This is a genomic window from Rhodospirillaceae bacterium, from assembly GCA_018660465.1.
GTDB lineage: Bacteria > Pseudomonadota > Alphaproteobacteria > Rhodospirillales > JABJKH01 > JABJKH01.
Map to the genome: position 1 here is coordinate 1 of JABJKH010000097.1, position 55,354 is coordinate 55,354.

Below are 55,354 nucleotides of genomic sequence, written 5' to 3' on the forward strand. Positions count from 1 at the left end.
ATTTTTTTTATATTTTGATTATGAATTTCAGTTTGCCTATTATTATCAGAAAACCATGGTGCGTAAATTCCCATTAATGATGGATAAGCTGCTAAAATTACTTTAGCTCCTTCCTTTCCAGCATATTTAGAAATGTCTTTTAAATATTTCTCCATTATTTCCCATGCAGGAGAATTTATCGAAATCGTGTAATTTTTTCTAGGATATGGAACGATGATCTCACCTTTAGCAAGAGATAACGTTATAAAATTATTCTTGCCTCGTGATGATGAGAGATAACGCTCCCGGATTTCATAAGCCCCATTGATAGCAGCAGTTAGTGCCCATGAGAATTTTAATATATCCACCCCTTTTATTCTGGGAGCCTGCCCTAAATATTCTTTCCAGTTTAGTCCCCTGTTAAAATGCATAAAGTGTGATCTGGATTCCGAAATATCGTTACAAAGACAAAGATTAATAATTACAAGCTTATGTGATATTTTACGATCCACAATAAATTTTTTATATGCATCTCGGTAATGACCAACGCTATATCCACTAAAACCAAGATTTCGTACTGTAAATCCTTCCTTACGAATAATATTTCCTAAGTCCTGCTTGGCATTTAATGCAATCGTGACTGAATCACCCAGTAAGATGATCTCAGGTTTTTGACTAAGTAAGTCATTGCGGTATCCATCTTTATCTATAGAAACCCATGGCATCTTATTAATCTTTAACCCTGGAGTGTAGGAGTATATAAGACCTTCACCCTGAATGCTCTCATTTGTCATTAACCCATGTTCAGCAAGCTTATAATTCCTAACATGGATTGGAAGTAACTTTGTCACACCGATTGGGAGGTCTGCAACAAGTACGCGGAGAACAACCTCCACACCTAAAACAATTAAACAAATGTTAATTATCAAAACATTATTAATAAAAATAAGTCGTTGATTTAATAGAGAAAATAATAGGTAAATAGCAACCAAACCTAAAGCGGCAATGGTTAGGAATCGTGGGAGAGAAAAAATAAAAATATACGGATTTTCAGATTTCTCAAATATTACGATAAGCAGAAACAAGCAAATGATGCAAATTGCGATGGATGGAAAGTGAACCAAAAATTTAATTTTTTTTTCTAACATTTACTAGAAAATTCAAAATTCATAAAACCGAATAATTATTCCATTGAAGTGTGAACTGGTCCCACATTGTCGGACAGTTCGGCAGTTTAGTAAAGGTGTATCCCTATTGCTGATCATGCTGCCAAAATTCTATGTATCACATTTTGCTGCTGTTGTGGATCCTGTGGGGATGTGGGTAACCCGCTGCATCGCTTCCTATTCTGTCATCTCACCTGTTACCCGCCGAGAAAATGTTCGGAGTGCGCGGAGTGACGATACCGACGACAGTGTGGTCAACGCATACTTTTGCGCTAGCCACGACACCAGGCGATATTCAGCAAACTCCCGGTACTCACCTCGCGGTTCACTACTTACCAGAACTCCCAAGGGTACGCCGGATAAACATGTGCTTTTCTCCGGTAGGTGGACAACAAAGGTCCTACGCGCAGGTGATCGTGTCAACGTTCAAGCTTATACGAAATTTAAGAAACCTTAACTAGTCAATGGAAGGGCTAAAGGGTTTATTTTGAGTGATGGCATCCTATCGTAGTCATGGGCATGCAATGGTATGTGGCAGTCTGATACACGAGTGTCGGTCAAAGCATCTAACTAGATTCCGTCGCAAGGAAACCGTCTTCAATGATAAACGCCATGCGCCGAGCCAGTTCAATACGTGTCACTGAAACTTCCTGATTGATCGTGACGTTTGTATCCCGTTTATCTCTAGCGTTAGGAAATGCGCCAACGTGCCGACCCAGCATCTCGAGGGCGCGAAGCTTGTCGCCCAACTCAAACTCATTGTTATAGCCGACCACATCGCCGTCACCGTTCAATACCTCGGTTGTCTTTACTTTCTTAATGGCTGTCAGTTGTTCAGGTGCGATGCCATCTAGCGTCGTGGTTGCCTTGCCGTTTTCACCTATCTCTAGGAAGTCACCAATATTGGCGAATGCGACCCGTGCCAGTTCACAAAGTACGTTTTCTAATGTGATATTCAGCTTCTTAAGAGCAGGTGCGCGGAGTTCAGCTATTCTTGTAGCGATCTTGGGGTTATCCATAAGTTGTTTTGCAGCCCTGTTGACGGTTGCCGGCTTCATCTTTGAACAGTCATAAGCACTTCGATAAGCTGCGGTCGCATCAGGGATATTTGGATCTATAACTGCTAAGCAGAAAGCCTCTTGTTTGGCCGTTGGCTTGTTAATCTTTGCCATATCATGGGTCCACTTGCTCATCTGTCGATGGGCAATCAACGATGATTCCCACTGTGCAAAGTGCCTTGATCGCTTCCCGCCGTCTCCGACCCATCCAAGCCGTATGGCATCCGTGGTGAAGCCAAGCATGCCGCCTGCCGCCTGTTAGAAACGGCACCGCATCGTTACCGATTCTCCCAATAGGGTCCCCACATTGGGCACACTCGTCCCCATTAAGGTTTGGGGGAGGAGTAAGATTCATCCAATGGATGATGGTGGCCTCGAACGCTTGCCGCTCGGCTTCGAATCGGTCTAGTTCGCCGTCATACTCCAGTATGGCGGCACGTTCGGAATACCATTCTAGCCAGTTTGTGGGATCGATGTTTTGAGGCGCTCCGAAGGATTTAGGGGAAACCCTGCACATGTGCAGCTTATCGCTACCGTCACGTAGCAATGAGACAATTTCCGGCTTGTGCGCCCGAAGTTCCGAAATCAATGTATCGGGTAATGGTGCTGGCGCACTTAGGGCTAAATCATCACCGTCCAGGGCAATGCTTCCACCCAGTTCACGGGTACGGTTTATGGCGGCTAAAACCACTTGTTTCATAGCTTCACACCCCACTCACCCGCTGTTTGGGGGTTTCTATCCGCTACTCCGCTACCAGCTAAGGTGACTGCGGGTTTCAGCGTTTTTCTATCCGCTACCAGTGGGGGTGAGGTAGCGGATGGAATTTGGGAAAAACCTTGGGTTTCTGCGGCTGGTAGCGGGGTAGCGGATGGGGATGGGAGATACCGCGTGAAGGCGTCTTTAAAGGCTTCTTTGCGGTAGCCCTTAGGTACTAATCCGCCGTCCATTTTAATGTTTCCGGGTCTAATCCCGAATGGTTTCAATAGGCTCGCAAGCTGTTTTGCCGTAATAGGCTTTCTCCAGTCCGTCTTATCGGCAGCACCGGCACCGTTGGCGGAAGTCGTTACGAAGTAATCCGGGACTCGCTTTATAGCCGCGTCCAGCGCCTTCTCACCCTCGACAACAAGAACGGGTACATCCGGTTTATCGTTGAGCTTGTTAACGGATGGCCACGGTCGTCATCATGCTTTCTTTAAAGCAATCTGGAAATTTCATGTTAGAGGGTGCGTCCCGCTTCATGAGTTAACGGACTATATGGGAAGGTGCGATTACGATGGTCATCAGAAAAAGCGGTATGGCCAGATAATTAAAAACCTGCGGTCTGGTGGATATGGATCTCCGAAAGAATTGAGAGGTGCTGCCAAGACCGCGTAGATCTTATGCTGCAATTGGATCTTGGATCAGCCGATACAAGCTGGAACGACTGATGTTAAATCTTTCGCAGATTCCTCGTACATCGCGGTCAGGCTGGTCCATGAGGAGCTTCATTTGTTCGACATCGGCGTCAGAAAGCTTCTTAGGGCGTCCACCTAACCTTCCACGGCGTCGAGCGGAGGCCAAACTAGATTTAGTTCTTTCAATGAGTAGCTCACGTTCGAATTGATTAATACTGGCAAAGACATTGAAGATGAGACGGCCACCGGCACTGGATGTGTCCAGCTTCTCGGTAAGGCTTATAAATTCGGCACCAGCGTCTTCTATTTTGCTGGTGATCTCCAGTAGGTCTTTTAAGGATCTTGCTAAACGATCCATTCGCCATACAGCCACCTGATCGCCATTACGAAGTTTGGATAACATGGCATCAAGTTGGGGACGATCACGCTTGGCACCACTTTCTTGCTCCTCATAGATGGTCGTGCAGCCATGTTGCTTCAAGGCGTCCAACTGCATCTGGGTGTCTTGTCCCGATGTTGAAACACGAGCGTATCCAAATATCTCTTGGATCATGATATACCTATCCTAAAAACCTTCCTCATAATAGACATGTTATAAGACAAGTTTTAAGACAAGTTTTAAGACAAATCAAGAGGTATTTTAGGGCATATTGGGAATGTCCTAATAATGGTCGTTTTTAGGATTGGTGTATTAGGCAAGTGGACTCTGGAGCCCATTGGCAACCAATTTGGGCACACTATGGGCACACTCAGACTGATATCTTACTCAATTTGAAGAAAATGAACTATTGCAAAAAGGGTAATAATTTTCATAACCTCAATAAGTTGCAACAGAGTGCGATATAGTCAAAACGGTTTAGAAAGCCTTGCCAAGGTTGAGGTCGTGAGTTCGATCCTCATCGCCCGCTCCAATTCCCCCTCGACAGAGTACTTATCCCATTGACGCGCTGGATTCTGGCTGTGCGTCAGGTGTATAATTTCTTTGGTCAATTAAAGACATTTAGCTGGGAGGAAATTATTATGAACGATAGCTTATTTGAGAGCCTTGGTGGCGCGGGTGCCGTGGATGCGGCGGTTGATATTTTTTATCGCAAAGTCTTAAGCGACGACAGCATTAGCGGGTTTTTTGACACCACCGACATGGATGATCAACGGGCCAAACAGAAGTCTTTTTTGACCATGGCATTCGGGGGCCCCAACGAATACACCGGCAAGGATATGCGCGAAGCCCATGCGCCCTTGGTAGAAAAAGGTCTTAACGACAGCCATTTCGATGCGGTTGCCGGACATCTGCAAGCGACCTTGGAAGAACTTAAAGTTCCTGCCGATCTTATCGCGCAAGTCATGGCCATTGCCGGCAGCACCCGAGATGACGTTCTTAACCGATAGAACGTCGTCCTTTCCGTGGTAAAACTTCAATTCGGTCCGCGTGAGGTTGATTGCGCGCCTGACCAAACAGTGCTTGATGCATTGCTGGACAGTGGTGAAGACGTTCCTTATTCGTGCAAAACGGGGATGTGTCTGACCTGCATGATGCAGTGCAAGGGTGGTACTGTACCGGAAGCATCCCAAAACGGCATCAAGGGAACGTTGGTGGAGCAAGGGTATTTTCTACCCTGTGTCTGCACGCCAACGGATGATCTTGATTTGTCGCCTGCGGATGATCATGACCTTTTCACCTGGTCGGTTGTGCATGAGATAGAACCCCTTAATGAAACGGTTTGCCGGGTTCTCCTGGACCCGACAACGCCAATTTATTACCGCGCCGGGCAATTTATTAATGTGCGCCGCGCCGATGGACTGGTGCGCAGTTATTCCCTGGCCAGCGTGCCACAGTTGGACGGGTTTTTGGAACTACACGTTAAGCGCCTTCCCCGTGGCCGAATGAGCAATTGGATGTTCGATGAATTAAAAAAGGGCGATCGGCTTGAGATTCAAGGGCCGAATGGGAGTTGTTACTATACGCCTGGTAAGTTTGAGCAAAACATGCTGTTGGTTGGCAATGGCTCAGGCTTAGCACCCTTATTCGGAATAGCGCGCGACGCCTTGGCGTCTGGCCATAAGGGGAAAATTTGCCTCTATCATGGAAGCCAAAGCCGGAAGGGGCATTATCTTGTTGACGTTCTGAGAGACCTGGACGCTGAGCACGCAAACTTCACCTATTTCCCTTGTGCGTCCCGCGAAGAGCCCGCCGACAATTTGCGATCAGGTCGAGCCGAAATTGTTGCTGCCAGAGATTTACCAGACATCAAAGGCTGGAGCGTATTTCTGTGTGGATTTCCGCCCATGGTAACATCGGCGCGGAAGTGGGCTTATTTGGCAGGTGCCGCCATGAACGATATCTACGCCGACCCGTTCGACCTCAAGGACTTGCGTGCAGAACCCCGGGATTAAGAGATTGAGAGACTAATCGTCTTCGTCTTCCACATCATCGTCATCGATATAGGGAAAACTATCGTCATAATAGGGCCAACTGACGCGGTGGAATGTCTGTTCCCCGGTATCGATTGAACCCTTGTCATAATGAACCATGGTGGCATCGACCACAGCCTGAACAAACACGTTGGTGATTTGTTTTAAGGCTGTCGGGCTAACGACAAATTCGGCGCTGTAGATAATTTTGTCAATATGGGTGCTATGTTTGTCCACAAACCGAAACAGCAAATCGATAAATTCCTGCTCCGGCAAATAGATTGGAAGAACCGATATGGTTTCTTTTAATGTCAGGTATAATTTATTGCCGATTGCGTCTGTGCGCGGGTCCTTAGCCACCGTGTCCACAATTTTATAGAAATAGGCCGCTTGTTCTTGCGGCAGCCGTTTTAGAGTTGGTTCGACAATTGCTCTATGGTCCATCTTAATTTGACCTTCTAGGCAAAGACACCTTCAGCGCGACACCTACGCCATCGGTCCGTGTTTAATATCTGACTTAAATTAAATTCTTTTTTTTATGTTAGAGCACCTCGTTAAAATTGCACGTTGTTTTAGGCAATAAATACAAGAACTTCATTCAAAATCGGCTGGCTTCATGTGCTTTACGCATATCAGTTATGCATTATGTGCATTTGTGAAAATTAATTCAGTACTCATCTAAAGTAGTAAGGAATGACGGCTTATTTTTAGGCTGTCCTTTCGGGATGGTCCCCTGCCATCCTGGGTTTCAAATGCGAAACCAATAGCGCCCGACCTTCTCCCCCTGGTCGGGCGCTTGTTTTTTTAATTCGAAATCGAACAAATTTTAGGGTACCAGCCGATATCCGCCTGGCTCGGTCACGAGGATTTTTGCATTTGAAGGATCGAATTCTATCTTTTGCCGAAGACGATAAACGTGGGTTTCGAGCGTGTGCGTGGTAACACCCGCGTTATATCCCCACACTTCGTCCAGAAGAACGTCGCGCCCAACCACCCGGTCCCCCGCCCGATAGAGGTATTTCAAAATCGCGGTTTCTTTGTCGGTCAGTCGAACTTTCTTATCATCATCGTTATTTACCAATAGCTTAGCGCTCGGCTGAAAAGTATAAGGTCCGATTGTAAAGACCGCATCATCACTGCGCTCGTGCTGGCGAATATGAGCGCGGAGCCGTGCCAGCAACACCCCCAGCCGAAAGGGCTTGGTGATATAATCGTTGGCCCCCGAATCGAGCCCTAAAATGGTATCGGCGTCGGTATCAGCGCCGGTTAACATGATAATCGGCGAGGTAACGCCATTGCGACGCATCAGTCGACAGACCTCTCGTCCATCCATATCGGGCAGGCCAACATCTAATAAAATCACATCAAAGTAATCGGCGCGCGCCAATTCCAGAGCCTTTGCGCCCGTTTCAGCGGGCACGGTCGCGAACTCTTCATGTAATTGCAATTGCTCGCCGAGCATTTCCAATAAGGTGGAATCGTCGTCGACAAGCAGCACCTGTTTACCGGTGGTCATTGATAGTCGCCCCCATTTGGGTCGCCGTTTTCCTGAACGCCACAATATTCCTCACGCGAGGCTGAATTTATTACATAAATAGCAAACCCGCCAGCATGGACTTATTACTGTCCTCGATTTGGCCAAACCATTTGACGTGCGGATGATGTAAAACCCGTGCTGGCAGTCGCCTCTATCAATTGTTATAGTCCCACCGATTCACAGCGCCCAGAATTTGTCGAGAATTTGCCGGTAATTTGCCGGTAATTTGCGAGGAGCAAAACTCCAACCGCCATGTCTTCTGAATTTGAACTTCTGCCCATGCCGGCTACGCGCGAACATTTTTCGCTGCTGGCGGTTGACCGCGTCATATCCGAACTTCGCCGCGGACGCATTGTCGCGGTTAGAGGATATGGCGGAGCAGCAGTCCTGGTCCAAGCCGCCGAAGCGACAACCACAGAAGGGCTGCTAGAAATTGCTGCCATGAGCGGTGGCGTCTCTCGGATTGCAATTACTGCGCGCCGCGCCGCCGTGTTAGGTTTACGAGATACAACTGCTGCTGTTGTTTGCTTGACCCATAAGAAGGAACTGACCGCAGAGGCAATTCATGATTTGGCCGAGCCCTTGTCTGCAACCACCGTGAAAGGTGCGGATTTGGAAATACATGATGCTGAAACGTACGCGTCTGAAAGTGCTGCCGTTGCCTTGACCAAACTTGCGCGGCTTTTACCCGCCGCCGTTGTCGCTCAGCCACACCTGACTGAGTCCGAAGATTTGGTAGCCTGGACAAGCCGACATGACCTTTTATTGGTCGATGCTGGAGATGTCTTCCAATATGAGCGAACCGCCGCCCGGACTCTTCGCGCGGTAAGCGAAGCAAGAGTTCCGCTGCTCGATGCTCAAGAAACTCGAATTATTGCCTTCCGACCTGTAGACGGGGGATTGGAGCATTTAGCCATCGTCATTGGTGAGCCTCCTGTTGATGAACCGGTTCTCACGCGCTTGCATTCTGAGTGTTTTACGGGCGATTTATTGGGGTCTCTCAGATGTGACTGTGGTGATCAACTTCGCGGTGCAATCCAGGAAATAGGCAAAACCGGAAGCGGCCTTTTGCTTTACTTGGCCCAAGAAGGACGCGGCATCGGTTTGGTCAATAAACTCCGCGCCTACGAGCTTCAGGACAGGGGCTTTGATACCATGGACGCGAACGAAGAATTAGGTTTCGATGCCGACGAACGGATCTACTTACCGGCGGCAAAAATGTTGGAACTTTTAAAATTCAATTCGGTTCGATTGCTGACCAACAATCCTGATAAAGTGACGGCCCTGTCGCAATGCGGCGTCAAAGTGGTGGACCGAGTATCGCACACGTTTCCATCCAACGAACACAATGAACTTTATCTCCGTACCAAAGCGGTTAAAAGCGGGCACTCTTTCTAGAGGCTGGGAAATCTTTCTAGAAGTTGGGAAATTTGAGGCGGAATCATTCGTCCTCTTAGAGGGGCAACTCTTGCCGGGAAAACGGTGCTCTGGTTGGCGTGTGCCCTTAACCTCTTGAATCTCAACAACTCTTAATTGGCATCCGGTTTGCATAGGTTAATGCAAATACAAAAACCGAGTGTCCAATTATGAATTTACATGAGTCCCATCCAGCATCACAGGTCGCGCTGTTAGCGCTGCAACAAGGCGGTAAAGCGCCGGCGTCCAACGAGGCGGATATTGAAAAGGAAGTATTCGGCGAAGACGGCTTTACTTTCAAAGATATTCTGGATGTCATCAACCCGCTACAACACATTCCCGGTGTATCGACCCTGTACCGAGACATGACCGGCGATGAGATTTCGCCAGCCTCCCGCATTGGCGGTGGCGCGTTGTTCTTTGGTCCGATCGGCGCCGCAATTTCGACAGCAAACGTGATTGTCGATAAAGCCACTGGCAAGGACGTTGGTGAACACGTTATGGCGGCCTTCGTCGATGAAGAAAATGATGGCACGATTTTAGCGGGGGCCGAACCCGTAGAGTCCGAAGAAGATACATTCGTTACCGCAGCACTTCAGTCTTGGACCAACCCGGGTCCGGCAGTTCAGACCGCCTCAAACCGGCCTATCAGTGACCAAGAATATCGCTCCCTCTTGGCCAAGGGAGAGCCCTTCGAACAAGCAGCAACAACCATCAATGAAGGAAGCATTGCAGCGCTTAAGGCAAAAGGTGAGCCCTTTGATCTCAATCCCGTAAGCGAGGCGTCAATTTCGGATACCCAGGTCGCAATGCTGATGGCGAGAGGCGAGCCGTTTGTCGATGAAGGCGGAACGGAAATTGACCTGTCCGCCGCCCAAGCTGCGGCACCGATCATGGCCCAAACACCGGCCCAAACACTGGCTCAAACACCGGCTCAATTTGGCAAAAAAGAACCCCTTCAACAGGTTGACGATTTATCCCGCCGGACCCAAGCCTATGCAAATGTTGGCATAGACGTCAGAGAGTGGGCATCGCGAGAAGTCGCGGAGCGGTCTCGTTTGGCCCGAGCCGGCGGTTCGCATCCCGGAAAAATTGCGCCTGAAACTGACTTGGCTGGAGCAACAGCCAAAGAAGGTGGCTGGTTTAGCGACGTTATGATGTCTGCCTTGAAGAGTTATAAAGGGGCAAACGCCTTATCAAACAGCCTCGCGGTACCGTCTCCCGCAAAATAATCGTTCTAATATCCAAGGCTTATCTTAATATACGTCCCTATGGATATCCTGGTTAAATCACCAAACGTTTTTTCGTGGCAGGGTGAAACGTTCCGCTGCGCCCTAGGAAGGGGTGGCGTGGTTTCAGACAAATCTGAAGGCGACGGGGGAACACCGACCGGACGCTTCGCCTTGCGTCAGATTTTTTTTCGGCCCGACCGCCTAGCCCCCCCCAAAACAATTCTTCCAATCCAAGCCCTTCAACAACATGATGGGTGGTGTGATGACTTGGAAGCGGATGAATACAATACATTGATTCAAAAGCCATTTTCTAAGCGACATGAAGACTTATGGCGGGACGATTTGGTGTATGATGTGATCGTTGTTCTAGGTTATAACGATGATCCGGTTGTTAGGGGAAAAGGCAGCGCAATCTTTCTCCACGTTGCCAAGCCTGACTACAGTCCAACGGAAGGCTGTGTTGCGCTTTCTCTGGAAAATTTGTTGCACGTTCTTAAAACGATTACGCCGGAAACACGCCTTTTGGTCAGTCTGGATTAGACGGCAGCGGCGGGCGCCCCCCAAAGATCGCTGTCCCGACACGGACGCATGTCGCGCCAAACCGGATTGCTGTTTCAAAATCTGCCGTCATTCCCATGCTGAGTTGGTCCAGTCCGTTCCGGCGGGCAAGCTCCCGCAACAATCCGAAGTGTAAGGCAGGTTCTTCATTCTTTGGCGGTAAGCACATAAGGCCTTGTACGGGAAGTTCCAGTTCATCCCGGCATAGGGCGACGAAGGCATCTAGCTCCTCTGGAATTACCCCAGATTTTTGTGATTCTTCGCCTGTATTAACTTGTAAAAAACACGCTGGCCGCAAACCACTTGTGTCCATTTCTCTTGCGAGAGCGCGGGCGAGTTTCGGGCGATCGACTGTTTCAATCACGTCAAATAACAATAACGACCGCTTGACCTTGTTGCGTTGCAGGGGACCAATCAAATGTAATCTCACATCGTCGAATTCTTCTTTGAATAACGGCCATTTTTCTTCCGCTTCCTGTAAACGGTTTTCCCCATACACCCGATGGCCCGCGTCAAAGGCAGCACGAATGTGCGATGCCGGTTTTGTTTTTGATACGGCAATCAGACTAATTTGATCAGCCGTCCGCCCATCGGCTTTGGCCGCAGCAGCAACACGGGATTTGACGGCAGCTAAATTTTCCGCAATGTCTTGGTCTGAATTCACGAATTTGTTTCCGATATGGCTTAATTTGTGGTGCACCGTAGATAGATAAGAAAAGGACAACAGGTCAGTCGTGTCCAGACTAATAAGTTTCCCCCCTGTAATTTTTATGACCGATGCGGAGAGAACACCGGATCCGGTCACCGCCATAAACCGTCTGCCTGAAGGGGCGGGTGTTATTTTTCGGCACTATGGTGTGCCAAATCGGAAGGAAATCGCCCGAACCCTCGTTCCGGTTTGCCGACACCGTCGGATTACGCTTTTAATCGCTGAGGATTGGCGGCTTGCTGCGGAAATAAACGCGGATGGCGTTCATCTTCCCGAACACATCGTGCCGACTTGGAGAGGTGGCGGAAATAAAATTGGCAGAAATAATTTTATGGTTACAGCTGCCGCTCATTCTCAAAGATCCTTGTGGAACGCCGCCCGTGCGGGTGTTGATGCGGTTTTGGTATCACCCGTATTTCCAACTGTCAGTCACCCGGAAAATAGGCCCCTAGGGATAACCCAATTTTCGAATATGTGTCGGATCAGCCCCGTTCCTGTCTATGCGCTCGGCGGTATAACCCAGGATAAATTAACGCGTCTTCAAAATAGTGGCTGTGTGGGAGTTGCTGGTATTGGATTATTTTACCCTTAATTTTTTCAGATTTACTTGAACCGGTATGGCTTTGAGATATCTTTTGTTATAATGCTCCTTGGTATAATCTACACGGAAACTGGGAAGGTTTAAGGGATTTACCCAATGTTTAGTCAGGTTCGAAAAATAAAAAATATTCATCTGTCGCTTTTAGTCGTGGCAGGTTTGTTGGTCACCGCGTGTGGACCGATTTCAATTGGGGAAAAGCCTATAGAAGAATTAACGCCTGAAGAGGCGGCTGAACGCGCTGAGGCTGACGCGAAAGACAGAGACTGGGCCATTCGGACTCAAAGTGACCAAGGCGATTACAAAGATGATTCTTTCATTTTTGAAAAGGATAGTGGCTATGGTGGCTCCAGCGGTGGCGGGAGTGGTCTTGGCAGCTTATTTTTTGAAACGGATAAAGGCGGCGGCGGGAATGGTTTCGTTGGCGGCGTTGGTGTAAATAGTTATTTGTGGCGCGCAACACTGGACACAGTGTCTTTCATGCCACTGGCCAGTGCAGACCCCTTTGGCGGTGTTATATTAACCGATTGGCATGCAACACCTGATGCACCTGGCGAACGGTTTAAGTTAAATATTCGGATTCTGGGACGGGGTCTACGCGCAGACGGCATTAATGTTTCGACGTTTCGCCAAATTCAAGACCGGTCCGGTTCCTGGATCAATGCTCGCATTCCGACGGCAACCAACGAAAAGATCGAAAATGCTATATTGTCAAAGGCACGAGAACTGCGGCATCGGTCAATTCAAAACCGGTAAGTATGTCGGTGTCGCAGTTAGCGGCGGTTTCCTAGCGTAAGATCGGGTTTTTTGCGTGCGCGGTGTTTGTTCCGGCCCTATAAATCCACATAAATTCACCGTAACGATAGGTTAAATTCGGGGACCATGGGTCGGTATAACTTCAAAGAATCAGAAGCCAAGTGGCAAGCTGTCTGGGATGAACGGAATATATTCGCCGTTGTCCCCGAAAAAAATAAACCGAAATACTACGTGTTAGAGATGTTTCCATATCCGTCAGGACGAATTCATGTCGGCCATGTGCGGAACTATGCCTTGGGTGACGTCGTCGCCCGATATAAACGAGCCCGCGGATTTAATGTCCTTCACCCCATGGGCTGGGATGCTTTCGGCTTGCCAGCTGAGAACGCCGCCATCGCTAACAACGTCCCACCGGCCAAGTGGACCCACGAAAATATTGCTGCCATGCGGCAACAACTTAAAAAAATGGGGCTGGCCTATGATTGGGCACGGGAATTCGCGACTTGCGATTCGGATTATTATCGCCACGAACAAAAGATGTTTCTGGACTTCCTGAAGGAGGGACTGGTTTACCGGAAAGAATCCTGGGTGAATTGGGACCCGGTCGAAAATACTGTTTTAGCAAACGAACAGGTCATTGACGGCAAAGGTTGGCGATCAGGTGCCGATGTTGAAAAACGAAAACTGGCGCAGTGGTTCCTTAAAATTACGGATTTCGCGGACGAACTTCTTGACGGCTTAAAAGAGCTGGAGCGGTGGCCTGATCGAGTCCGACTCATGCAAGAGAATTGGATCGGTCGGTCGGAAGGAGCGCACGTAACATTTTCCCTAAATGGCGTGCCGGAATCGCTCGAAATTTATACCACGCGGCCCGATACCATTTTTGGCGCAACTTTCTGTGCGATTGCCGCAAATCATCCGCTAGCACAGGAATTATCCCTAGATAACAAGGGATTGGCGGACTTTATTGCTGAATGTAATAAACAAGGTACCAGTGAAGCGGCGATTGAAACCGTTGAAAAAATGGGCGTGGATACTGGCATTACGGCGCGCCACCCTTTCATTGATGGAAAAGAATTACCGGTTTACGTGGCCAATTTTGTTCTAATGGAATATGGCTCTGGCGCGATCTATGGCTGCCCAGCCCACGATCAACGCGACTTAGATTTCGCTAGGAAGTACAACCTAGATGTCATACCTGTCGTCGCCCCAATTGGAGATAATGCGGATCAATTTACGGTTGAAGATATCGCCTATACAGAAGAAGGAGTGCACATTAATTCCGACTTCATGGATGGGCTTAACATCAAGGACGCGAAGACAGCCGCCATTTCCCGCCTTGAAGATTTGGACGTGGGCACACGCGCGATAAATTATCGGCTGCGGGATTGGGGGGTGTCGCGGCAGCGGTATTGGGGCTGCCCCATTCCGATCATTCATTGTGACGCGTGTGGCGATGTGCCGGTTCCAGAAAAAGATTTGCCGGTTCAATTGCCGGATAGCGTTTCCTTCGATTTGCCGGGAAACCCGCTGGCCAACCACGCCACCTGGAAGATTACAAATTGCCCGACATGTGGAGGGCCTGGCGAAAGAGAAACTGATACGTTTGATACTTTTTTTGAATCATCTTGGTACTTTGCACGCTTCTGTTCACCACACGCGGAAACCGCTTTTGATCGTGAGGCGGTAGATTATTGGATGCCTGTTGACCAATACATTGGTGGCATCGAACACGCGGTTCTGCATTTGCTATATTCTCGCTTCTTCACGCGGGCTCTAAAAAAATGTGACTACCTTGGTGAGAGCGAGCCGTTTGCAGGTCTTTTGACCCAAGGCATGGTTTGTCACGAAACTTATCAAGATGGCGCGGGTGGGTGGCTCTATCCTGAGCAGGTCGTGCGACGCGGCGAAGGGGATTACGTCCACAGCGAAACCGGTGACTCCGTCACCGTTGGACGCTCCATAAAAATGAGCAAGTCTAAATTTAATGTCGTCGATCCCGAAGGCATTATTGATACCTATGGTGCCGATACAGCGCGACTGTTCGTATTATCTGATAGTCCGCCTGAACGCGATTTGGAATGGACGGATGCGGGCATCGATGGAGCGTGGCGTTTTTTGAATCGGTTATGGCGTTTGGTAGCGGAACCTGAGCAGGCTTTTGTTGAGGTCGGCACACCTAAGCCAAATGCATTTTCGTCTGAGACGGAAGATGTATTAAGGGCTATTCACAAAACGACTTTTTCTGTTTCCGAAGATTTAGATCGATTTCGGTTTAACAAAGCTGTTGCCCGAATTCGTGAGCTGACAAACTTGCTAGAAGGACTTGATAAATCGTCCGAAGGTGCCGCGTGGGTTTTACGAGATGGCTATGAAACCGTCGTTCGCCTTATAGGCCCTATAATGCCGCACTTATGTGAAGAGCTTTGGGAAATGCTTGGTCACAAATCAACCCTAGCAACGGCGCCATGGCCTTCAGTTGACGAAACTCTTTTACAAGACGACAATGTAACGGTAGCAGTACAAGTTAACGGAAAATTGCGCGGCACCATAGAAGTGCCTAAGGATATGGATAAGCAATTAGTAGAAACCGCTGCTCTAGAATTACCCAGTGTTATCAACGTTGTAAACGATAAAGCCATACGTAAAGTCATTGTTGTTCCAAACCGGATTGTCAATGTGGTTATTTAAACCTTTTTGTAGTTGTTTGGTTGTTCTGCTGCTCAGTGGATGTGGCTTTAAGTCGCTCTATGGTACCCAGGGGAAATTTGATTCTCCGACCGAGCTTTCGGCAATAAAGATTAGTATTATTCGGGACCGGATTGGTCAGCAGGTGAGAAACGAACTGCTTGATCTCCTGACACCACACGGCGCGCCACAACATCCTCATTACATTTTAAATGTTACCGTGAGAGAATCTAAAAATGCATTTGCCGTAAAGAAAAACGCCTTTGCAACCCGTGCCGATTTGCGACTAACCGGCGGCTTCAATTTGATATCGTCAGTGAATGGCAAACCGCTAACGTCGGGAAACGTCTTCGTTATTAGTAGCTATGATATTGTCAGTTCTGATTTCGCAACTTTAAGTGCCGAAAAGAATGCTCGCGAGCGCGGCATTTTACAATTGAGCGAAGATATTCGTACTCGGTTAGCAGTTTATTTCGTCGGGCAGTCTAAAAATTCGCAGTAGCCGATGGTAAAAATCTTGTGGTAAAAATCTCTGGTGCCAAAGTAGAAAGTTTTATAAATAATCCGGACCCTGCCATTCGCGCGGTTCTTGTCTACGGTCCGGATCAGGGCTTGGTTCATGAGCGCGCTATTCTATTAGCCAAACTTATCGTAGACGATTTAAATGATCCGTTTTGCAGCGTAGACATTTCTGCCGGGGATTTGAAAAACGATCCTGCGAGATTGAGCGACGAAGCCGCCGCCATATCTTTCAGCGGGGGCCGTCGTGTTATTAGAATTCCCGACGGTACGGACGGGATCGCGAAAACCTTCGAAGAATTTCTAAGCGATCCACAAGGAGATGCGTTTGTCGTTGTCGAAGCCGGCACCTTGGGCCCTCGATCAAAGCTTCGTAAAACATTCGAAGCGTCTAAAGCGGGGGCGGCCTTAGCGTGCTACGAAGATAACAACCGTCAAATTACCGACGTCATTCGCGAAATTTTATCTCAATCCCAACTGACCGCAACCCGCGAAGCCAGCGCTTATTTAGAAGAGCATTTGGGGTCAGATCGGATGGTGACCCGCAAGGAACTTGAAAAGTTGGCCTTGTTCAAGGGCGCGCCCGGCGAAGTTTCTTTGGAAGATGCCATGGCGTGTGTCGGAGACAATGGCGCGACGTCTTTGGATTCTGTCATTTACGCCGCAGCAGGCGGGGATCTTTCTGGTCTAGAAACGGCTCTTGCCCGTGTCTTGAACGAAGGTCTCCACCCGGTTGCCATTTTGCGAGCAATTGGCCGGCACTTGCAGCGCTTGCATTTAGCTTCGGGTGCTATGGATAAGGGACAATCTCCCGATCAAGCGATGAAATCCCTTAGGCCGCCGATAATATTCAAATTTACCAATGGTTTTCGCACTCAGCTGCAGCGTTGGTCGAAATATAAATTGGCCCATGCGCTTGAATTAGTTACCGAAGCCGAGCTGGAATGCAAATCAACTGGGCTTCCAGCAGAAGCAATTTGTGGCCGCGCCTTGCTGCGTATCGCTCAAGCGGCTCGAAAAGCCTGATAAAAATATTTTATGGGAATACTATCCTGATTCTAGCCAATGAATCAGAATGATACGAACTTTATAATGGATGAATTAAATACCCGACTTTACGATCCGGTCATACTCCCACCGCGGCTCAAGCGTTCCAGAATATCATCAAGCTGTTCGAGGGTTTTATATTTAACCGTTAGGGTCCCGCTATTGCCTTTGAAATCTATTTCCGTTTTCAGGCCTAATAGGTTGGTAATATCGTTTTCCAAAACAACCGTATCGGGATCTTTAACTGGTTTTGGACGGAGCGGTTTTTTTGGTGCATTACTTTTCTGCACCAGTTTTTCAGTTTGCCTTACATTCAGTCCTTGATTAATCACCATCTCCGCCAAGGGCAGTGAACTTTCCGTGCCCAAGAGTGCGCGTGCATGACCGGCACTGAGCTTACCATCGTCCAACATTTGGCGAACCGGTTCCGGAAGTCCCAAAAGGCGAAGCGTGTTTGCAACATGGCTGCGGCTTTTGCCAACAACCTTTGCAAGCTCTTCTTGGGTGTGGGAAAACTCTTCCATGAGCCGGTTATAACCCTTGGCTTCTTCTAAGACTGAAAGATCTTCTCGCTGAAGGTTTTCGACCAAAGCAACTTCTAAGGTTTCTTTATCCGAAAATTCCCTAATGATTACAGGGACTTCGTGTAGCTGTGCCTCTTGGGCAGCTTGCCAGCGCCGTTCCCCGGCGATGATTTCAAAGGCGTCTTCTTTATCCGGATGTTTGCGTACCAAAAGTGGCTGCAGTATTCCTTTGTCTTTAATTGACTGGGCCAGTTCTCTGATCTGATCCTTGTCAAACTTTTGCCGTGGCTGATAGCGACCGGGATGCAGAAATTCGACCGGAACGACATTTGATGGTTTTGCAACTTCGGACTTCGTATCGTTTTTCTTTGACAATGGGTCGCCTAATAAAGACGACAGTCCCTTGCCGAGACTGCGGCGTTTTGGTTCTTGTGCCATTAGACGGCCACCTGCTGGTGTTCACGCTTTAAGACTTCATCCGCCAAATGCAAATAAGCCTTCGAGCCCGCACACTTCATATCATAAATCAAGACAGGGCGACCATGGGAAGGAGCCTCGGAGACACGTACATTTCGTGGAATGACAGTCTTATAAACCTTGTCACCAAAAAACTCGCGAACATCATTAGCCACCATGCCAGACAAATTATTACGAATATCAAACATCGTCAGCACGATTCCTTGGATTTCCAGGCCCGGATTAAAGGCACCTTCAACCCGGTTAATGAGTTGAACTAAATCGCTGATTCCTTCTAACGCTAAGAATTCACACTGCAGCGGCACCAATACACCTTGGGTCGCAACCAACGCATTGATGGTGAGGAGATCGAGAGTTGGCGGGCAATCGATTAAAACGTAATCGAATTTTTGACTGCATGCGTTTATCGCGCCGCGCAGAGCATATTCCCGGTCGTCTGCATCAACCAATTCAACCGCAGCTCCGGCCAAATCATTATTAGAAGTCACAATAAATAAACCCGGAATATCGGTGGATCGAATTGCATCGTCCAAGGCAACTTCACCGATAACCACATGATATGAATTGACTGCGCGGTCATCCCGGTCAATTCCAAGACTGGAACTGGCATTGCCTTGGGGATCAAAATCGATGACCAGGACCTGGTTATCAACAGCGGCTAAGGCGGTCGCAAGATTGATCGCTGTTGTCGTCTTCCCCACACCACCTTTTTGATTGGCTATGGCGAGTATTCGAGGTCCAGAAACCTTGTTAAGGTCTTGATTCACAAGCATTTTTCCTAGAAACGTTATCTATTTTAAGGATGACCCCCGTCGGGTCAGACAAACTGTCGACCCGATGGACTTGCATCATCCAATTTTTCTGGCAGAGGGTCAATTCCTGTTCCACCTTTTGCCCCTTTAGAAACAGACAAAATCCATTTTCTGCCAGTAAAGGGGCTGCATAATCGAGCAAGGCATCTAAAGACGCAAGCCCTCGCGCAAGGACGACGCCTGCATCAATCGTGTCCATTTTCTCTATTCGTGCATTATGAATCGTGGCGTCCGTGTTGGTTTGTACACTGATCTCCCGCAAAAATGTGCACTTGCGATTGTCGCTTTCTACCAGATGGATATTTTTCAATCCCATAATCGCGAGCACCAACCCAGGAAACCCGGCCCCACTGCCGAGATCAATAATTGGATTTTTAACATTTATCAAATGAGAGAAGAGTTGAGCAGAGTCGAGCATGTGCCGACGCCATAGATCGTTTAGACTCTTCTGGCTGACGAGATTAATCTTTTTCTGCCATTGTGTTAAAATGTCTTTATATTTTTCAAGATTACGGAGCGTTTCATCGGAAACGTGGGTCAGTTCTTGAAATTCATTTATGGTTAACGGCGCAAGCTCGGGATCGGTCATAGGGTCCAAACTCTTATCATTTCAAATAGTTTCACGTGAAACAATTTATGCGGATAAACGATCGTCGCGACGGCGCACATGACCCAGCAACGCGACCAACGCCGCCGGCGTAACGCCAGACACGCGGGACGCAGCCCCCAAAGTCGCCGGTCTCGCCTCGGATAATTTCGCCCGCACTTCTGTTGACAGCCCGCCAATGGAATTAAAATCAAGATCAGCCGGAATTTCCAAAGCTTCATCCCGACGGAAGGCTTTAATATCCGAATCTTGGCGTCCGAGGTATCCCGCATACCGCGCACCGATTTCCATCTGCTCTATAATATCCGATCTTAAACCAGCAAGTTCGGGCCAAATCTCCGTCAATCGGTGGACTGTGATCTCCGAATAAGCCAATAAATCCAACGCTGTACGCCAAGTACCGTCTTGATTAACCTTAATGCCGTGTTTCTTCAACTGGGTCGGCGTCGCAGAAAGAGAGGTCAGCAAAGCCGTTGCCGAATTCAGCGCTTCATCTTTCGCCTGAAACACGTCACGTCGCGCCGATCCAACGCACCCGACTTCTATGCCCCGAGGAGTCAGGCGTCGGTCCGCATTATCAGCTCGAAGATTCAAGCGATATTCAGCACGAGACGTAAACATGCGGTACGGCTCTTTCGTCCCCAATGTCACCAGGTCGTCAATCATAACGCCAATATAGCCCTCGGCTCGATCCACAATAAAGTCATCTTGATTGCCGCCCGCCAGAATTGCCGCATTAACCCCCGCCATCAGACCTTGGGCCCCGGCCTCTTCATATCCTGTCGTGCCATTAATCTGGCCGGCAAGGAAAAGCCCTGGAATCTTATGGGTTTCTAGTGTCGGCTTAAGTTCCCGCGGATCAACAAAATCGTACTCAATCGCATATCCCGCTTGCGTTATGACCGCGTCCTCTAGGCCGGGAATTCTTTTTACCAAGTCGATCTGCACACTTTCAGGCAGTGATGTCGAAATTCCGTTTGGATAAACCGTATCATCATCCAAGCCTTCCGGTTCCAAAAAGATTTGATGGCTGTCCCGATGGGCAAATCGAACAATTTTATCTTCGATTGACGGGCAATACCGTGGCCCGGTGCTCTCAATCTGGCCTGAATACATCGGTGAGCGATGCAAATTCGCTTGAATGATATCGTGTACAGCTTGATTTGTATGGGTAATGTGGCAATTAATCTGCGGCGTCGAAATCTTTGATGTTAAATAAGAAAACGGTGTTGGAGTTGCATCGCCCGGTTGCGCCTGCAAACGATCCCAATGAATGGTTCGTCCATCCAGGCGGGGAGGGGTCCCGGTTTTTAAACGCCCAAGATTAAATCCCGCCCGCTCAAACGCCAAAGCCAGCCCAACAGCCGGTGCGTCCCCAATTCGCCCGGCAGGAATTTGCTCTTCTCCGCGATGAATCAGGCCCCGAAGGAAGGTGCCGGTCGTTACGACGATGGCCCTAGATCGAATTTCCACACCAGACCCGGTCACAATCCCTGTAACAGCGCCGTCTTTATCGAATATCAGGTCTTCCGCCCCCGCTTCGTGGATTTTAAGGCCCGAGATTTCATTTAAGAGAGACTGAATGGCGTTTTTATACAGTTTGCGGTCTGCCTGTGCCCTTGGCCCCCGAACGGCCGGGCCTTTACTTTGGTTCAACATGCGAAATTGAATGCCCGCCTGGTCAATCGCCCGGCCCATAAGGCCATCGAGCGCATCAATCTCCCGAACCAGCTGCCCCTTTGCAAGGCCGCCAATCGCCGGATTGCACGACATTTCACCAATAGAATCAAGGCGATGGGTGACAAGCAGGGTCGCGGCACCCATGCGCGCCGCAGCCGCAGCCGCCTCCGCACCTGCGTGCCCACCGCCAATGACTAGGACATCAACCTCTTGCATGGACCGGAACTTAGGTATCTCGAGTTCAGGAGTCAATTAGAACCGGTCGAAACAGGACAAATCTCCACAATGTTTCACGTGAAACATTATTTACCGATGCAAAATTCGTTAAAAATAACATCGAGTAAGTCCTCGACATCCACCCGACCCGTGATACGCGCCAAAGCTCGGACCCCAAGACGGAGCTCTTCCGCCCGAAACTCCGATTCCACGACCGATAAAGAAGATTGCAGAAATTCCTGACATTCCTCTAATGCATTGCGATGACGCTCCCGAGTTAAAGCAGGCGATTCAGAAGCCTCGAACTGTTCTGATACAGACGCCTCCAAAGCGGATAGCAGGTTTCCGATCCCGTCACCTGTACGCACCGATATGGGATAAATCAGGTGCCCCAGCATTTCAGTGGCATCGCCAATGTCTCCTAAATCCATTTTATTAACCACGAGAAAGGTCTGGTCATCTAGAATGCGTTTTAAATCTTTCTCATCTGGGGACCAGGACCCTTGGTCACACAAATAAATCTTTAAATCAGCATTGTTTGCCCGTTCCAGCGCACGGCGAATTCCTTCCGATTCAATGTCACTTTGCCCTTCCCGCAGTCCTGCCGTATCAGCGACAACCACCGGATAGCCCGCAAGATCCAAATGAACCTCTATAATATCTCGAGTCGTGCCCGGTTCAGACGACACAATCGCCACATCCCGCTGGGCGAGATGATTCAAAAAACTTGATTTGCCTGCATTGGGTGGTCCGATAATCGCGAGACTTACACCATCGCGTAGAAGTTCGCCGCGATGTCCGTCCGCCAGATGGTCCTGTATCTCTTGTAAAACCCGCGCAATTCGCTCATTTGCTTTAGAATCAAGCTCTTCCGGCAACTCTTCGTCAGCAAAATCTATCACTGCCTCGACATGGGCCAGAGACTTTATCAGGTCTTCCCGCCAAGATTCATAAAGCCTTCCTAGCGCCCCTTGCATTTGGCGCAGAGCCTGGCGACGTTGCGCATCGGTCTCCGCCTCAATGAGATCCGCCAGACCCTCAACCTCGGTCAAATCGAGTTTGCTGTTTTCGAATGCACGCCGGGTAAATTCACCGGGCTCGGCCTGCCGCACCCCGGAAACCTTCGAAAATGCAGTTAAAAACGCATCCCGAACAGCCCGTCCGCCGTGCGCATGAACTTCGGCAACGTCTTCCCCGGTATAGCTCGCCGGGGCCGGAAACCACAGAATAAGACCTTGATCTAAATCTGTCCCTGCATCGGGTTGAACAAATTTTGTATACGTCGCCATACGAGGGGAGGGGAGGGGATGCCCGGTTAGAGCTTTTAGTACAGCCCCAGACTGAGGACCAGAAATCCTAAAAACCTGTAACCCTGATACGCCGATGCCGCTGGCCAATGCATAAATGGTTTCGGCTTGATTCATCAAATACCTACAATATGTAGTAGTTATTACTCATCAACATCCAACATAAGGTGTTTCACCGGTTCGCCGTTTTGGACATGCTGGGTTAAAACCTGGTCAATATCTTCGTTCGTTTCGCAGCGATACCAAATCCCTTCGGGATACACCACCATCGTCGGACCCAATTCGCAGCGATCCAGACACCCGGCGGAGTTGATCCGCACACCTCTCAGTCCCATTTCTTTGGCTCTGGCCTTCATATAATTGCGTAATTTAACCGAATCCCGGCGTGAACAAGACCCTCTAGGATGTTTTTCCGGCCGTTCGTTGGTACAACAAAAGACATGGCAGCGGTAAAACAGGTCAGCGGAGGTCGCATTATTATCCGTCATAAATCTAATCCTTTCGCCGATTCTTTACTTACGGCCTTTTATTTGCGGCAATCGTCGCCAATATTGTCTAGTACGCCGTGTTGAACCACTCCTACCTTCCACCGATGCCTATGACAAGACACTCATAAATCGGCAATGACGGATTTACCGAATGACATCAAACCTTCTTGCCAACGAAACAAGTCCCTACCTCCTGCAGCATAAAGATAATCCGGTCCATTGGCGGGCCTGGGGACCGGATGCCCTGGCGGAGGCCCAGTCCCAAAACAAGCCAATTCTGCTCTCCATTGGTTACGCCGCGTGTCATTGGTGTCATGTCATGGCGCATGAAAGCTTTGAAAATGATGCCATTGCTGCCGTGATGAACAAGCTCTTTATCAACATCAAAGTAGATCGGGAAGAACGCCCTGATCTAGATGTTATATATCAGTCTGCCCTGCACATGATGGGGCAGCAAGGTGGCTGGCCGTTGACGATGTTCCTGACACCGGACGGCCATCCGTTCTGGGGGGGGACGTATTTCCCGGCAACCGCCAGATACGGTCGTCCGGGCTTTGGTGATCTCATACAAAGTATATCCCACACATTCTTTAACGAGCCCGAAAACGTCCGCAGTAATGTTGATGCTCTCCGCCACGGTCTGGAAGAAAATGCCCGACCGACGCCGGGCGATGGCTTAACAATGGACATAATTGACGAGGTCGCTAACCGGGCCAGCAACTTTATTGACATGGCAAATGGTGGCACCCAAGGGGCACCCAAGTTTCCGCAACCAGATTTTTTTAATTTCCTCTGGCGCGCGGCCAAACGCACAGGATCAAGCCGCCTCAGCGAGAGCGTAATTCTCACCCTGGATAAAATCTGCCAAGGCGGGATTTATGACCACCTGGGCGGCGGCTTTGCACGGTACTCTACCGACGATATTTGGCTCGCACCGCATTTCGAAAAAATGCTGTACGATAACGCTCTCCTCATTGAACTCATGACCGAAGTTTGGCAGGAAACGAGGTCCCCCTTACTGGCCACCAGAATAAGAGAAACAATCACCTGGGCCTTGCGGGAAATGGTCGTGCGACCTGACGACAACGCTGCTTCTCCCTTTGCCTTTGCCAGCGCCTATGATGCCGACAGTGAGGGTGAGGAAGGAAAGTTCTACGTCTGGAACGAAGCTGAAATCGACAGCCTATTGGGCGACTCGTCTGAAAACTTTAAGAGTCACTATGAAATCCATCCCTTCGGCAATTGGGAAGGTAAAACAATCCTCAACCGCACCGCCAATCCAACCCTTGGCACAAGCGAAGAGGAACAAGAACTGACCAAGGCTCGGGACAAATTACTCCAGGTCCGAAACGACCGTATTTGGCCGCTTTGGGATGATAAGGTGCTGGCCGATTGGAACGGCCTTATGATAACCGCTCTGACCAAAGCGGGCACAGTCTTCGATGAACCCGAATGGCTTGAAGCTGCCAAAAGTGCCTATCAATTTGTCTGTACTCTGATGGTAGACCAAGGTCATTTGAACCACACCTGGCGGGAAGGGCGTCTCCGCTACACAGCAATCCTAGATGACTATGCCAACATGACGATGGCGGCGATTACCCTTTACGAGCATACCGGCGACACAACATATTTGGACCAAGCCGTCGCCTGGGTAACCCAAACCAACGAAGGCTATTGGGACGACGAAAATGGCGGATATTTCCTAACCGCGGCCAGCGCCACCGACGTCATTACGCGCTCCAAAACCGTTACTGACAACGCCACACCGTCAGGCAACGGTACCATGATGAATGTCCTGGCGCGCCTGTTTACCCTTACCGGAAACACCGACTACCGCGACCGCGCCGACGCGATGAACAAGCTATTTTCGTCGCCCGAGATCGACCGGCTTGTCGGCCAAACCGTCATGCTTTGTGGTTTTGAGCTCTTGGCGCTAGCGACACAAATTGTTGTCGTCGGTGAACCCGACGATCCTGATACTAAGGCCTTACTTCAAACCGTACACACTACTTCGGTCCCGACCCAAATCTTATTGCAGCTTAGTCCAGACGCACCCCTTCCGCCCGACCATCCCGCCCATGGCAAAGGCCTGATCGATGGAAAACCAGCCGCGTATATCTGTATTGGCCCGACCTGCAGTCCGCCCCAGAAAGACCCCGCAGCGCTCGCCGAAGCCTTGTCCAAAACATAGAAAATGCCGCATCTCACGTACCAGAGCCAGGCAGGCGCACTGACCTTATTTGAAGACGATGGTGCGCTTGTTGCCTTTGATTGGGGTGAAGTCCCAGAATCACAATCTTCCGCGCTGCTTGAAGAAGCGCATCGACAACTGGATGCATATTTCAACGGCACTTTACAGCAATTCGACCTTCCCCTGCGTCCTCAGGGAACAGCCTTTCAAAAACGCCTCTGGACCTTGCTACAACAAATTCCCTACGGCACCATCCAAACCTATGGTGACTTAGCGAAGGCCCTAGGCTCAGCCGCCCGTGCCGTCGGCGGCGCCTGTGGGAAGAACCCTCTTCCCATCATCATACCCTGCCACCGCGTCATCAGTGCGACCGGCAAATTGACCGGTTATACAGGCGGCGATGGCATAGATACGAAACGTGCCCTTTTACGCCTGGAAGGCTACAGGTTAAAGTAATCCCAATTAAACAAATCAACAGGGACCAATCAAATGACTAAAGCAATCCGTATTCACGAAACCGGCGGCCCAGAAGTTATGAAGTGGGAAGATGTAGACGTCGGTGCACCCGGAGAAGGGCAAGTCAGACTCCGCCAAACCGCCATGGGTCTAAACTTCATCGATTGTTACCACCGCATGGGACTGTATCCCTTGCCCTCTTTGCCCGCTGTCATCGGTGCTGAAGCCGCTGGCGTGGTTGAAGAAGTCGGACCTGACGTGACGGGCCTAACTGTCGGCCAACGGGTTGCCTACGCCCCTGTACCGGGCGCGTATGCGGAAGAACGTCTGGTTCCGGCTGCTAAGCTTATCGCCATCCCCGATGGGGTCACCGATGAACAGGCAGCGTCCATGATGCTCCAAGGTATGACCGCAAGATTCCTGGTCAAAAAGACCTATGCCATCCAATCTGGCGACACGATCTTAATTCACGCCGCTGCCGGCGGTGTTGGCTCGATCGTTTGTCAGTGGGCCAAGCACTTGGGCGCAACCGTCATCGGCACCGTTGGTTCTGATGAAAAAGCTGAATTGGCTAAGGCGAATGGCTGCGACTATCCGATTGTCTATACACGGGAGAGCTTTAAAGACCGGGTTCTGGAAATCACCGATGGCGAAGGACTGCCGGTGGTCTATGATTCGATTGGTAAAGATACGTTTGATGATTCTTTAGACTGTCTTCGCCCGTTGGGCACCATGGTTACCTTCGGCAACGCATCCGGCCCCGTACCCCCAATGGCGCCGAATATACTCGCCGGCAAGGGCTCGCTCTTTCTGACACGGCCCGGGCTGGTTCATTACACTGGCAAGCGGGAAGACCTTGTTGAGACGGCGAATGATCTGTTCGATGTGGTCGCAAATGGGCACGTCAAGGTATCGGTCAATCAGACCTACGCGCTAAAGGATGCAGCCCAGGCACACATCGACCTAGAAGCCCGGAAAACAACGGGCTCAACCATTTTCTTACCGTAATGAATTAAACAACTGGGTAGGGCGGTTCTTAGTTGAGCCGCTCTACATATTCCCTTAGGTATTCATTGAATCAAAGAAGTCCTCGTTATTCTTCGAATCTTTCAATTTGCCCAGCAGGAACTCCATGGCGTCGACAACGCCCATAGGCATGAGGATTCGCCGTAGCACCCACATTTTCGAAAGAGTACCCTTATCGATCAGCAGTTCTTCCTTACGGGTACCAGACTTCGTAATATCAATGCCCGGGAACACGCGCTTATCAATAAGTTTGCGATCCAGCAGAATCTCCGAATTGCCTGTGCCTTTAAATTCTTCAAAAATCACTTCGTCCATACGCGAGCCCGTATCCACCAGGGCCGTCGCGATAATAGTCAATGAGCCGCCTTCCTCAATATTACGCGCGGCACCAAAGAAACGCTTAGGTCGTTGCAACGCATTGGCGTCAACACCACCCGTTAGAACTTTACCCGATGACGGCACGACTGTGTTATAGGCGCGTGCCAGTCTGGTAATAGAATCCAACAAAATCACCACATCTCGCTTGTGCTCAACCAAACGTTTCGCCTTGGCAATTACCATTTCAGCAACCTGAACGTGGCGCGACGCCGGCTCATCAAAAGTTGAACTGACGACTTCGCCTTTAACTGAACGGTCCATGTCCGTAACTTCTTCGGGCCGTTCGTCGATTAAGAGGACGATCAGGTAACATTCTGGGTGATTGGCCGCGATTGCGTGGGCAACGTTCTGCAACATGACCGTTTTACCCGTCCGTGGCGGTGCCACGATAAGCGCCCGCTGGCCCTTACCAATGGGACTAACCAGATCAATTACTCGGGTTGTTTTATCTTTTAATTCCGGATCATCGACTTCCATCTTCAGGCGTTCGTCTGGATAAAGCGGCGTTAGGTTATCAAAATTGATCCGATGGCGAACCTTATTCGGTTCTTCAAAATTAATATCAATCACCTTCAACAGTGCAAAATACCGTTCACCGTCTTTTGGCGAGCGAATTTCCCCGTCTACCGTGTCACCCGTGCGAAGTCCGAAGCGTCTTACCTGGCTGGGCGAGACATAGATATCGTCCGGCCCCGGTAAATAGTTCGCTTCCGGCGACCGGAGAAAACCAAATCCATCTTGCAACACCTCCAAAACCCCATCGCCGAAGATAGATTCTTCGTTCTCAGCGAGCGTCTTCAAAATTGCGAACATCATGTCCTGCTTTCGCAGAGTACTGGCGTTCTCAATTTCCAATTCTTCAGCAAAAGCCAAAAGATCGGCGGGTGTTTTTTGTTTTAGTTCCTTGAGTTTCATTGGTGAACTTTACAGTTTAATTTAAGGTGAGAAGATAGCGGATACCGTTGAATACGGCGGGACTTTGGCAACATCGGTTAAAAATAAACCAATTGACCTAAAATAATTCTGGTTCGGCGATTACGAACTTCTGTTGTCGGAAAATTTTTGGAAATGGCCCCACCCAGCAAACAGGTTCGACCCGCAGACGAACCAGCATTAACCAAACTCGGTATTTAAGTCAATCGAAGATTTAATTTATGCCGTTCCTAAAACGGTTTTACCACGGCAAATATCACGATGATAATCATCAGCAGGGTCGGAATTTCGTTGGCATAACGGTAAAACTTTTGCGGTCGGGTATTCCGGTCCTCGGCAAAATCCCTACGCCACCCGGCCATAACCATATGCGTAACCACAAGAACAAAAGCCGCGAACAGCTTGATAAGTAGCCAAATTTGCAGCCACGCGCCCTCAGGCTGCGCGGCGATGAGGATGCCACCAAATATTAACGACGCTAACATCGCGGGTGTCATGATCGCGCGCAAAAGCCGACGTTCCATCACCTTGAGCGTTTCTGACAATTCCGAGCCCGCAATTGTTTCTGTGTGATAAACGAACAGCCGAGGCAGGTACAAAAGCCCCGCCATCCACGCGATGACGCTGATAATATGGGCCGCTTTTACATAAAGATAGGCTTCTACAGAGAGATCAATCATCGAATTACCCGTCTTTATTTCAAAGACTTACTCTATGAGAGGCTTATCCCATACACACCGGGAAAATCGGCGATCGCAGAATTTCCCTCCCCGAGAACAGTATAGCCCTGACTCGTCCTTCAATGTCACGTGAATAATATCGGCCAAGCCGCGAATAAACGAACCATGAGCGCTTACTGTCGGGATTCGATGATATGTAGGAACGCCTTTACCTTTAGCATAATCCCTAAATTCCAAATCTAACTCGACCAAGGTTTCAGAATGTTCGGATACAAAGGCAATCGGCACGACGACAACGCCAACTTTGTCAGCGCCCGCTTGATCTAATTCCTCATCGATCGAGGGGCCAATCCATTCCAGCGGACCAACCCGGCTTTGGTAACAAACACGCCAATCAAGGTCGGCGATATCCAATTTCCGGACAATGGCATCAGCTGTTTGTTTCACTTGCCCCTGATAGGGGTCACCGCCTTCTATTATTTTTTTAGGCAACCCGTGGGCGGAAAACAAAACCCGGAGAGGCGCCTCATTTGCTGCCCCCTCTAAACCTTTTCGAACCAAGTTTGCCTGCGCTTCAACCAGTCCCTCGTCCGTCGGATAACAACAGATCGCTCGGGTTGGAATATCAAGTCCTTGTTGCCTAGCATTTTTCATCCAATCCTTAACCGAGGATTCTGTCGTTGTTGTTGAAAATTGTGGGTAAAGCGGAAGAAGAACCACCTCATCAGGTGCATATGAATTAACCTCAGCAACAGTTTCAGAACTGAACGGATGCCAATACCGCATTGCGATAAATACTTTTGCTTCCAGGGAATTTTGAAGGAGCGTTTCTAAAGCCTGCGCCTGGGCGTCAGTTTGTTCCAATAACGGCGATTTACCCCCAAGATGCTGATAAATTTCACGCGCGATAGGAGCCCGCCGTTTGGAGATTAATTTTGCTAGAAGCCATCGAACTGGAGAAGGAGAGCTGATAATCGCGGGATCATTAAATAAATTAAATAAAAACGGTTGAACGGCGTCTAAGTTATCGGGACCCCCAAGATTAAATAAAACCACCGCAATTCGTTTATCTTGGCTCATCTTTCCGCACGAATTTGATTAATTAAGGACTCCACATGATCCGGCGATGTCCACTGCAGGACCCCATGACCCAGGTTAAAGATAAAGGGGCCATCAGAAAGCTTCTCTAAAATTTCGCGTGTTTCAGCTTCTAATGCGGGTCCACCAGCCATCAATACTTGATTATCCAAATTCCCTTGAACCGTGCAGAGGGGTTGCAGATTATTTTTCACCCAATCCAATGGCACGCCGCTGTCCAAACTCACCCCATCAACACCTGTTTCACGGATATATGTTTCATACTGAACACCGGCATGACGGGGAAATCCTATGATTGGGATATCCGGATTTTCTTTTCGAATGTTTTGAACAATTTTTATGGTTGGATCAATTACCCATCGGCGAAATTGCGATTCACTTAATACACCTGCCCAGCTATCGAACAGCTGAATGGTTTCCACACCTTCAGAAATTTGCTGATTTAAATATTGAGACGTCGCCTCAACCAAAATATCAATAAGCTGTCCAAAACCTTCCGGGTCTTCATAAGCCCAGCGCCGTGCTGTCCCACAATCCGTCCCCCCGCGCCCTTCAACCATATAGACCGCCACAGTCCAGGGTGCTCCAGCAAAACCAATCAAAGCCGTAGATTTCGGTATTTCTTGAGATAACGTAGATACAGTCTGAAAAACGGGTGCCAAATGATCCAATACCTTATCGATCTCTAACTTACGCAACCCTTCAACCGATTGAATTGGTTCAAGTACAGGTCCCTCGCCTTCCTTAAAAGCAACCGATTGGCCCAACGCATCAGGGATTACCAAAATATCGCTGAACAAAATTGCCGCATCTAAATCATATCGGCGCAACGGTTGTAAGGTCGCCTCCACAGCCATCTCCGGCGTATAGCAAAAATTTAAAAAGTTTTTCGCCTTGGTCCGGAGTTCTTTATATTCTGGTAAATACCGACCCGCCTGACGCATCAACCACACAGGTGGCGGTGTCAATGGAACGCCCTTAAGAGCTTGAAGGAAAATTTTTGTCACGGTTTTAAAGTTCCGATTTTAGTGGTTAGAGAAAGTTATCCCATACCCTTCTACTATATAAATTATTATATGAAATAAAGGTGTTGTGGTAGTTGGGCGGTTAGTCCTGGGGATTATCTATTATCCACAGGAAACTAGACATACCGTAAAAACCATACTCTAGAAACGTTGAATTCGTCTGGTACCCTGTTAGTTAGGAAATAAATAACCTTATCAGACGGAGATTCTATAAGTTTTTTAAAAATGGGAATAATGGGGAAAACATGCTGGAATTCGGTGCTAAATTTTCATCTGTTTAAGGGTGGGTATAAACTCATCCATAGGGTATCACCATGTGGGATGAATATCCCTATACCTGCATAATTTTACCTGTAGTATGCAACGGAACGTGTTATCCCCAATTTGTCCATAGCTGCAAAATTCTAGGCATTTTATGAAAATCCTCCATCTGCACCTTATTTCCGATTCCACTGGTGAAACGACGAGTTTAGTCGGTCGGGCCAGCCTGGCTCAGTTCGAAGACATTCGCGCAATCGAACATCTTTGGAATATGGTTCGAAATGAAAAACAGGTTCACGAAGCTCTGGCCGGGATTGCCGCGCATAAGGGGTTCGTCCTTTATACCTTGGTCGATGGTACTTTACGAAAAGTACTCGAAGACGGTTGTCGCAAGTTGAATGTTCCATATGTTCCGGTCATTGATCCTGTCGTCGCCGCCATGGGGGCCCACCTAGGGGAAGAAGTAACGGCGCAAAGTGGCGGCCAGCATGTCATGGATGCGGATTATTTTAACCGCATTGAAGCCATGCAATTTGTTCTCGCCCATGATGATGGCCAGGCGGCCTGGAATTTAAATGAAGCAGACGTCCTGATCCTTGGGGTTTCTAGAACATCGAAAACACCGACCTGTGTTTACTTGGCCAACCGCGGCATAAAGGCTGCAAATATCCCAATTGTTCCAGGCGTTCCCGTGCCCGAAGAACTTTATACCGCCAACGTTCCCTTAATTGTCGGCTTAACCAAAGATCCCCGTCAGCTGGTACAAATCAGGCGCAACCGATTGCGGATGCTGCAACAAGATGAAGAAACCGACTACATCGACTTGGAAACGGTTTCTGAAGAAGTTGGAGATGCGCGCAGGCTTTATACAAAAAATGATTGGCCGATTATCGACGTTTCGCGAAAATCCATCGAGGAAACCGCGGCAACGATTTTGCAAATGTATAACCGGATCACGGGGCCGGTTTCCTGAAAAACAGTTCAAAAAAACTGATTCTTGCGTCGGCCAGTACGGGTCGCTCCAGCGTACTGAAAAATGCTGGTGTTGAATTTTTGCAAATCACATCGGGCGTTGACGAAGATGCCCTAAAGCTGGAGGCCGAGAAAGAAAATCTCTCACCAGAAAAAATCGCCGTACGCTTGGCAGGTGCCAAGGCACGGGCTGTCTCTTTAGAAAAATTGGACGCCTTCGTTATAGGTGCTGATCAAGTGTTGCAGTGTGAAGGCAGCTTGTTCGATAAGCCCCGAAACGCGGAAGAAGCCCTCGCACACCTAAAAATTTTTCAAGGCACGACCCACCAGCTCATCAGCAGCGTTGCATTGGTTTTTAAGGGCGAAACCCGGTGGGTGCATACAGAAACGGCAACGATGACCATGCGACCCTTGAGCGACAACACCCTTGAGCGCTACCTTGACGCCTGCGGGCCGGAGGTGTTGGAATCTGTCGGCGTCTATCGTTTGGAGGGGATCGGTGCCACTTTATTCGAAAAAATCGATGGTGACTATTTCACAATCTTAGGCCTTCCTTTATTGCCATTACTCGCGTGCCTACGAGACGAAGAAATTATATCGGACTGAACAATTCCTATGGCAAACAACAATACAATCAAAGCAGGTGTCATAGGGTGGCCGGTAAGCCATTCTTTGTCACCCCGCCTGCATGGGTTTTGGCTCAAGAAATACGGCATTGATGGAACGTATGATCCTATCGCTGTCGAACCCGAAAAATTAGAGAGCAGGCTCAAATCATTAAGTGAACAGGGGTTCGCTGGCACCAACGTAACCGTTCCCCATAAAGAAGCTGCCTTACGAGCTGTTGATGAAATTGATGATCATGCTCGGCGGATTGGGGCTGTGAATACAATTGTTGTGCTTACGGATGGACGCCTTAGGGGCAGCAATACGGATGGCTTCGGATTCCTGGAAAATTTAAAAGCCGGCGCGCCTGAATGGCGCGCCGAAGAAGGGCCTGCCATAATCCTAGGCGCTGGCGGTGCATCAAGAGCAGTCGCCGCAGCTTTAGTTGATGCAGGTGTCCCCGAAATTAGCCTGGTTAATCGAACGGAGTCTCGCGCAACGGAAGTTGCCCAAGAAATCGGCGGACCTATAAAAATAATTCCTTGGAATCAGCGCGAAGATGTTTTGGAAGATGCAACAGTGGTGGTCAATACAACGATATTGGGAATGGTCGGCAAACCACCGCTTGAATTGTCGTTAAAACTATTACCCAAAGCCGCCTTGGTGACGGACATTGTTTATGCGCCGCTGGAGACAACTCTGCTGAAAGATGCAAGAGCACAAGGCAATCCAACCGTGGATGGATTGGGAATGTTATTGCATCAAGCACGTCCTGGTTTCGCCGCTTGGTTTGGCCAGGAGCCCGAAGTCACACTTGAACTTCGGAGCCACGTTCTCGCAGGTATGGCAGGCTAGGGATATGGTGATACTCGGCCTGACCGGATCCATCGCCATGGGTAAAACCGAAGCCGCTAAAGCTTTTCGCCGTTTGGGCGTTCATGTCCATGATGCAGATAAAGTAGTTCATGGATTGATGGCGCGCGGTGGTTTGGCGGTGGATCAGGTTCAGGCTTTGTTTCCGGAGTCCGTGAAGGATGGGCGGGTTGATCGCACAGCATTGGGGCAACGGGTATTCGGTGACGCCGACGATTTGCGAAATCTAGAAGCCATCTTGCATCCCTTGGTTCATAAGGCGGAGCGTCGTTTTTTATCGGCGGCAGCACGGCGCGGCGAGAAAATCGTCGTTTTGGATATTCCGTTGTTATTTGAAACGGGCGGCGAGGGTCGGTGTGATCTTGTTGCTGTTGTGACGGCACCGACGCGAATTCAACACGCCCGCGTTTTAAATCGTCCCGGCATGACCGCCGACCGACTTTTAAAAATTCTTGATCGTCAAATGCCAGACGCTGAAAAATGCGAACGGGCTAATTTTATTATACCGACCGGATTGGGCCACGCTCTCAGCTTGCGCGTGATTAAGAACATCGTCAGAGTGGTACGAACCATACCAACGCAAAAATGGCGACCGGGCTATGGCAGCTAAACTTTTACACAATGATCGGTAGAAACCTTCATGCGTGAAATTGTCCTGGATACAGAAACAACAGGTCTAAAAGCCAACGGCGGCGATCGCTTGGTTGAGATTGGATGTGTAGAGTTGGTCAATCACGTCGCAACCGGGGAGAATTATCAGGTCTACATTAATCCAGAACGTGATATGCCGGATGAGGCTTTTAGGGTGCACGGCTTATCTGAGGAATTTTTAGCCGACAAGCCGGTCTTTGCAGATGTGATTGATGGATTTTTGGAATTTATTCAAGACTCAACGTTGATCATTCACAACGCAGAATTTGATATCGGTTTTTTAAACGCGGAACTCAGTAATATCGGAAAATCCACCCTTCCGATGGACCGAACCATCGATACAGTTAAAATTGCACGCCAAAAATTTCCGGGGGTACGGGTTAATCTCGATGCACTGTGCTCTCGATTCCAAATCGATAATACAAACCGAACACTTCACGGCGCTTTATTGGATGCTCAGCTTTTGTCGGAAGTTTATTTGGAACTTGTTGGCGGACGCCAACCAGGTCTTGAATTGGCGGCAGAAAAAGCGAAGACAAAACCGGAAACTGTAGAGTCGACACCTCAAAAGCCAGCGCGCGCGCATGCACCAACATCAGATGAGGCCGCCGCCCACGAAGAATTTCTCGGCCAATTAACCGACCCGATCTGGCGGTCTTGATCTATATTTGGCTTGATCTAAATTTTAAGTGATGAGGGGAGAGCTTGGCGCTTCGGTTTGGTTCGCCACCTGTTCCTCATACATGCCTGCGAAATCCATGTAGTTCAGCATTATTGGCGGAAACCCACCGTCACGGGCACCATCACAAATGATATTGCGCGCGAATGGAAATAGCAGACGCGGGCACTCTACCAGAAGCACTGGTTGTAAATGTTCTTGTGGAACGTTCAAAATGAAGACGCCAGCATATTCTAGTTCCTGAACGAAGGCGATTTGTTCGCCGATTTTGCAATTTGTCCGCAGAACTAAAACAACTTCAAAAACGCCAGCTTCCAGAGGGTTGGCTTCTATATCGCAGCTAATTTCAAGATTAGGCTCTGTCTCGTTAGCCTGATTAAATATCCCGGGCGACGAAGGCGCTTCGAAGGAATAATCTTTAATGTATTGAGTTGCGATGGTCAGGGGGGGTGCATCGGCTTCGGGCCCATTGGCACCATTGTTCTGCGATTCATCAGCCATGTCTGGAACTCCTCAAATTCTTAATGCGCCGTGGCTATCATGGATCGAACAAGGGAACAACTGTCTATCGGCGTGACCAAGGGTTTTCAGACGACCCTTTCTCCGAATTATCATTTTCTCCTTTCTGGGTTTCTGAGGCTATCTCCTCAAAGTCGCCATCGATAATGATATTTCCGGGCCCAGTTTGGGGCTCATGAGTTTGGGGTTCGTGAGTGTGAGGATTTGCCGATGTCCACATTTGGGTGCGACCGCTGTTTGCCAAACGGCGAACGATAAAATGCCGAAGCAACATTCTGAACGGCGGCATAAAGAGTAAAAAGCCGACACCGTCGGTTACAAACCCCGGCGTTAACAGCAGGACGCCGGCAATTAGCAAAAAAGCGCCATCGAACAGTTCGTTCACTGGCAACTGATTGGCAGCCAGATTTTGCTGCACGCGATGCAACACGCTCAAGCCCTGACTCCTGAGCAAATAAGCCCCGATTGCCGCTGTTATAATCACAATGGCCAGAGTGTTAAAAAGCCCAACTGTTCCGCCGACCTCAATAAAAACAAAAATTTCCAGAGTCGGCACGCCGATCAATAGTAAGAGGAGAATGAGACCCATGCTTGCCCTTTACGAAGTTCACGCCTATGTATGGGATATAGGACGGTTTTTATCTTCATGCCATAGGCGACGATAGCCGACTGGACCTTAGTGCGGTATGCCGTTAAGTTAAAGATATGAATAATCCTGGGAACCAAATAGGTCCAGGCTTCTGGAAAATCCGGCCATGGGCGAAAGCTTTCAGTTTATAGATATTATTTTCTTTGCGATGATCGCAGCGTTTCTAGTACTGCGGTTGCGGAGCGTGCTTGGTCGTCGCGATGGCCATGAGGGAACACCGCCGGAAACTCTGGATCGAACAGGACTTTCAGAGCAAAACGATAACAACGTCGTTCCCTTAAGGGGCCCTGATGAAGAGAACTCCGAAATTAATACAGACGAGGATGTTAATTTCGAAGGCGCGAAGGGGGCAGATCCTCTTGGCATCGGACTCAATGAAATCAGGTCATTAGACCCATCCTTTTCGACCCAGGAATTTATTTCCGGCGGGCGGATCGCCTTTGAACTTATTTTAGGTTCCTACGCAGCTGGAAATTCAGACGCTTTAAAGCCCCTGCTGAGCAATGATGTCTTCGCCAATTTTGATCAGGCCATTCGCGAACGTGAAAAAGCTGGCGAAACCATGGAAGAAACTCTTATTGGCATTAAGACAGCCGATGTTGTTGAAGCGTACATGGAAGAAAGCGCAGCGTATATCACAGTGAAATTCATCAGCGAACAGGTTCATGCCATTCGTGATAAAGACGGTGAAGTTGTTGACGGTGACCCCAATGTGGTCACTGAAGTAGTCGATTTTTGGACCTTCTCACATGATATGCGGTCACGAGATCCCAATTGGATACTTGTTGCCACCCGGAGCCTTGATTAGACACTCCCGCCCTTTTCTGGCCCGCCGCTTTCTGGCCGGATTAGTCCTGGTCCTAATAACTGCTTGTGAGACATTGGACCCGGCGAGCGTTAGGCCTCCTGTCCCGCGTGTGCCAAAAGTAGCACCCAGCACGCCAAATTTAGTTTTGACACCAGTGACATTTGCTCAACTACCAGGGTGGGCCGGGGATCGTGTCGATGCGGCCCTACCTGCACTCAGGGGGTCTTGCCAAATTTTTCGGCGTCAACCGCCGGGCCGTCAAATGGGTCAAAGCAGTATTGGCGGCAAGTTTGCCGATTGGAGTCGGGCCTGTACTGCCCTTGCGAGAGTGCCGGATGGCAATACAGCCATCACCCGCCGGTATTTTGAACAATGGTTTGATCCATTTCTGGTATCCAACCGCAGTCAAGCAAGCGGGCTGTTTACGGGATATTACGAAATAGAATTGCGCGGTTCGCGATCTCGCAACGGTGCGTATCAGACGCCACTTTATTCGACACCGAAAGATATGGTGTCGGTCAATCTTGGCCAATTTAATTCAGAATGGAGCGGGAAAAAGATTACCGGGCGCGTTGTCGCTGATCGGGTTATCCCAGCACAAACTCGGCGTGAGATTGATAACGGCGCGTTGTCCGGGCGGGGCATAGAATTCTTATGGGTGGACAATCCCATCGACGCGTTTTTCCTGCATATTCAGGGCTCAGGCCGGGTTGTGTTGGAGGATGGCTCCGTCGTGCGGGTCGGATATGCCGGACGAAACGGTCACAAATATGTCGCCATCGGGCGCGAACTGGTGAAACGCGGCGCGATTGCCAAAGAGGCTGTTTCCATGCAATCGATCAGATCATGGCTGCGGGTCAACAAAACCGATGCGCAAGCGGTCATGCAGCTCAATCCGTCCTATATCTTTTTCCGACCGCTTCAGGGACCTGGTCCGGTTGGCGCGCAAGGTGTCGTTTTGACGCCTGGGCGAAGCTTGGCGGTTGATAGGCGGTTCATACCATTAGGCGCACCAATTTGGTTGGCGACGACCAGTCCTTTAGATTCATCCGAAGCTTTAAACCGATTGGTAATTGCGCAAGATACTGGCAGCGCGATCAAAGGCCCGGTGCGCGGCGATCTTTATTGGGGACACGGCGAAAACGCGGCCCTGAATGCTGGCTTCATGAAAAGCAGCGGTCGTTACTATATTTTATTGCCGAAACCGCCCCGCCCCGCCAAAGCGCGATAACTCAATTTCTCAAATATCCTTTCCGGTCTTGTCACAGGGAAATTTATGTCCCATCCTTTTCCCATGAATGATAGCACTCAAAAGACACCGCCGACTGTCGGTTTGTTCGTCACGTGTTTGGCAGACCTCATGCGGCCGAGCGTAGGAACGGCAGCGATGAAGTTGCTCGGTGATGCCGGCTGCCAGGTCTATGTTCCCATAAGCCAGACATGCTGCGGCCAACCTGCGTATAATGCCGGTGACCTACCGGATGCCCGGGAAATTGCGATGCAGGTCATTGGCGATTTTGCCGAGCTCGATTATGTGGTCGCACCGTCTGGATCGTGCGCCGGTATGATCAAGGTGCATTATCCTAGATTATTTGAAAATGATCCGGACTGGCTGGAACAGGCAGAGGAACTCTCCGCCCGAACATACGAGCTCATGTCCTTTCTAAACGATGTCATAAAAGAACTTGAAATCTTTGGCGATTACGCCGGGACCGTGACCTATCACGATAGCTGTTCCGGACTCCGCGAATTGGGTGTGAAGCAGCAACCGCGAAACTTAATGTCGAAGGTTCCAGGCCTAAAGTTAGTTGAGGGAGCGGAGGCCGAGGCGTGCTGCGGATTTGGCGGGCTGTTTTGCGTTAAATATCCAGATATCTCGGAAAAAATTGTCGATGCGAAAGTGGATGACATTTTGGCGACTGGCGCTGATACGGTCCTCGGCGGTGATTTAGGCTGTTTGATGAATGTGGCTGGGCGGCTGACGCGTCGGGGCTCTGATGTTAATGTCCGGCATGTTGCGGAAGTTTTGGCGGGAACAACCGGCCTTGCGCCGCCCATCGGTCATCCAAAACCGAAAGTTAAAGGGTAGGACCGATGAAACCTACCTCAGATGTTTTTTCAGACAACAGCCGCGACGCGCTGGCCAATGATACGTTGCAGGAAGCCTTGGCCAAGTTGGCGCAAGGGTTTCCGTTAAAGCGTTTTAATGCCGTGTCCCGCTTGGCCGAATTTGATGACCTGCGCGATGCGGCACGGGACATTAAGACCGATGTCTTGAATAACCTCGACAGCTACCTCGAAAAATTTGAAGCACAGGTAATCAAGCAAGGGGGCAAAGTTCATTGGGCCCGAACCGCGGATGAAGCTTGCGAGATTATTGTTGGCCTTTGCAAAGACGCCGGTGCACGCACGGTCACCAAAAGCAAATCGATGATCGGCGAAGAGATCGCGCTTAATGAAAGCTTGGAAGATGCCGGCATTATTCCGGTGGAAACCGACCTTGGTGAATACATCATTCAGCTTCGCAAAGAACCACCGAGCCACATTATCGCGCCCGCCATCCACCTTACAAAAGAACAGGTCGCCGATACTTTTAAGGAGACCCATCAAGACTATCCCGCTGATCGTTCTCTGACAGAGCCCCGGGTTTTATTGGATGAAGCGCGTCAGGTTTTGCGGCAAAGATTTATCGACGCCGATGTGGGCATTACCGGGGCCAACATGCTGGTGGCAGAAACCGGCTCAATTGTTGTCGTCACCAATGAAGGCAATGCAGACCTGACCATGACCCTGCCCAAGGTTCATATCGCCGTGGCCAGTCTGGAAAAAATAGTTCCGACTTTGGAAGACGCGACCACCTTGATGCGGGTTCTTGCGCGCTCGGCGACCGGTCAAGATATGTCGGTTTATACGACCCTGGCGACAGGCCCGAAACGGGATGAAGACCAAGATGGTCCCGAAGCCTTTCACATCGTGTTGTTGGATAACGGCCGAACCAACATGTTGGGCGGTGATTTTCACGAGATGCTCCGGTGCATTCGGTGTGGTGCGTGCTTGAACCATTGCCCGATTTATAAATCCATTGGTGGCCATGCGTATGGCTGGGTCTATTCCGGTCCCATGGGAGCGGTGCTGATGCCCAATCTTTTAGGGATTGGCAAAACCGGTGACCTGCCTAACGCTTCGACTCTTTGCGGCAAGTGTGAAGAAATCTGTCCGGTGCGAATTCCCCTGCCCGATATGCTACGCCAATGGCGCACGCGTCAATTCGATGCTGCCACGACGTCAACCAAATCTCGCTTCGGAATAAAGGCGTGGGCGTATATGGCAAAACGTCCTTTGCTGTATCGGTTCTTTGTCAGCTTCATGCTTTCGAACTTGCGGAAATTTGGTCGCAAAGGGCGCTTTAAGTGGCTGCCATTCGCTAAGGGTTGGACCCAGGTTCGGGACTTCCCTGCACCCGAAGGCCAATCCTTCATTCACCAATATCTGATGTCGCAAAAGAGGAAACGATGACCTCTGCCCGGGAAGAAATTTTGGGGAATATTCGGCGGGTTCTAAAAGACCGTGCCGCTGACCCGGTTCAGGATAACAGGGCGCAAGTCGTTCCCGCGCGCGGGCAAATTCCCCATGCCGACCAAATTGCACTTTTCATCAAAGAGGCCGAACGGGTTAATGCGACTACGGCGCGGGTTGGTGATTTAGCCGACGTGCCGGAGGCCATCGCGACATTTTTGGCGGCTAATAATTTACCCAGCAAAGTCAGGACCGGACGCGATGAATTAATCCGCGCCATTCCGTGGTCCGACCATTCTGCGATTACCGTTAACGAAGGCGTCGCCCGGCCCACCGACCAAGCTTCTGTTACGTCGGCTTTTGCGGCGGCGGCGGAGACCGGATCGCTGGCGCTGATTTCTGGCCCTGATAGCCCGACGTCGTTAAATTATTTGCCGGATAATCATATTGTCGTGCTTCAGACCGGACAAATCGTTGGCAGTTATGAAGAGGTCTGGCAACGGCTGCGAGAAAAAATGGGCGAGGATTGGCCACGTGCGGTAAACTGGATTACGGGTCCGTCGCGGACTGCGGATATTGAACAGGAGCTGCTGCTTGGCGCCCACGGGCCCCGGCGGCTCCATGTGGTGCTGGTTGATGAAGAAACCGAATAAGAAATTACAGGCTGATAATGCCCCGGATGATGCAAATCTTTGGCAGCATGTGACGGAGCAAGTCGCGCCCTTGAAAGGCCGTGAAACGCTTCACGTTGACCTACCCGAACCCGCCTCAGAACAGAAACCTAAACCGTTACGACGGAAAAAGGTTTCTCAACCCGTCAAAAGAAAATCTCCCCCCAAGCCACCGCCGGAGCTTACACATTCGCAACAGCCGGGCATGGACAAACGAAACCAACAACGCCTGCGCCAGGGAAAGTTAAAGATTGATGGCCGGACGGATTTGCATGGCATGACCCAAGTTCAGGCGCACAAATCCTTGGGTGAATTTATCGAAAATTCCTGGAATGCGGACAAGCGATTGGTTTTGATAATAACGGGCAAAGGGCTAAGGCCCGATGGTGCAACCGGCGTGTTGCGGACGGCGGTTCCCCGTTGGCTCAATGAAAGCCCCAACCGTGAAAAGATTCTCGGATTTTCCTATGCAGCGCCTAAAGACGGTGGCGAAGGCGCGCTCTATGTTCGTCTTAAGAAAAGCCCCAACAATAGGAAGTAACCCATGACACCGTTTGGAGAAAAAGTTCGTGAACATCGGGATCGTTGCGGCATGACCATGAAAGAAATGGCCGCAGGGTTGGGCGTATCGAGCGCATATTTATCAGCGCTGGAGCATGGCAATCGCGGCCGACCTGCGCCGGGGCTGATCATGCAAATTTGTGAGTTGTTGGAACTGATCTGGGATGAAGCCGAAGAAGTGAAGCGTCTTGCAGCACTGTCTCATCCGCGTATCGTTGTCGATACCGCGGGCTTAACGCCGAAGGCAACAGAGCTCGCCAACACCTTGGCCGAACGCATTGGTGATTTGGACGAAGACACCATCGAATGGATTTTGGATGAAATTCGCGGCAGGCTTGGGTCAAGCCGAGGTCCCACCCATTGAGATGTTCTAATGATTAACGTCTCTGGACTTCGTAAATCCTTTGGTTCTGTCACGGCTTTGGATGGGATAAATTTCAAAGCCCAGGATGGCGAAGTCACCGGCCTGATTGGCCCTAACGGGGCTGGTAAAACAACAGCACTCCGAATTCTTTACACCGTCATGCAACCCGATTCGGGCGCAGCTGAGATTGATGATTTTGATACTGTGTCGCACCGCCAAGAAGTTCAGCGCCGGATTGGTGTCTTACCGGACAGCCGAGGCCTTTATCCCCGTCTGACCGCGCGCGAACACATTCGATACTATGGCCGCCTACATGGCATGGGCGGCAAGGCGTTAGAAGCGCAAATTGATACCCTGGTTGAGGCTTTGGGCATGGGCGAATTTGCGGATCGTCGTGCCAAGGGATTTTCCAAAGGCCAAGTGCGCAAGGTCGCTCTCGCCCGCGCCATGGTACATGAGCCAAAAAACCTTCTTTTGGACGAACCTACTAATGGCCTAGATATCGCCAGCTCCCGCGCCGTGCACCAACTCATTCGTGATCTTAAATCAAAAGGTTGCTGCGTTTTGTTCTGTAGCCACATCATGCGCGAAGTGGCGGCGATTTCGGATCGGATTGTGGTGCTGTCGTCAGGACAAGTGGTCGCCCAAGGCACGGCTGATGAACTTTCTCAACAAACCGGCGAAAGCGATCTGGAAGAAATGTTTTTGTCGGTCACCGGCAGCCAGGAGGGCTGGTAAAATGTGGCGCGGCATTTTCGTTGTTTTCGCCAAGGAAGTGGTGGACAACATCCGCGACCGCCGTTCCCTAATGGTGGCGTTTATTTATCCGTTGTTAGGTCCGTTGATCTTAGGTGTGATCATTTCAATGGTCTCCAACGTGGTGCGAGTTAACCCGGAACGTCATGTCCAATTACCAGTAGTCGGGGCTGAACATGCGCCGCAATTAATGGCATTTCTAAAAAATAAAGGGGTTAATGTGGTGCCGGCACCGGCGGATGCTAAAGCTGCCGTTCGTGCTGGAAAAGCTAATAATATCCTCGTAGTACCAGAGAATTTTACCGCACAGTTTGGCGCAAAAAAGACCGCATCTGTAGACCTGATCGTCAATTCATCACGCCTTCCAGGGTTGATCGCCCTGAACCGAACTTTGGGTTGGCTTGGAGAGTATAACCAAATCGTCTGGGGCAAACGTATTTCTACCCACGGTGTAGATTTTCAAAAGCTGCGGCCGTTAACGATTAAAAACGTGAACGTCTCGTCCGGCACCCATATTGCAGAGGTCCTGCTGTTCATGGTCCCGCCGCTGTTCATTTTTAATTTGTTCATGGGCGGGGTGTACCTGGCGATGGACACCACATCCGGCGAACGCGAACGCGATAGTTTGGAGCCGCTGTTGATCAATCCTATTGAACGCTGGGGTTTGATGCTGGGTAAATTTTTGGCGGCTCTGTTGTTCACTGCCGCCGCTGTTGCCGTTCAATTGTTCGCATTTCAGATCGCCTTCAAGCTGGCCGGGGTTGGTAGTTTCAGCTTTGTGCATAATTTAAACGCCCTGACCATTGTTGGCATCATGCTGATGACCCTGCCCTTGATGATTGCAGCGGTCGGGATCCAGTTTGTTGTTGCGACAGTGACCACAAGTTTCAAAGAAGCCCAAACCTATTTGGGCCTGCTTCCCCTAGTCCCCGCGATCCCCGGCATGGCGTTGGTCTTTTCGCCGGTCCAGGTTCAAGACTGGATGATGGCCATCCCCTCATTTTCTCAGACTTTGTTATTAGGCCAAATGGTCCGTGGCGAATCCATAACACTCTCCGCAGTCGCAATCTCCATGGCGACAACGACCCTATTGGCAGGCGGACTGCTTTGGGTGGTGGCAAAACTTTACGAGCGGGAAGAGCTTATTTTTGGGAGTTAAAGAATAAACTTCCGCAAATCTGCATTCTTGGCTAGGTCTGTCACCGTACTGCGGACCAAGTCGGCGTCGATGGTGATGGCTTCGCCGCTGCGTTCGGAGGCGGTGAAGGAAATTTCTTCGAACAATTTTTCCATGACCGTATGCAAACGCCGGGCGCCGATATTCTCGACGCCTGAATTAATCTCGGCAGCCAGGTCGGCGATTTCATCGACCGCATCGTCGGTGATGGTGACAGTAACGTCTTCGACCCCCATCAACGCAATATACTGTTTAACCAGACTTGCTTCGGGTTCGGTTAATATGCGCACAAAGTCGTCCCGAGTGAGGGCTTGCAGTTCGACTCGAATGGGCAGTCGGCCTTGCAGTTCGGGCAACATGTCGGCGGGCTTGGAAATATGGAATGCGCCAGATGCAATGAATAAAACGTGGTCAGTATTAACAGAGCCGTGTTTGGTGCTGACCACGGTTCCTTCAATGAGAGGCAGGAGGTCACGTTGCACGCCTTCGCGGCTGACGTCGCCGCCTCGGGCTTCGCTGCGGGCTGAGATTTTGTCGATTTCATCTAAAAATACGATGCCGTTGTTTTCAACCAAATCAATGGCCTCGCGGACGACCTTATCTTCGTCTAACAGCTTGTCGCTCTCTTCTTCAATGAGCACGCTATAGGATTCGGCGACCGACATGCGCTTGTCCGCGGTGCGTCCGCCAAACGCGCCGCCGAGCATTTCATTTAGGTTGATCATGCCCATTTGGGATCCCGGCATTCCCGGAATATCAAATGTCGGCATGCCGGCACCGCCGGTTTCAGTGATTTTAATTTCCACTTCTTTGTCAGCCAGTTCACCTTCGCGCAGCATCTTGCGAAATTTTTGCCGGGTGTCGTCGCCTGCGGTTTCGCCAACCAACGCATCCAGGACTCGTTCTTCGGCCAGGGTTTCTGCCTTGGCGAGGACTTGTTTGCGCAGGCGATTGCGCACCATGTTGATGGCGCTTTCGACCAGGTCGCGGATGATCTGTTCGACATCGCGGCCGACATAGCCGACCTCGGTGAACTTGGTTGCTTCAACTTTGATGAATGGTGCCTGGGCCAGTTTCGCCAAGCGTCGGGCAATTTCAGTTTTGCCAACGCCGGTGGGCCCAATCATCAGAATATTTTTCGGCAGCACTTCGTCGCGAAGATCAGCATCCAGTTGCTGACGCCGCCAGCGATTACGCAGTGCAATGGCGACTGCACGCTTGGCATCGTTCTGGCCGACAATGAAACGGTCCAGTTCAGAAACAATTTCCCGAGGGGTGAAACTGGTCATAGGGTCTCCACGGTGAGTGAGCCATTGGTATAGATGCAAATTCCGGCGGCGATTTCCATGGCCTTTCGGGCGATGGCCTCGGCGTCCATGTCTTTTTGGTCGACTAAGGCGCGGGCCGCAGCCAAGGCGTAATTCCCGCCCGATCCAATCCCGATCAGGCCGTCTTCGGGCTCCAAGACATCGCCGGTGCCAGTCAAAACCAGGGAATTTTCTTTGTCAGCCACCGCCATCATGGCTTCCAAGCGGCGGAGATAGCGATCAGTCCGCCAGTCCTTGGCCATTTCAACACAGGCCCGAGTGAGCTGGCCGGGATACTGTTCGAGCTTGCCTTCGAGTCGTTCGAATAGAGTGAAGGCATCGGCGGTTGCACCTGCAAAACCAGTGATGACGCTGCCGTTCGCCAAGGTGCGGACTTTCTTGGCATTGGACTTAATGACTGTATCGGCGAGGCTCACTTGGCCGTCGCCAGCAATCACGACTTTGCCGTTTTTACGGACCGACAAAATAGTCGTGCCGTGCCAGAGGGGGATGTTTTGTTGGGTCATGGTCTTCAAGTATCCACGAACACCGCCGCGTGCAAGGCTTTTTGCGGCAGAATTCATCTATATAAACAATCGTTAACTAGTTTGGTGCAGGCTGGCGAAGCAAGGATGTTCCTGATAGAAGAAGTTTTAGAAGGCCAAATCAATGAAGGCCAAACCAATAAAGGAGCGCGCCATGCGCACGGCCACAGCCGAACGGGCGACGAAGGAAACCCAGATTACCGCGACCGTCAATTTGGACGGTACGGGGCAATATGATGTCTCGACGGGAATTGGTTTTTTGGACCACATGATGGAACAGCTTTCGCGTCACAGTTTGATGGACCTGGATCTTAAGGCTTCTGGCGATCTCCATATCGATATGCACCACACGGTCGAAGACACAGGCATCACCATTGGTGAAGCCATCGCTAAGGCTTTGGGTGATCGCAAGGGAATTTGCCGATATGCCTCGGCACACATTCCTATGGATGAAACGCTTACGCGGGTCGCGTTGGATTTTTCAGCGCGGCCATATTTGGTTTGGCGGGTCAAATTTCGTCGTCACAAAATTGGCGATATGGATACTGAACTGTTCAAAGAATGGTTTCAGGCCTTTGCTCAGGCGGCGGGCATGACTCTGCACGTCGAAAACATCTATGGGACAAATACCCATCACGTGATTGAATCCTGCTTTAAGGCTTTGGCGCGGGCGCTTCGTGATGCGATGGAAATTGATCCCCGAAAATCCGACGAGGTGCCCTCAACCAAGGGTGTCTTGGGCGGATCACTCTGAGCACGAACAGATAAGATAAATTCTCATGCGCTTGTATACCGTCCATTTTCGCCCTTATGGCCTCAACCCGGAGAAAAATCTGGTGCTGATCAAGGAAGGATTTTCTTGGTTGGGATTCTTTTTTTCTGGGTTTTGGGCCTTGGCGCATGGACTGTGGATTGCTGCTGGGGGCTTGTTCGTTGGCTCTGGTGTGCTGATAGGTATTCTAGTGCTGATTGAACCAACTCCGATTACGGAATTAGCAATCAGTCTAGGCTACGCGGTTCTTATCGGTTTTATCGCAAACGACCTTCACCGCTGGACGTTGGAACGACAGGATTATGATCTAGTTGGCGTGGTCTCAGGCGCTGGAATTGACGAGGCGGAGCAGCGATTTCTGGACAACGAACCGGAAAAAGCAGCAGCGGTATATTCATGAGTGTTGCAATTATAGATTATGGGTCAGGAAACCTGCGGTCTGCAGCCAAGGCATTTGAACGTGCTGTCAGTGAATTGGGCCTGAATATACCTGTTCAGGTGACGGATAATCCGGATGATTTAGCGGCAGCAAGCCGCATCGTATTGCCGGGCGTCGGTGCTTTTGGTGATTGTCGTCAAGGGTTAGATGCGGTTACCGGTATGACAGATGCCTTGGAAGAAGAGGTCATTCGCGGCGGAAAGCCGTTTTTGGGCATTTGTGTTGGTATGCAATTGATGGCGTCTTATGGCCGGGAACACGGGGATCACAAGGGATTGGGATGGGTTCCAGGCGAGGTCGTTCACCTAGCGCCCTCTGATTCCACGCTAAAGATTCCACACATGGGTTGGAATGATTTAAATTTTCTGGATAATCATCCTGTTACTAAAGATTTATCAGATGGTGACCATGCATATTTTGTCCACTCCTATCAATTTTCGTGCGATGATTCGCAACACCAGTTGTCTACAGTTGATTACGGCGAACGGGTGACAGCGATGATTGCCCGTGACAATATGGTTGGAACCCAGTTCCATCCGGAGAAAAGTCAAAGTGTGGGGTTGAAGTTGATTGCGAATTTTTTGAAGTGGCGGCCTTAAAATGATTCTTTTCCCCGCCATTGATTTAAAGGACGGGTGTTGCGTTCGTTTGCGCCAAGGAGACATGGAGCAAGCAACGGTTTTTAGCGACAACCCCGCAGAAATGGCTAAGAATTTTGAAAAAGCGGGCTGCGAGTGGATTCATGTCGTTGATTTGAATGGCGCTTTTGCGGGTAATTCAGTCAATGGTGAGGCCATTGAGGCAATCTTGGGTGCGGTAAATATTCCAATTCAGTTGGGCGGCGGCATTCGCACTCTGGAAGACATGAAATATTGGTTGGACAAAGGGGTGGCCCGCGTCATTCTTGGAACCATCGCGATTAAAAATCCGGAATTGGTCTTGAAGGTCTGCAAACACTACGGCGATAAGATTGCGATTGGTATTGATGCCCGTGGCGGTCAAGTGGCGGTCGAGGGATGGGCTGAAACCTCATCCATGCACGCGCTTGATCTGGCGATGATGTTTGAAGGATCGGGTGCCGGGGCGATCATTTATACCGATATTGATAAGGATGGCCTGATGGAAGGCCCCAACATTGAAATGACGGAGGTTTTGGCCCAATCAACGTCGACACCGATCATATTATCAGGCGGCATTTCTTCCATCGATGATCTTTATGGTGTCTACGAATTATTGGGACCAATCTTGCATGGCGCGATTAGTGGTCGTGCGATTTACGATGGTCAGTTGGATCCCAAAGAAGCGGTCGAAATGTTGAAGGGCGAATAGTGTGGGGGGCCGATGTTAAAGGCTCGCGTCATTCCTTGTCTAGATGTTGAAGGAGGCCGCGTTGTCAAAGGCGTAAACTTCGTTGATTTAGTGGACGCCGGTGATCCGGTTGAACAGGCCCGGGTCTATGACCAAGCGGGGGCCGACGAGCTTACATTTCTAGATATCACCGCCAGCCATGAAGACCGAGATACAATCTTGGATGTGGTTCGTCATACGGCTGAGGAATGCTTCATGCCGGTCACCGTGGGCGGCGGCATTCGGACCATAGATGATATTCGGCGGCTTTTACTTGCCGGTGCGGATAAGGTTTCGATCAACACCGCAGCCGTCCATAATCCCCAATTCGTTAAGGAAGCGGCGGAAAAGTTTGGCTCTCAATGCATCGTCGTTTCGGTTGACGCTAAGTCAGTGGCTGAAAACAAGTTCGAAATTTTTACTCACGGCGGGCGCAACGCCACCGGAATTGACGCTGTTGAATGGTCACAGCGTATGGTCGAGTACGGTGCCGGCGAAATTCTGCTGACCTCCATGGATCGGGATGGGACAAAGATCGGCTTTAATATTCCGTTGACCCGCGCAATTTCCGATGCGGTCACGGTTCCGGTTATTGCGTCGGGTGGGGTTGGGACTTTGGATCACTTGGTCGAAGGAATTGTTGAGGGTCATGCGTCCGCTGTACTTGCGGCCTCGATTTTTCACTTTGGAACCTATACCATCGCCGAAGCCAAGGCGCATATGAAGGCAGCAGGTGTTGCCGTGCGCGAAGTAGCAGGGGCCTGATCATGACCAAGGATGGTAATACGGCAGAAGTACTGGAGCGCTTGTTCGACGTCATCGAAACAAGGCGCGGTGCAGATGCCAATTCTTCCTATACGGCAAGCCTGCTTGCCGAGGGCACGGAAAAAATCGCCCAAAAATTGGGGGAAGAAGCAATTGAAACGATTGTTGCTGCTTTGAGCGAGACCCCAGAACGTGTAAGCAGCGAAAGTGCAGATCTGTTATATCATTTGATGGTTCTTTGGGCCGACGTCGGAATTGATCCGTCGGATGTCTGGGCCGAATTGGCTGGTCGTGAAGGAACTTCAGGGATTGCCGAGAAAGCAGCCCGTAAGGCTTAATTTGCGTGAGGGGGGACGTCCATGGCATACGACAAAGAAAACATCTTCGCCAAAATCTTACGCGGCGAAATACCGTGTAAAAAAGTGCATGAGACCAAACATTCACTGGCCTTTTATGATGTCGATCCTCAGGCCCCCACCCATGTCTTGGTCATACCCAAGGGGCGCTATATGTCGATGGATGATTTTTCCCAAAACGCTGGCGATAATGAGATTGCCGATCTGGTTCGTGCTGTTGGTGCGGTGGCGCGAAAGCTGGGTGTGGCAGACGACGGCTATCGGATTCTGGCCAACCACGGCGACAATGCGCATCAAGAAGTCCCACACTTTCATGTTCATATATTTGGCGGGCGTGAGTTAGGGCCGATGCTAAAAAAGGCCTAGAATTTGGCCGTGACTAAATTTTTCCCCGGCGCAATGCGGCGATAGGCTAAGGCCTCCGCGATATGAATTCGAGCGACGGGCCCGCCACCCTCCAAATCTGCCAATGTTCGGGCAACCCGTAATACCCGGTGATAGCCGCGCGCAGATAGCCGCATGCGGTCAGCAGCTTCCAACAGCAGCCGCCGGCCTTCATCGTCCGGGGCTGCGACCTTTTCCAGCAATGCACCATCTGCTTCGGCATTGGTGCGAATGGGCTTTTCGCCGCCGAATTCTCGATAGCGATCTTTTTGTAACGCACGCGCATTGGTGACCCGGGTAGCGACACTTTCGCTTGGCTCGGATGGAGGCGGCTGAGAAAGGTCTAGCGGATTGACGGCCGGGACATCGACATGCAAATCAATTCGGTCGAAGAGAGGGCCAGAAATTTTCGCCTGATAATCGGCTGCGCACTTGGGGGCCCGAGTACACGCTTGGGCGGGGTCATCCAGATAACCGCACCGGCAAGGGTTCATCGCGGCGATCAACTGAAATCGTGCAGGGTAAGTTACGTGGGCATTTGCACGAGCCACAGTAGTTTGCCCAGTTTCCATCGGCTGACGCAATGCTTCCAGAGCAGCACGCTGGAATTCTGGCAATTCGTCGAGGAATAGGACGCCAAGATGCGCAAGCGAGACCTCGCCTGGCTTGGCTCGAAGACCGCCGCCGACAAGCGACGGCATGGACGCCGAATGATGCGGATCGCGAAATGGCCGGTGAGGTGTTGGTCCTGTTTCGCTTAAACCTCCCGACAAGCTGCGGATCATGCTGACCTCGAGAGTTTCTCGAGCGTCGAGAGAGGGTAGAATCCCAGGTAAACGTTGTGCGAGCATAGATTTGCCAGCGCCCGGCGGGCCAACCATCAGCATATTATGACCCCCTGCCGCCGCAATTTCCAACGCGCGTTTGGCGCTTTCTTGTCCTTTGATGTCAGCGAGATCGGGATATCTGGGAGCGGTATCGCGGATGGACGGGGTGGGAACATGAAGCACCTGTGTTCCCTTAAAATGATTAATCAATGCTAATAAATTTGTCGGCGCAAGAATTCGCACATCGCCTGCCCAGGCCGCTTCGCCACCTTGCGCGGCCGGACAAATCAGGCCGCGGTCTTTCGAGTTCGCGTGAATGGCGGCGGGTAGGACACCTGCGACTGGTGCCAAAAGGCCATCCAGCGCCAATTCACCCAAGGCTGTGAATTCGCGAATTTCGTCGGCGGGCAAGACATCCATGGTCGCCAACAGCCCAAGGGCAATCGGCAGATCAAAATGAGACCCTTCTTTCAAAACATCGGCGGGGGATAAATTGACGGTAATCCGCTTTGGCGGCAGTGCCAATCCCATGGCGCTTAAGGCAGCGCGCACTCGTTCTCGGCTTTCGGCGACGGCTTTATCTGGCAATCCGACGACCTGAAAGTTGGGTATGCCTGACGACATCTGAACCTGGACGTCAACATCCAACACATCTATTCCCTGAAAAGCGACGGTGTTCACCCGTGCAACCATGACTTCCGACTCCCCACATTATTGTTACCAAAGATATGCGAGGGCTAGAGGGGTTTTTTAAGAAGAGAGCTGGTGAGGATGCCGCTTTGGCTTACGAACACCGGGCGGACGACCCTTAATATGTTCTAATTCTTTGAGTTGGCTTTTGAGCGTGGCAACGTCTTTGTTCAGCGTTGTTAATTGTTTGCCCGCGTTGTCTGGAATATGAGCCAAGTTTAGAAGCCGATCTTCTAACTTGGCAATTTTTATAGCTAGGTTTTTAATTTTGAGGTTGGTTGAATCCAACGAATGAGTAGTTTTGACGGCGTGGCCCTCGACAAACTCCTGGGTTTCATGTCGAACCTTTTGAGAAGAATCTGCGACCATCCAAATTGCAGTTAAGCCAACGGCAAGACCTGCACAAGCAAATAAAAGTGTAACGCTAAGCATTAAAATCGTCTCCTGATGTATTCTACAAACGGAGTTTAAATTTTTGGTGAGGAGAGTTCTTTCCTCACGCCCGAAGATGCTACGACCTCAGGCTTAAGAAACGGTTTAATGATTCCAATTTTTTGGAATTTCTTCGCACAGAAGACGGAAATACGTGTCAGGTCCTTTCATAGTCATCGGTGAGACCAAATTTGACCCCAGGTATTAACCCAGACTAGGAGAACGAAAATGTTTGAACTTAAAAACACCAAAAAGACAAATTCGAAATCCGAAAACCGTATTGACTACTACGAAAATAGTCGCAAAAGAGCCGACCGTGAATTCGAATTTGAAATCCTCGTCCCTGCACACTGGTCAACTGAATTGTAAATCGAGACTGTCGGTTAATTGCCGGCTGTTATTTGCTCTGAGACCCGGCAAATAACGGAGTCATACCAATTGCCAAGAGACACGCCGTCCGTTCTCCTGGTCAAGGGTCTCAGACAGACGGCGCACTGCCCCGGCTCTGCGGACCCAAATTTATTTGGTGGACGTAGGGCCGGGGTTATTTTTGGGCCAAAAGGTGTTCAATAGTCCCCTTTTTTATTAAACACAGCCTAATTATGGCAAAATAAAGCCCTGATCCTTCCATAGCTACTAATAGAGACCTTTAAACCCATAACCCAAGACCAGGAGAATTGATATGCAGAAGCTAAACAGTTTTTACGGCACCGAAGGTATGGCGATCTATCGCGGTTTTCTCATGCAAGTGCAGTTACAATCCCAATCGTTCGGCTTGATTATTGCGACGGGACTCGGCGTATGGGCAACCTTGATGTCTGGAATGTATCTCTTTGGCTAAACTTGCCTGAGAAACTAATCTCACCCAAACTATGTCCCACCCAGCCGTGCTTCAATAGCATCCCAAATTTGGCCTTCAAGTGAAACTCCATCGTATCGGTTAATTTCTTGGAGGCCCGTCGGGGAGGTGACATTAATTTCTGTGAGGTAATCACCAATAACATCAATACCGACAAAAATGAGACCGCGCTCTTTCAGGGCCGGGCCAATGGTGGTGCAGATTTCCTTTTCACGGTCGGTCAGGGTCGACTGGAAAGCCGTCCCGCCGACATGCATGTTGGAACGCGCTTCGCCTTCTTTTGGTACGCGATTAATTGCGCCGGCAGGCACACCATCAATAAGGATAATTCGTTTGTCGCCTTGGCGAACTTCCGGCAGGTAGGCCTGAACAATCGCCGGTTCCGAGTTGCGTTCCAAGAACAGTTCCAGCAGAGATGAAAGATTTTCATCATCTGGCGTGATATGGAACACACCGGCACCGCCATTGCCATAAAGCGGCTTGACGATGATGTCTTCATGTTTGGTCCTGAACGCCGTGACCTGATCGATATCACGTGAAATCAACGTCGGCGGCATGAGATCAGGGAAATTGGTCACAAATAATTTTTCCGGCGCGTTACGGACGTTGGCCGGATCATTAACAACCAAGGTATCGGGGTGGATATGCTCCAACAGGTGGGTTGCCGTGATGTAGCCCATGTCAAACGGCGGATCTTGCCGCATCAGAACCACATCCATGGACTTAAGATTTAGGGTCTCAAAATCCCCTAAGGTAAAATGATCCCCCATCTTGCGTTGTACGCTAAGCGCCCGCGCCCGCGCGACGACGTGTCCGTCCACCAGAGACAAATGTTCAGGGAGGTAATGATAAAGCTTATAGCCCCGAAGCTGGGCCTCCAACGCTAAGACGAAACTGCTGTCGCCCTCTATATCGATGGATTCGATGGGGTCCATTTGTATGGCCACCTGAAGACTCATGGTTTATGCCCTAAAATGTTTTGGGGAAGTATTTTTAGTTAAGTCGCGCACGCAGTTCTTGCAACAAATTCGTCGTGCTGTAACGGGCAGAATCACCCGTATCCAGGCGAATATATTCTTCCAGCGCTGCCACGGCCTGTTTTACGTTATCGATGCGGGCGTACAGCAACCCAGCCTCACGCCATAATTTAGGCTGGTCCGGCGCAAACAACAACATGCCCTCTAAGGTTTCCAGGGCTTCGTCCAAATTCTTTTCACGTAACTGGCGGACCTTAATATTATTCTGAACACGCAGCAAAATGTCGCGGTTGTTTGCCGCATCATACAAGGTGGGACTCAGTTCCGCGTGATTACCCACAACGGCCTTCAGCAAATCCCTTAAATCACGTGCCGTTACCACACCGCCCCCGGCGTAGGGATCGATCAATATGCGTTCACCAAGGTGTTCCAGGCGCAGCAAAAAACGCCCCGGAAAGTCGATACCTTCGGCTTTCCAACCAAGCCCTGTCGCGACGTGAAGGTAGATTATGCACATGAGAACCGGCAGTCCGGAGCGCCGATCAATGACGTGCGACAGATTGGCGCTATCAGGATCATCAAACGCTTCTTCTGTTCCAAGATACCCATACCGGCGAGAAATAACTTGGTGGAGCGCTTCGACCCTAAGCTCTAAATCTGGGTCTTCTTGGTCAATCTTGGCATAGCGCCCGACTTCAGAAACCAAGCGCTTCAAATGCCGACGATAGGGCTCCAGTTTCAGGCCCGGACGCCCAACAAATGACAACCAAAGGGCTGCATCGGAAAGATTAATCTCATGATCGGCTTGTTTGCCGATTCGGGTCAGGCGGGTTCGAATGTTGGCAGACGGCCGCATCACTGAAGCCTTTCGCTTTTTAACCGCACATGGCTCACAACTTTGCGGACATAGCTAATGGCACGGGCATGGCCCTTAACCCGATTGAGTTCTGCCGTATTTTGGGCAATTCCGATCAGGTAGACCGTGCCGTTCACAGTTTCGATGGCGTAGTTAATGGCAAAAATATTTTTATCAAAGGTCACCTTGGTTTTTAGCTGTGCCGTAATCCACGAATCTCGGGTCAGGTCCCACACACCGGAATTTGCGATTTGAATTTCGTTGTAGACTTTTTTTACGCCGGGCACTTTCCAGGTGAGGCGCACAGCTTCGGCGCCGAGTTTTTCGTGTTCTTTGGAGAGCACACCGGTTATCAGCGCGCGGCCTTCGTAAACTTCGATGCTAACCCGTGCCGGAATTCGGACATTAAACTCCGTCCAGTTATGAATGATATTGAATTCTATCCGAGTATCGATGGCGGCGGTTTCCAGTCCTCTTTCTTGTGCGGCACCAACGCCTGTGGCCGCGCCGGCACCAATAGCGGTCGAGCATCCACTGAGGGCAACAGCGATTGCCAAAATGCTGCCTAAAGAACGAAATTTCGACCTCGATGCCTTCGTCGCCATACTAAATCCTTTTTAAGATGCGAATCCTGAAATCAGTTTACCGGGTTTTGCCTGCTAACGGGAAGAGCTTGTTTGAGGAATTATTGTCCTTCCCGCCAGGCATCGGTTAAGTGGCGCGGCCACGAACCCGGCACGATTAGCATGGCATCAAACCGCATATCC

The 55,354-nt window shown here is 50.1% G+C and carries 63 protein-coding genes and 1 pseudogene (1 of these 64 cut by a window edge); 36 read left to right on the plus strand and 28 right to left on the minus strand.

Annotated elements, in window-relative coordinates; all coding sequences use genetic code 11:
• From HOM51_16895 to HOM51_16915, 5 genes are all read right to left on the minus strand, one after another.
• A partial coding sequence (locus tag HOM51_16895; protein MBT5036194.1) for a hypothetical protein occupies nt 1–1,127 on the minus strand: 1,127 nt, incomplete at its 3' end.
• Nucleotides 1,128–1,711: 584 nt separating this feature from the next.
• A complete protein-coding gene (locus HOM51_16900; protein ID MBT5036195.1) occupies nt 1,712–2,317 on the minus strand; it encodes a terminase small subunit in 606 nt (201 codons plus the stop codon).
• Nucleotide 2,318: 1 nt separating this feature from the next.
• Nucleotides 2,319–2,903, minus strand: a complete 585-nt coding sequence (locus tag HOM51_16905) for a hypothetical protein (GenBank protein ID MBT5036196.1) — start codon at nt 2,901–2,903, stop codon at nt 2,319–2,321.
• On the minus strand, nt 2,900–3,187 hold the full coding sequence (locus tag HOM51_16910) for a DUF3631 domain-containing protein (protein MBT5036197.1): 288 nt from the start codon (nt 3,185–3,187) through the stop codon (nt 2,900–2,902). Before HOM51_16910 ends, HOM51_16905 begins: the two co-directional genes overlap by 4 nt.
• 394 nt (nt 3,188–3,581) lie before the next feature.
• Complete coding sequence (locus HOM51_16915) at nt 3,582–4,151, minus strand: recombinase family protein (protein ID MBT5036198.1); 570 nt, start codon at nt 4,149–4,151, stop codon at nt 3,582–3,584.
• 467 nt (nt 4,152–4,618) lie between these two features.
• On the opposite strand from HOM51_16915, the gene HOM51_16920 reads away from it, so the two are divergent.
• Nucleotides 4,619–4,987, plus strand: coding sequence for a group 1 truncated hemoglobin (locus HOM51_16920; GenBank protein ID MBT5036199.1), 369 nt, complete (start codon nt 4,619–4,621; stop codon nt 4,985–4,987).
• Between the two features lie 60 nt (nt 4,988–5,047).
• Nucleotides 5,048–5,992, plus strand: a pseudogene (locus HOM51_16925) (2Fe-2S iron-sulfur cluster binding domain-containing protein).
• Nucleotides 5,993–6,004: 12 nt separating this feature from the next.
• Here the strand turns inward: HOM51_16925 and HOM51_16930 are convergent.
• Together HOM51_16930 and HOM51_16935 are read right to left on the minus strand one after the other, a co-directional pair.
• Nucleotides 6,005–6,454: a hypothetical protein gene (locus tag HOM51_16930; GenBank protein ID MBT5036200.1), complete on the minus strand. Its 450-nt coding sequence runs from the start codon at nt 6,452–6,454 to the stop codon at nt 6,005–6,007.
• Between the two features lie 382 nt (nt 6,455–6,836).
• Nucleotides 6,837–7,526 (minus strand): response regulator transcription factor, encoded by a 690-nt coding sequence (locus HOM51_16935; protein MBT5036201.1) that lies wholly within the window; start codon nt 7,524–7,526, stop codon nt 6,837–6,839.
• A gap of 273 nt (nt 7,527–7,799) precedes the next feature.
• Between HOM51_16935 and ribA the strand changes: the two genes are divergently transcribed.
• The 3 genes from ribA (at nt 7,800) to HOM51_16950 (ending at nt 10,735) form a co-directional block, all read left to right on the plus strand.
• Nucleotides 7,800–8,945 (plus strand): GTP cyclohydrolase II, encoded by a 1,146-nt coding sequence (gene ribA, locus HOM51_16940; protein MBT5036202.1) that lies wholly within the window; start codon nt 7,800–7,802, stop codon nt 8,943–8,945.
• Nucleotides 8,946–9,133: 188 nt separating this feature from the next.
• A complete protein-coding gene (locus tag HOM51_16945) occupies nt 9,134–10,195 on the plus strand; it encodes a hypothetical protein (GenBank protein ID MBT5036203.1) in 1,062 nt (353 codons plus the stop codon).
• A gap of 39 nt (nt 10,196–10,234) precedes the next feature.
• Nucleotides 10,235–10,735, plus strand: a complete 501-nt coding sequence (locus tag HOM51_16950; protein ID MBT5036204.1) for a L,D-transpeptidase family protein — start codon at nt 10,235–10,237, stop codon at nt 10,733–10,735.
• Here HOM51_16950 and HOM51_16955 read toward each other — a convergent pair.
• The gene (locus HOM51_16955; protein ID MBT5036205.1) at nt 10,722–11,564 is read right to left on the minus strand and encodes a YggS family pyridoxal phosphate-dependent enzyme; all 843 of its coding nucleotides are present in this window, start codon (nt 11,562–11,564) and stop codon (nt 10,722–10,724) included. The genes HOM51_16950 and HOM51_16955 overlap by 14 nt on opposite strands.
• 46 nt (nt 11,565–11,610) lie before the next feature.
• Between HOM51_16955 and HOM51_16960 the strand changes: the two genes are divergently transcribed.
• The 5 genes from HOM51_16960 to HOM51_16980 all read left to right on the plus strand — a co-directional run bounded on the left by HOM51_16960 (nt 11,611) and on the right by HOM51_16980 (nt 17,049).
• A complete protein-coding gene (locus HOM51_16960) occupies nt 11,611–12,054 on the plus strand; it encodes a thiamine phosphate synthase (protein MBT5036206.1) in 444 nt (147 codons plus the stop codon).
• A 105-nt stretch (nt 12,055–12,159) separates the two neighbouring features.
• Entirely contained in the window at nt 12,160–12,816 is a 657-nt protein-coding gene (locus HOM51_16965; protein MBT5036207.1) for a DUF3576 domain-containing protein, read from the plus strand.
• A gap of 126 nt (nt 12,817–12,942) precedes the next feature.
• Nucleotides 12,943–15,507, plus strand: a complete 2,565-nt coding sequence (locus HOM51_16970; GenBank protein ID MBT5036208.1) for a leucine--tRNA ligase — start codon at nt 12,943–12,945, stop codon at nt 15,505–15,507.
• The gene (locus tag HOM51_16975) at nt 15,494–16,006 is read left to right on the plus strand and encodes a hypothetical protein (GenBank protein MBT5036209.1); all 513 of its coding nucleotides are present in this window, start codon (nt 15,494–15,496) and stop codon (nt 16,004–16,006) included. Before HOM51_16970 ends, HOM51_16975 begins: the two co-directional genes overlap by 14 nt.
• 17 nt (nt 16,007–16,023) lie before the next feature.
• Nucleotides 16,024–17,049, plus strand: coding sequence for a DNA polymerase III subunit delta (locus tag HOM51_16980; protein MBT5036210.1), 1,026 nt, complete (start codon nt 16,024–16,026; stop codon nt 17,047–17,049).
• Between the two features lie 89 nt (nt 17,050–17,138).
• Here the strand turns inward: HOM51_16980 and HOM51_16985 are convergent, their stop codons facing one another.
• The 6 genes from HOM51_16985 to HOM51_17010 all read right to left on the minus strand — a co-directional run bounded on the left by HOM51_16985 (nt 17,139) and on the right by HOM51_17010 (nt 23,181).
• Complete coding sequence (locus tag HOM51_16985; protein ID MBT5036211.1) at nt 17,139–18,032, minus strand: ParB/RepB/Spo0J family partition protein; 894 nt, start codon at nt 18,030–18,032, stop codon at nt 17,139–17,141.
• Nucleotides 18,032–18,844 carry a ParA family protein gene (locus HOM51_16990; protein ID MBT5036212.1) on the minus strand — a complete coding sequence of 271 codons (813 nt, stop codon included), beginning with the start codon at nt 18,842–18,844 and terminating at the stop codon, nt 18,032–18,034. Before HOM51_16990 ends, HOM51_16985 begins: the two co-directional genes overlap by 1 nt.
• On the minus strand, nt 18,822–19,472 hold the full coding sequence (gene rsmG / locus HOM51_16995; protein ID MBT5036213.1) for a 16S rRNA (guanine(527)-N(7))-methyltransferase RsmG: 651 nt from the start codon (nt 19,470–19,472) through the stop codon (nt 18,822–18,824). The genes HOM51_16990 and rsmG overlap by 23 nt, the downstream gene beginning before the upstream one ends.
• Nucleotides 19,473–19,517: 45 nt before the next feature.
• Nucleotides 19,518–21,386 carry a tRNA uridine-5-carboxymethylaminomethyl(34) synthesis enzyme MnmG gene (gene mnmG / locus HOM51_17000; protein ID MBT5036214.1) on the minus strand — a complete coding sequence of 623 codons (1,869 nt, stop codon included), beginning with the start codon at nt 21,384–21,386 and terminating at the stop codon, nt 19,518–19,520.
• Between the two features lie 86 nt (nt 21,387–21,472).
• On the minus strand, nt 21,473–22,810 hold the full coding sequence (gene mnmE, locus HOM51_17005) for a tRNA uridine-5-carboxymethylaminomethyl(34) synthesis GTPase MnmE (protein ID MBT5036215.1): 1,338 nt from the start codon (nt 22,808–22,810) through the stop codon (nt 21,473–21,475).
• Nucleotides 22,811–22,836: 26 nt separating this feature from the next.
• The gene (locus tag HOM51_17010; GenBank protein MBT5036216.1) at nt 22,837–23,181 is read right to left on the minus strand and encodes a (2Fe-2S) ferredoxin domain-containing protein; all 345 of its coding nucleotides are present in this window, start codon (nt 23,179–23,181) and stop codon (nt 22,837–22,839) included.
• A gap of 151 nt (nt 23,182–23,332) precedes the next feature.
• On the opposite strand from HOM51_17010, the gene HOM51_17015 reads away from it, so the two are divergent.
• Genes HOM51_17015 through HOM51_17025 form a run of 3 tightly spaced genes read left to right on the plus strand, consistent with a single transcriptional unit; the run spans nt 23,333 to nt 26,836 of the window.
• Nucleotides 23,333–25,372, plus strand: coding sequence for a thioredoxin domain-containing protein (locus HOM51_17015; protein MBT5036217.1), 2,040 nt, complete (start codon nt 23,333–23,335; stop codon nt 25,370–25,372).
• 3 nt (nt 25,373–25,375) lie between these two features.
• Entirely contained in the window at nt 25,376–25,828 is a 453-nt protein-coding gene (locus tag HOM51_17020; protein ID MBT5036218.1) for a methylated-DNA--[protein]-cysteine S-methyltransferase, read from the plus strand.
• Nucleotides 25,829–25,861: 33 nt separating this feature from the next.
• Nucleotides 25,862–26,836 (plus strand): quinone oxidoreductase, encoded by a 975-nt coding sequence (locus HOM51_17025; GenBank protein ID MBT5036219.1) that lies wholly within the window; start codon nt 25,862–25,864, stop codon nt 26,834–26,836.
• Between the two features lie 54 nt (nt 26,837–26,890).
• On the opposite strand, the gene rho is transcribed toward HOM51_17025, so the two are convergent.
• The 4 genes from rho to HOM51_17045 all read right to left on the minus strand — a co-directional run bounded on the left by rho (nt 26,891) and on the right by HOM51_17045 (nt 30,950).
• On the minus strand, nt 26,891–28,147 hold the full coding sequence (rho, locus tag HOM51_17030; protein MBT5036220.1) for a transcription termination factor Rho: 1,257 nt from the start codon (nt 28,145–28,147) through the stop codon (nt 26,891–26,893).
• Between the two features lie 248 nt (nt 28,148–28,395).
• On the minus strand, nt 28,396–28,845 hold the full coding sequence (gene hemJ, locus HOM51_17035; GenBank protein ID MBT5036221.1) for a protoporphyrinogen oxidase HemJ: 450 nt from the start codon (nt 28,843–28,845) through the stop codon (nt 28,396–28,398).
• A gap of 27 nt (nt 28,846–28,872) precedes the next feature.
• The gene (locus HOM51_17040; protein ID MBT5036222.1) at nt 28,873–29,925 is read right to left on the minus strand and encodes a ferrochelatase; all 1,053 of its coding nucleotides are present in this window, start codon (nt 29,923–29,925) and stop codon (nt 28,873–28,875) included.
• A complete protein-coding gene (locus HOM51_17045) occupies nt 29,922–30,950 on the minus strand; it encodes a uroporphyrinogen decarboxylase (GenBank protein ID MBT5036223.1) in 1,029 nt (342 codons plus the stop codon). Before HOM51_17045 ends, HOM51_17040 begins: the two co-directional genes overlap by 4 nt.
• A 433-nt stretch (nt 30,951–31,383) precedes the next feature.
• Here HOM51_17045 and HOM51_17050 point away from each other — a divergent pair, with 433 nt between their 5' ends.
• Genes HOM51_17050 through dnaQ form a run of 5 tightly spaced genes read left to right on the plus strand, consistent with a single transcriptional unit; the run spans nt 31,384 to nt 34,992 of the window.
• Nucleotides 31,384–32,202 carry a kinase/pyrophosphorylase gene (locus HOM51_17050; GenBank protein ID MBT5036224.1) on the plus strand — a complete coding sequence of 273 codons (819 nt, stop codon included), beginning with the start codon at nt 31,384–31,386 and terminating at the stop codon, nt 32,200–32,202.
• Entirely contained in the window at nt 32,199–32,807 is a 609-nt protein-coding gene (gene maf / locus HOM51_17055) for a septum formation protein Maf (protein MBT5036225.1), read from the plus strand. Before HOM51_17050 ends, maf begins: the two co-directional genes overlap by 4 nt.
• Before the next feature lie 9 nt (nt 32,808–32,816).
• The gene (locus tag HOM51_17060) at nt 32,817–33,662 is read left to right on the plus strand and encodes a shikimate dehydrogenase (GenBank protein MBT5036226.1); all 846 of its coding nucleotides are present in this window, start codon (nt 32,817–32,819) and stop codon (nt 33,660–33,662) included.
• 4 nt (nt 33,663–33,666) lie between these two features.
• Nucleotides 33,667–34,290 carry a dephospho-CoA kinase gene (locus HOM51_17065; GenBank protein ID MBT5036227.1) on the plus strand — a complete coding sequence of 208 codons (624 nt, stop codon included), beginning with the start codon at nt 33,667–33,669 and terminating at the stop codon, nt 34,288–34,290.
• A gap of 30 nt (nt 34,291–34,320) precedes the next feature.
• Nucleotides 34,321–34,992 carry a DNA polymerase III subunit epsilon gene (gene dnaQ / locus HOM51_17070; GenBank protein ID MBT5036228.1) on the plus strand — a complete coding sequence of 224 codons (672 nt, stop codon included), beginning with the start codon at nt 34,321–34,323 and terminating at the stop codon, nt 34,990–34,992.
• A gap of 24 nt (nt 34,993–35,016) precedes the next feature.
• Here the strand turns inward: dnaQ and secB are convergent, their stop codons facing one another.
• Nucleotides 35,017–35,511: a protein-export chaperone SecB gene (gene secB, locus HOM51_17075; GenBank protein MBT5036229.1), complete on the minus strand. Its 495-nt coding sequence runs from the start codon at nt 35,509–35,511 to the stop codon at nt 35,017–35,019.
• Between the two features lie 64 nt (nt 35,512–35,575).
• Complete coding sequence (locus HOM51_17080) at nt 35,576–36,118, minus strand: FxsA family protein (protein ID MBT5036230.1); 543 nt, start codon at nt 36,116–36,118, stop codon at nt 35,576–35,578.
• A gap of 166 nt (nt 36,119–36,284) precedes the next feature.
• Here HOM51_17080 and HOM51_17085 point away from each other — a divergent pair, with 166 nt between their 5' ends.
• The 9 genes from HOM51_17085 (at nt 36,285) to HOM51_17125 (ending at nt 44,013) form a co-directional block, all read left to right on the plus strand.
• The gene (locus HOM51_17085; protein MBT5036231.1) at nt 36,285–36,986 is read left to right on the plus strand and encodes a Tim44 domain-containing protein; all 702 of its coding nucleotides are present in this window, start codon (nt 36,285–36,287) and stop codon (nt 36,984–36,986) included.
• Nucleotides 36,928–38,217 (plus strand): murein transglycosylase, encoded by a 1,290-nt coding sequence (locus HOM51_17090; protein ID MBT5036232.1) that lies wholly within the window; start codon nt 36,928–36,930, stop codon nt 38,215–38,217. Before HOM51_17085 ends, HOM51_17090 begins: the two co-directional genes overlap by 59 nt.
• 63 nt (nt 38,218–38,280) lie before the next feature.
• Entirely contained in the window at nt 38,281–39,075 is a 795-nt protein-coding gene (locus HOM51_17095; GenBank protein ID MBT5036233.1) for a (Fe-S)-binding protein, read from the plus strand.
• A gap of 5 nt (nt 39,076–39,080) precedes the next feature.
• On the plus strand, nt 39,081–40,502 hold the full coding sequence (locus tag HOM51_17100; GenBank protein MBT5036234.1) for an iron-sulfur cluster-binding protein: 1,422 nt from the start codon (nt 39,081–39,083) through the stop codon (nt 40,500–40,502).
• A complete protein-coding gene (locus HOM51_17105; protein MBT5036235.1) occupies nt 40,499–41,155 on the plus strand; it encodes a lactate utilization protein in 657 nt (218 codons plus the stop codon). Before HOM51_17100 ends, HOM51_17105 begins: the two co-directional genes overlap by 4 nt.
• Nucleotides 41,139–41,714, plus strand: a complete 576-nt coding sequence (locus HOM51_17110; protein ID MBT5036236.1) for a hypothetical protein — start codon at nt 41,139–41,141, stop codon at nt 41,712–41,714. Before HOM51_17105 ends, HOM51_17110 begins: the two co-directional genes overlap by 17 nt.
• 3 nt (nt 41,715–41,717) lie before the next feature.
• Nucleotides 41,718–42,098 carry a helix-turn-helix transcriptional regulator gene (locus HOM51_17115; GenBank protein ID MBT5036237.1) on the plus strand — a complete coding sequence of 127 codons (381 nt, stop codon included), beginning with the start codon at nt 41,718–41,720 and terminating at the stop codon, nt 42,096–42,098.
• Between the two features lie 9 nt (nt 42,099–42,107).
• A complete protein-coding gene (locus HOM51_17120; protein ID MBT5036238.1) occupies nt 42,108–42,836 on the plus strand; it encodes an ATP-binding cassette domain-containing protein in 729 nt (242 codons plus the stop codon).
• A gap of 1 nt (nt 42,837) precedes the next feature.
• Nucleotides 42,838–44,013, plus strand: a complete 1,176-nt coding sequence (locus HOM51_17125; protein MBT5036239.1) for an ABC transporter permease — start codon at nt 42,838–42,840, stop codon at nt 44,011–44,013.
• Here HOM51_17125 and hslU read toward each other — a convergent pair.
• On the minus strand, nt 44,010–45,320 hold the full coding sequence (hslU, locus tag HOM51_17130; GenBank protein ID MBT5036240.1) for an ATP-dependent protease ATPase subunit HslU: 1,311 nt from the start codon (nt 45,318–45,320) through the stop codon (nt 44,010–44,012). The two genes, HOM51_17125 and hslU, sit on opposite strands and share 4 nt — an antisense overlap.
• Nucleotides 45,317–45,865 (minus strand): ATP-dependent protease subunit HslV, encoded by a 549-nt coding sequence (gene hslV / locus HOM51_17135; GenBank protein MBT5036241.1) that lies wholly within the window; start codon nt 45,863–45,865, stop codon nt 45,317–45,319. Before hslV ends, hslU begins: the two co-directional genes overlap by 4 nt.
• 172 nt (nt 45,866–46,037) lie before the next feature.
• Here hslV and hisB point away from each other — a divergent pair, with 172 nt between their 5' ends.
• Genes hisB through HOM51_17170 form a run of 7 tightly spaced genes read left to right on the plus strand, consistent with a single transcriptional unit; the run spans nt 46,038 to nt 49,928 of the window.
• Nucleotides 46,038–46,637 (plus strand): imidazoleglycerol-phosphate dehydratase HisB, encoded by a 600-nt coding sequence (hisB, locus tag HOM51_17140; GenBank protein MBT5036242.1) that lies wholly within the window; start codon nt 46,038–46,040, stop codon nt 46,635–46,637.
• Between the two features lie 25 nt (nt 46,638–46,662).
• On the plus strand, nt 46,663–47,055 hold the full coding sequence (locus HOM51_17145; GenBank protein MBT5036243.1) for a DUF2628 domain-containing protein: 393 nt from the start codon (nt 46,663–46,665) through the stop codon (nt 47,053–47,055).
• The gene (gene hisH, locus HOM51_17150; protein ID MBT5036244.1) at nt 47,052–47,693 is read left to right on the plus strand and encodes an imidazole glycerol phosphate synthase subunit HisH; all 642 of its coding nucleotides are present in this window, start codon (nt 47,052–47,054) and stop codon (nt 47,691–47,693) included. The genes HOM51_17145 and hisH overlap by 4 nt, the downstream gene beginning before the upstream one ends.
• Nucleotide 47,694: 1 nt before the next feature.
• Nucleotides 47,695–48,423, plus strand: coding sequence for a 1-(5-phosphoribosyl)-5-[(5-phosphoribosylamino)methylideneamino]imidazole-4-carboxamide isomerase (gene hisA, locus HOM51_17155; GenBank protein MBT5036245.1), 729 nt, complete (start codon nt 47,695–47,697; stop codon nt 48,421–48,423).
• 12 nt (nt 48,424–48,435) lie between these two features.
• A complete protein-coding gene (gene hisF, locus HOM51_17160; GenBank protein MBT5036246.1) occupies nt 48,436–49,206 on the plus strand; it encodes an imidazole glycerol phosphate synthase subunit HisF in 771 nt (256 codons plus the stop codon).
• Between the two features lie 2 nt (nt 49,207–49,208).
• Complete coding sequence (locus HOM51_17165) at nt 49,209–49,544, plus strand: phosphoribosyl-ATP diphosphatase (GenBank protein MBT5036247.1); 336 nt, start codon at nt 49,209–49,211, stop codon at nt 49,542–49,544.
• A gap of 21 nt (nt 49,545–49,565) precedes the next feature.
• Nucleotides 49,566–49,928, plus strand: a complete 363-nt coding sequence (locus tag HOM51_17170; GenBank protein ID MBT5036248.1) for a histidine triad nucleotide-binding protein — start codon at nt 49,566–49,568, stop codon at nt 49,926–49,928.
• Here the strand turns inward: HOM51_17170 and HOM51_17175 are convergent.
• Together HOM51_17175 and HOM51_17180 are read right to left on the minus strand one after the other, a co-directional pair.
• Nucleotides 49,925–51,466 (minus strand): YifB family Mg chelatase-like AAA ATPase, encoded by a 1,542-nt coding sequence (locus tag HOM51_17175; GenBank protein ID MBT5036249.1) that lies wholly within the window; start codon nt 51,464–51,466, stop codon nt 49,925–49,927. The two genes, HOM51_17170 and HOM51_17175, sit on opposite strands and share 4 nt — an antisense overlap.
• Nucleotides 51,467–51,523: 57 nt before the next feature.
• The gene (locus tag HOM51_17180) at nt 51,524–51,895 is read right to left on the minus strand and encodes a hypothetical protein (GenBank protein ID MBT5036250.1); all 372 of its coding nucleotides are present in this window, start codon (nt 51,893–51,895) and stop codon (nt 51,524–51,526) included.
• 228 nt (nt 51,896–52,123) lie between these two features.
• Between HOM51_17180 and HOM51_17185 the strand changes: the two genes are divergently transcribed.
• Nucleotides 52,124–52,264 (plus strand): hypothetical protein, encoded by a 141-nt coding sequence (locus HOM51_17185; GenBank protein MBT5036251.1) that lies wholly within the window; start codon nt 52,124–52,126, stop codon nt 52,262–52,264.
• Nucleotides 52,265–52,577: 313 nt separating this feature from the next.
• Nucleotides 52,578–52,736 (plus strand): hypothetical protein, encoded by a 159-nt coding sequence (locus tag HOM51_17190; GenBank protein MBT5036252.1) that lies wholly within the window; start codon nt 52,578–52,580, stop codon nt 52,734–52,736.
• Nucleotides 52,737–52,765: 29 nt separating this feature from the next.
• Here the strand turns inward: HOM51_17190 and gshB are convergent, their stop codons facing one another.
• The 4 genes from gshB to HOM51_17210 all read right to left on the minus strand — a co-directional run.
• Nucleotides 52,766–53,713 (minus strand): glutathione synthase, encoded by a 948-nt coding sequence (gshB, locus tag HOM51_17195; GenBank protein ID MBT5036253.1) that lies wholly within the window; start codon nt 53,711–53,713, stop codon nt 52,766–52,768.
• Nucleotides 53,714–53,747: 34 nt separating this feature from the next.
• The gene (locus HOM51_17200; protein ID MBT5036254.1) at nt 53,748–54,587 is read right to left on the minus strand and encodes a tetratricopeptide repeat protein; all 840 of its coding nucleotides are present in this window, start codon (nt 54,585–54,587) and stop codon (nt 53,748–53,750) included.
• Nucleotides 54,587–55,192 carry a BON domain-containing protein gene (locus HOM51_17205; protein MBT5036255.1) on the minus strand — a complete coding sequence of 202 codons (606 nt, stop codon included), beginning with the start codon at nt 55,190–55,192 and terminating at the stop codon, nt 54,587–54,589. The genes HOM51_17200 and HOM51_17205 overlap by 1 nt, the downstream gene beginning before the upstream one ends.
• 80 nt (nt 55,193–55,272) lie before the next feature.
• Nucleotides 55,273–55,354, minus strand: partial view of a YraN family protein gene (locus HOM51_17210; protein MBT5036256.1) — the 3' portion only. It continues 290 nt past the right edge of the window; the window shows 82 of its 372 coding nt (coding positions 291–372); its start codon lies off the right edge, out of view; the stop codon is at nt 55,273–55,275.

Bases quoted from the DNA above. Each gene is read 5' to 3' on its own strand.
- HOM51_16900 (MBT5036195.1), bottom strand. From the start codon at position 2,317: ATGGCAAAGATTAACAAGCCAACGGCCAAACAAGAGGCTTTCTGCTTA.
- HOM51_16905 (MBT5036196.1), bottom strand. From the start codon at position 2,903: ATGAAACAAGTGGTTTTAGCCGCCATAAACCGTACCCGTGAACTGGGT.
- HOM51_16915 (MBT5036198.1), bottom strand. From the start codon at position 4,151: ATGATCCAAGAGATATTTGGATACGCTCGTGTTTCAACATCGGGACAA.
- HOM51_16920 (MBT5036199.1), top strand. From the start codon at position 4,619: ATGAACGATAGCTTATTTGAGAGCCTTGGTGGCGCGGGTGCCGTGGAT.
- HOM51_16930 (MBT5036200.1), bottom strand. From the start codon at position 6,454: ATGGACCATAGAGCAATTGTCGAACCAACTCTAAAACGGCTGCCGCAA.
- HOM51_16935 (MBT5036201.1), bottom strand. From the start codon at position 7,526: ATGACCACCGGTAAACAGGTGCTGCTTGTCGACGACGATTCCACCTTA.
- ribA (MBT5036202.1), top strand. From the start codon at position 7,800: ATGTCTTCTGAATTTGAACTTCTGCCCATGCCGGCTACGCGCGAACAT.
- HOM51_16945 (MBT5036203.1), top strand. From the start codon at position 9,134: ATGAATTTACATGAGTCCCATCCAGCATCACAGGTCGCGCTGTTAGCG.
- HOM51_16950 (MBT5036204.1), top strand. From the start codon at position 10,235: ATGGATATCCTGGTTAAATCACCAAACGTTTTTTCGTGGCAGGGTGAA.
- HOM51_16955 (MBT5036205.1), bottom strand. From the start codon at position 11,564: ATGGCGGTGACCGGATCCGGTGTTCTCTCCGCATCGGTCATAAAAATT.
- HOM51_16965 (MBT5036207.1), top strand. From the start codon at position 12,160: ATGTTTAGTCAGGTTCGAAAAATAAAAAATATTCATCTGTCGCTTTTA.
- HOM51_16970 (MBT5036208.1), top strand. From the start codon at position 12,943: ATGGGTCGGTATAACTTCAAAGAATCAGAAGCCAAGTGGCAAGCTGTC.
- HOM51_16975 (MBT5036209.1), top strand. From the start codon at position 15,494: ATGTGGTTATTTAAACCTTTTTGTAGTTGTTTGGTTGTTCTGCTGCTC.
- HOM51_16985 (MBT5036211.1), bottom strand. From the start codon at position 18,032: ATGGCACAAGAACCAAAACGCCGCAGTCTCGGCAAGGGACTGTCGTCT.
- HOM51_16990 (MBT5036212.1), bottom strand. From the start codon at position 18,844: ATGCTTGTGAATCAAGACCTTAACAAGGTTTCTGGACCTCGAATACTC.
- rsmG (MBT5036213.1), bottom strand. From the start codon at position 19,472: ATGACCGATCCCGAGCTTGCGCCGTTAACCATAAATGAATTTCAAGAA.
- mnmG (MBT5036214.1), bottom strand. From the start codon at position 21,386: ATGCAAGAGGTTGATGTCCTAGTCATTGGCGGTGGGCACGCAGGTGCG.
- mnmE (MBT5036215.1), bottom strand. From the start codon at position 22,810: ATGAATCAAGCCGAAACCATTTATGCATTGGCCAGCGGCATCGGCGTA.
- HOM51_17010 (MBT5036216.1), bottom strand. From the start codon at position 23,181: ATGACGGATAATAATGCGACCTCCGCTGACCTGTTTTACCGCTGCCAT.
- HOM51_17015 (MBT5036217.1), top strand. From the start codon at position 23,333: ATGACATCAAACCTTCTTGCCAACGAAACAAGTCCCTACCTCCTGCAG.
- HOM51_17020 (MBT5036218.1), top strand. From the start codon at position 25,376: ATGCCGCATCTCACGTACCAGAGCCAGGCAGGCGCACTGACCTTATTT.
- HOM51_17025 (MBT5036219.1), top strand. From the start codon at position 25,862: ATGACTAAAGCAATCCGTATTCACGAAACCGGCGGCCCAGAAGTTATG.
- rho (MBT5036220.1), bottom strand. From the start codon at position 28,147: ATGAAACTCAAGGAACTAAAACAAAAAACACCCGCCGATCTTTTGGCT.
- hemJ (MBT5036221.1), bottom strand. From the start codon at position 28,845: ATGATTGATCTCTCTGTAGAAGCCTATCTTTATGTAAAAGCGGCCCAT.
- HOM51_17040 (MBT5036222.1), bottom strand. From the start codon at position 29,925: ATGAGCCAAGATAAACGAATTGCGGTGGTTTTATTTAATCTTGGGGGT.
- HOM51_17050 (MBT5036224.1), top strand. From the start codon at position 31,384: ATGAAAATCCTCCATCTGCACCTTATTTCCGATTCCACTGGTGAAACG.
- HOM51_17060 (MBT5036226.1), top strand. From the start codon at position 32,817: ATGGCAAACAACAATACAATCAAAGCAGGTGTCATAGGGTGGCCGGTA.
- HOM51_17065 (MBT5036227.1), top strand. From the start codon at position 33,667: ATGGTGATACTCGGCCTGACCGGATCCATCGCCATGGGTAAAACCGAA.
- dnaQ (MBT5036228.1), top strand. From the start codon at position 34,321: ATGCGTGAAATTGTCCTGGATACAGAAACAACAGGTCTAAAAGCCAAC.
- secB (MBT5036229.1), bottom strand. From the start codon at position 35,511: ATGGCTGATGAATCGCAGAACAATGGTGCCAATGGGCCCGAAGCCGAT.
- HOM51_17080 (MBT5036230.1), bottom strand. From the start codon at position 36,118: ATGGGTCTCATTCTCCTCTTACTATTGATCGGCGTGCCGACTCTGGAA.
- HOM51_17085 (MBT5036231.1), top strand. From the start codon at position 36,285: ATGGGCGAAAGCTTTCAGTTTATAGATATTATTTTCTTTGCGATGATC.
- HOM51_17090 (MBT5036232.1), top strand. From the start codon at position 36,928: ATGATATGCGGTCACGAGATCCCAATTGGATACTTGTTGCCACCCGGA.
- HOM51_17095 (MBT5036233.1), top strand. From the start codon at position 38,281: ATGAATGATAGCACTCAAAAGACACCGCCGACTGTCGGTTTGTTCGTC.
- HOM51_17100 (MBT5036234.1), top strand. From the start codon at position 39,081: ATGAAACCTACCTCAGATGTTTTTTCAGACAACAGCCGCGACGCGCTG.
- HOM51_17105 (MBT5036235.1), top strand. From the start codon at position 40,499: ATGACCTCTGCCCGGGAAGAAATTTTGGGGAATATTCGGCGGGTTCTA.
- HOM51_17110 (MBT5036236.1), top strand. From the start codon at position 41,139: ATGAAGAAACCGAATAAGAAATTACAGGCTGATAATGCCCCGGATGAT.
- HOM51_17115 (MBT5036237.1), top strand. From the start codon at position 41,718: ATGACACCGTTTGGAGAAAAAGTTCGTGAACATCGGGATCGTTGCGGC.
- HOM51_17120 (MBT5036238.1), top strand. From the start codon at position 42,108: ATGATTAACGTCTCTGGACTTCGTAAATCCTTTGGTTCTGTCACGGCT.
- HOM51_17125 (MBT5036239.1), top strand. From the start codon at position 42,838: ATGTGGCGCGGCATTTTCGTTGTTTTCGCCAAGGAAGTGGTGGACAAC.
- hslU (MBT5036240.1), bottom strand. From the start codon at position 45,320: ATGACCAGTTTCACCCCTCGGGAAATTGTTTCTGAACTGGACCGTTTC.
- hslV (MBT5036241.1), bottom strand. From the start codon at position 45,865: ATGACCCAACAAAACATCCCCCTCTGGCACGGCACGACTATTTTGTCG.
- hisB (MBT5036242.1), top strand. From the start codon at position 46,038: ATGCGCACGGCCACAGCCGAACGGGCGACGAAGGAAACCCAGATTACC.
- HOM51_17145 (MBT5036243.1), top strand. From the start codon at position 46,663: ATGCGCTTGTATACCGTCCATTTTCGCCCTTATGGCCTCAACCCGGAG.
- hisH (MBT5036244.1), top strand. From the start codon at position 47,052: ATGAGTGTTGCAATTATAGATTATGGGTCAGGAAACCTGCGGTCTGCA.
- hisA (MBT5036245.1), top strand. From the start codon at position 47,695: ATGATTCTTTTCCCCGCCATTGATTTAAAGGACGGGTGTTGCGTTCGT.
- hisF (MBT5036246.1), top strand. From the start codon at position 48,436: ATGTTAAAGGCTCGCGTCATTCCTTGTCTAGATGTTGAAGGAGGCCGC.
- HOM51_17165 (MBT5036247.1), top strand. From the start codon at position 49,209: ATGACCAAGGATGGTAATACGGCAGAAGTACTGGAGCGCTTGTTCGAC.
- HOM51_17170 (MBT5036248.1), top strand. From the start codon at position 49,566: ATGGCATACGACAAAGAAAACATCTTCGCCAAAATCTTACGCGGCGAA.
- HOM51_17175 (MBT5036249.1), bottom strand. From the start codon at position 51,466: ATGGTTGCACGGGTGAACACCGTCGCTTTTCAGGGAATAGATGTGTTG.
- HOM51_17180 (MBT5036250.1), bottom strand. From the start codon at position 51,895: ATGCTTAGCGTTACACTTTTATTTGCTTGTGCAGGTCTTGCCGTTGGC.
- HOM51_17185 (MBT5036251.1), top strand. From the start codon at position 52,124: ATGTTTGAACTTAAAAACACCAAAAAGACAAATTCGAAATCCGAAAAC.
- HOM51_17190 (MBT5036252.1), top strand. From the start codon at position 52,578: ATGCAGAAGCTAAACAGTTTTTACGGCACCGAAGGTATGGCGATCTAT.
- gshB (MBT5036253.1), bottom strand. From the start codon at position 53,713: ATGAGTCTTCAGGTGGCCATACAAATGGACCCCATCGAATCCATCGAT.
- HOM51_17200 (MBT5036254.1), bottom strand. From the start codon at position 54,587: ATGCGGCCGTCTGCCAACATTCGAACCCGCCTGACCCGAATCGGCAAA.
- HOM51_17205 (MBT5036255.1), bottom strand. From the start codon at position 55,192: ATGGCGACGAAGGCATCGAGGTCGAAATTTCGTTCTTTAGGCAGCATT.